This is a genomic window from Mesorhizobium sp. J18, from assembly GCF_007829525.1.
Lineage (GTDB): Bacteria > Pseudomonadota > Alphaproteobacteria > Rhizobiales > Rhizobiaceae > VLJP01.
This window is the reverse complement of sequence record NZ_VLJP01000067.1, coordinates 30001-84352: the sequence shown is the minus strand read 5'-3', so window position 1 is coordinate 84352 and position 54352 is coordinate 30001. Positions and strand designations below refer to the sequence as shown.

Below are 54352 nucleotides of genomic sequence, written 5' to 3'. Positions count from 1 at the left end.
CGAGGATTGTAGATGATCAGCGTGAGGCGATCAGGACTGTACTGACGGAGGGTCTTTCGATCGGCCAGAACCCGCGTCAGACAGCCCTGGATGTGGTCGGGAGGGTCAACAGAGCAACGAACAGGCGAGAAGGCGGGGTGATCGGACTCACCACAGCTCAGGCGCGTTATGTTGCCCGCGTGCGCCAGGAACTGCTTTCTGGTGAGCCCGATCAACTCAGGCGGTATCTGGAAAGAGGCCGGCGCGATAGGCGTTTCGACAAGACGGTCACAAGAGCCCTCCAAGAGGGTAAACCAATCCCTGCCGAAATCGTTAACAGGATCGTCGGCAGGTACTCAGATCGGCTCCTTGAACTCCGCGGTGAAATGCTGGCCCGGACCGAGACCATGACCGCGCTCGGCAAGAGCCGTGACGATGCGATCCGTCAGCAGATCGCGGCCGGCAAGATCAAAGTGGAGGATGTCACGAAGGTGTGGCGGTCTGCCGGCGACAGCCGCGTGAGGCATACGCACCGGGCTCTTTCGGGAAAATCAGCTCCGATGGACGGCTTCTTCCAAAGCCCGAGCGGTGCGATGCTGCGCTATCCTGGGGACCCGCAGGCACCTGCCTCCGAGACAGTCGGCTGCCGCTGCTGGATGGAATACAAGATCGACTACTTCGCCAGCGTCGTGCGCCGGCAGAGGGCGGCGTGATGGCGTCATTCTCGGCTCAGATCGACGCATGGGTTCACAAGGTCGAGGGTGCGATCGAGGCCGTCTTTCACGAGAGCGTGCAGGAACTGGTGAGCCAGATGCAGGCGCTGGTGCCGGTCGATACCGGGTTCTTGCGAGCATCGCTCCGGGCCTCGACCACGGCAATGCCAGTCCTGTCGCTCGACAATCCAGGCGGCACGTTCACGCCCGACTATGGCCAGATCGAATTGGTCATCATGGCCGCCGATGTCGGAGAGACGATCTATCTCGGCTACATGGCCAGGTACGGCGCCTATGTCCATTACGGGGCAGGGGGAAGGCCGCCGCGACCGTGGGTGGATATGGTGGCGCAGCGTTGGCAGGCGATCGTCGCAGAGAAGGCGGCAGAGCTTAAGGCGCGTTTTGGTCTTTAACGCCGGCCAGACGATCGCTCTCCTGCTCACCGGCCAGGAGTAGGGCGAGGGAGAGGCCGGAAAGCACCCGCCTGGCAGCCTCAAGGGCCGTGTCGCCACGCACAGTCTCCGCCGTGTCGTCGCCGATAAGCTGGCGGGCGGCGGTCAGTCTTTCGTGGATCTCGTTGTCGCTGAGCGGCTTCATCGGCCAAGGAATAGCGCAGAATGCCGACCATTGAAACGTCGATCTGGCTCGCTCTCAAGGCGAGGGTGCAGTCGCTCGTCTTGTCGCCGGCACTGCCGGTCGCATGGCCGAACGAGAGTTTCGACGCGCCGCTGTCGGGTTATCTCCGCGTAACCTGGATACCGAACATCAACCGCCGCCTGTTCCTGCGCGGCTCCGATCCTCACCAGCGTCTTTCGTTGCTGCAGGTGGATGTGTTCGGCAAGAAGAATCAGAACGTCTCCGTAGCCTTAGAGATAGCCGGGAAGGTGGCGGCGCATTTCCCGGCTGATCTGCGCATGACAGCAGAAGGTGTCACGGCTCGCGTGGTCCGCGCTCCTGAGATCGCGCAGCCCATTGCCGACGACACTCACGTCCAAGTCCCTGTGACCATCTCAATTGAAGCCATCGTCTAGGAGAGAGCAAAGATGAAGCTTGTCTATTCCGGCACGCGATTACCCGGCTTGCCGAAGGCTGACGGCATCAAGGTCGTCAACCCGGTCCATTTCGCCGGCGTGAAGAAGGAGGCCAAGGCGGTCTACCTGAACGGCGACTATCCCAACATTAAGGCGGCATATGAAGAAGTCGGGGTGAAGGTGCATCCCGTCTCCGATCTGCTGCCGAAGGCCAAGCAGGAGGGCTGACCCATGGCGAACACCAACAAGGGCAGGAAATTCTACATTGCGGTTGACACGGATAACACCACTCCGCTGCCGCAGCCAACCGACCTTACCCAGACCGACTATGAGGCGCTGACCTGGCTGGAGGTCAAGAATGTCGGCTCGATCGGTGAGAGCGGTACACAGACCAATATCGTCAGCTATGACGAGCTCTCGACGGATGTGACCCAGAAGCAGAAGGGCATCTCAAATGCCGGCGATCCTCCGGTCGAGGTCGCGCGCAATACTTCTGATCCTGGCCAGAAGGCGATGCGCGCGGCAGCCGCGACGAAGTACCTGTATGCGTTCAAGACTGAGGACGCTGACGCGCCCGACGAGAGTACGACCAACTCGGTCTACTATAATCGCGGCCTGGTCACCGGCCCGACGCGTCCGAACGGCCGGAACGAGGATTTCAACCTCGAGGTCTTCACGCTCGGTCTGATCCAGCGCGAGATCGTCGTTGACCCTGAGCCCATCGCTCCTTGAGGTGATGCATGGATATCGCCGGCATCTACAATTACGAGACGCTGTTTCCGCTCGAGCTCGTTCGCCCCGATACCGAAGAGAAGATCGGCATCACCTTTCAGATCCGATCGGCCTCCTCCGCGGAAGCCAAGAAGGTTCTCCGCAAGCATGTCGACGAGGTGACCGAAAGGCAACAGCGCGGCAAGCTGGTCAAGGGCGAGATGCGCCTGCGCCAAGAGCTGGAGAAAGCCGCATCGTGGATCGCGTCCTGGGATTGGGGAGAGCACACCTACGGGGGCGAGAAGCCTGAGTTTTCCTTCAAGAAGGCAGTCGAAATCCTTGATCGGGAAGACTGGATTTACCAGCAGGTAGCGGAGGCTGCCAACTCGCTGGCAAATTTTACGAAGGAATCTCCGAAGACTGCTGCGAAGCCGTAAGGCTGGCAGTCAGGTACGATACTCCGGACGAGAACGGCGAGACGAGGCGGGACAGGAATGCCCGTTTCGGTCGGGCGGACCTCAATCCCGAGATCACCATCGCCGAGCATTGGGCGCACCTGTGGGAATGGTTTTGGGAACTGAGCGCGGCTCGTAGCCAGGGTTTCTCTGGGCCAAACCCGATCTCCTACTCCGAAATCGCTGATTGGGCTGAACTCACCGGCAATCTGATCCGCCGGGACGAGATCGCGATCATCCGCAAGATGGATGCTGCTTTCCTCGCTACCAATGCGGCTGAACAGGCCGAAGCGGCCGAGCGGGCCAAGCACAAGAAGGACTGAGTTATGGACATCGCCTCGCTTGGCATTGCCGTCGATAGCTCTCAGGCCGACAAGGGCGCCGTTTCGCTCACGAAGCTTTCCGCTGCTGCTAAGCAGGCGGAGGCAGCGACAAAGGGGACGGCGGCGGGCGCACGAAGCGCAGCGTCTGCTGCCGCCGAGGTGGCGTCTCAAACGAACTCAGCGGGGCAGGCGGCGGCGAGGGCGGAGGGGTTCTTCACCCGTCTCTGGTCCGCGCTCACTCGGCTTCGCTCCGGCTCGCAGAGCGCTGCCCAATCCCTTACCCAAGTGGGAAATGCGGCGAACGACAATGCTCGCCGTATGGGCGGAAGCTTTTCCGGCTTGGCCGCCCAGGTGCAGGACATCGGCGTCACCGCGGCCATGGGCATGAACCCGATGATCATCGCGCTGCAGCAGGGAACGCAGATCGCCGGCCAGATGGAAGTCGCCTTGCAGAATGGTGGCACAGCCGCAGGTGTCTTCGGCGCTGCGCTCCGATCGCTGATCTCTCCCGTCTCCCTCATCGCGATCGGCCTGACCGCCGTTCTGGCGGCTGGCCTTCAAATGGTTGACTGGGCTCAACTCGGGGCTTCCGCCCTGAATACCCTTGCGTCTGTTCTCCAGACCATTGCGCCCTATGCGGCAATGGCTGCTGCTGGGTTGGCTCTCCTTTACGCGCCGGCAATCATTGGCGGCATCGTGCAAGTGATTGCTCTTATGGGCCGCTTGGCTGTTTCTGCAGCCATGGCTGCCGCCAATCCGGCCGCCGCATTCGTCCTTGGCATCACGGCCGCTGTAGCCGCCGCGAACATCTTTCGTGATGAGCTGGCCCAGATATTTGGCCGCGACATTGTTGCGGATGCCAAGAATGCGGTGAACTTCATCATCGGGGCGTTTGTCGGAGGCTTCAACGCAATCAAAACCTCATGGAGCCTTCTGCCGGCAGCGATCGGCGATTTGGTTTACCAAGCCGCCAATGCCACAATCGGCGGGGTTGAGAAGATGCTCAACTTCGTCATCGAAAAGATCGACGCCTTCATTGGTAAAATTGAGGGTGTCATCTCGACCGTTTCCGGGTGGATAGGACAGGACGGAGTACGGCTCGGGAGGATTGGCGAAGTCAAGCTCGGCCGTCCATCAAACCCCTACGAGGGAGCCGCAACTGCCGCGGTAGACGCGGCGCGCGAGGCCTTCGATAACGCTCAGGGTATGGATTATGTCGGGGCCGTTGGTGGCGCGATAGAGCGCGCTGCCGCGGGAGCCGCTGACAAGCTTCGGGATCTGGCTGGATCATTCACCGGTGTCGAGGATGCTGCTGCTGGAGCTGGTAGAGCAGCTAAAGGGGCTGCGGAAGGAGCAAAAGACCCGTGGAAGGGGCTACGCGGTGAGGTTGATAAGACCAAGGAATCGCTCTCGTTCGCCAAGGATGTAACGAAAGGCTTTTTGTCTGATCTTCGGCAGGGGCTCGCCAATGGCGAAGGCTTCTGGAAGTCCTTCGGCAATGCGGCGCTGAACGTTCTGGACAAGATCGTCGACAAGATCGAGACGCAGTTTGTGGACGCGTTGTTCTCTGCCAATTCGGCTGCCTCCGGCGGAGGAGGGGGCGGCATCCTCGGCGCGATCTTCGGCGGAATTGGTAAGTTGCTCGGCTTCGCCTCCGGTGGGTACACTGGGAATGGTGCTGCCAATCGTGTAGCTGGCGTTGTCCACGGCGGCGAATACGTTTTCTCGAAGCGAGCCACGGATCGCATCGGGGTGGGGGCTCTCGACCAGCTTCACCGCCGCGCGAAGGGCTATGCCAGTGGCGGGTATGTGACCACGTCGCCAAGGATCACGCCTGCGGCAAATCAGAATGTTCACGTCACGGTTGGTGTCTCGGTAGACAGGAACGGCAACCTGCAAGCCTACGTCAAGGATGTAGCGCAACAGGAAGGCGGACGTGCCGCCCAAGTCGGCATTTCTCAATACGACAAGAGCCTACCGGGACGTATCAGCGACGTGATGGAGCGGCATGGATGACCTCTATGGTCGACTTTCCCGTCAAGGCGGTCCCGATCACAGATGTCTCATTGGCGATCGGCTACAACACTCGGCCGGGACATGAGGCGACCAACGGAATGCGCCGGTCAATCGGTGTGTCCGGCGCTCAGTTCAGGCTTCGGTTTACCGTTCACGTCCACAGCAACCATGCGGTGAGAGCTGTCCGCGGTTTCGTATGGAACATGGAGGCCGACAGCGCCTTGGTGCGGATCAGAATACCGGATCTCTACGGCATAGACGGGCCGTTTGCTCTGGCGACCAAGGCACACCGAGACCAGTATCCTCAAGGCATTCCGTTTGCCACCGATGCGCTCTACGCGACCGGTATTGGCCATGCCTATCCGACCTTGGAAACGACGGTGACAGAACCTGCCGACTTGAATGCGCGGGAGATCAAAGTAGCTCTCTTGGATGAGACCATAGGCGGTTGCGCAATCTCGATCGACGAATTCTGCTACGGTATCGCAGGATCATGGGTAGAGGGTGACACGAACCGTCTCAGGTTATCTCCTACGCTCCGAAAGCCTATTGCTTCGGGCGCAACAGTCTCGCTGGCTCCAATCTTCGTTGGCTTCTGCATTACCGACAATCCTGGCTATGAGGCGCTCCACGCCGGCATGTATGGCGACCATACGCTGGAGTTTGTCGAGGACCTGACCCGGCTGGTGGAAAGCGTCGACTGATGTTTTCGCAGACGATCAGGGAGGCGGCGCGAGGCAATCGCGTCCATTGCGTTGTGCTTGCTGAATTGCAGTTCCTGTCCGGAACGATGTTCGTGCATAATGAGGGCGGCTTGCTGAGGTCACGAGGCTTTGATGGCGAGATCGAAGCAATCGAGTGGAAGGGTCTCCAAGGCTTGGCGGCTGTTTCGAATTTCGGAGCGTCCAAGATTGGCGCATCCCGTCAGATGACATGCACGCTCAATATGGAAGACGCCTTGATCAAAGAGTATTTCTTTGAGCAGGAGCAGCGCGAAGTGCGAGGCCGTAGGTTCCGGTTCTGGGGCCAATTCTACGACAAAGATCTTCAACCGCTCGATCGTCGCTTTCACATCTATACAGGGCTTGGGGATCGGCTGCGTATGACGAAAACCGGGCCCTCACAGCGGCAGATCGTCCTTCTTCTCGAAGATTGGTTTGTGCGCAGGCGGCGCTCGGCGAATTCGATGGTTACAAATAGCGACCAGCAGCAGCGCGACCCTGGCTCGACCGGCTTCATCTACGTGCAAAAGATGGTCGACCAGACCCTCAATCTATTCGATGCGCGAAACTGACCTCCTCGACTGCTACCTCGCAGGAGAGAAGCGGAAGCCGTTCGAATGGGGAAAGGGGAACGGTGATTGCCTTCTGTTCCTGCTGGGATGGGCCGAAATAGCCACCAACAGGACTGCGACTGTGGTCTGGCGCGATATGTACCGAACCGAGCATGGCGCCCATGTGGCTCTTGAAGAGTTTGGCGGGGCCGTCGCAGCCGTCACTGACGTGCTCGGGGCGCCTCGCATGGGGAGCGAGGCCAAGCGCGGCGATGTCGGGCTGCTGGAAGTCCAGGATTGGTTTCTCGGAATGATCTGCACCGGACGTATGTGGGTGTTGAGGGCTGGCGAAAAGGGCGTTCGTTTCACAATGCGGCAGCCTGACATGATTTGGCCTGTGGGTTTTAGATGAGCACTTACATCCGGAGTCGGAACGCAGCCTGGGGGCTAGGTTGCAGTACGTCGCTGTATTCGCAGGCCGTATTCCATCCGCAGGCAGTCGGTGCGCTTTTCATCGGCTTGCTCCAAAGCACCGGGTTGTTGGTCGGGGCGGTCAATGTTCTCGGTTTCACGGGGCTCGGAACACTAGCACTTGGCGTTGGCTACGCTGCAGTGACCGCTGCCGCAATCGGACTGCAGTTGGCGCTCCAGAAAAAGCCCGCAGCACCCCAGCCCTCGGATGTGCAGACCAATATCCGTCAGGAGATTTCGCCACGCCGCCGCATCTATGGCCGATATCTGACTGGCTCCGTGATCGTCTTCGGCTTCAGGAGAGGAGAGAAATCCTACCTTTTACACTACGTCTGCGAAGGTCCGATCAGTGGCTACGTGTCGTTTCGGCTCGACAAGAAACCGGTGACACTGGACGGGGATGGCTTTGTCACCCAAGAGCAATATCAAGTTGGAGGGCGGTCGCGGGTGCAAATCCTAACCACCCTCGGCACCATGAACGATGAGCCATTCGCCGAATTGCTTGCAGCTTTCCCTGAACTCGACACGCCACTTACACCGTTCCGCCATCGCGGCTGCGCTATGGCGCTTCAAATCGTTGAGCAGGTGTCTCAGGACAAGCTGCAGGATGTCTATCCTAACAACATGCCGTCGCTTCAGTTCGTCATCGACGCATTGGAAGATGTCTATGACCCGAGGACGGATTCCTGGGGCTTTTCCGACAACGCCGGATGCTGCCTGCTCACTGAAATCATGGACGTCTACGGCCTAACGTCGGCAAGCACGGAAGATATCGATTTCAACAGTTTCGCTGCCTTTGCAGAGCATTGCGATGAAAACGTCGCGCTGAGATCCGGTGGCGTGGAAAAGCGCTATCGTTGCGCCGGTCCAATCTTTCTGGATGCCGAAAACGAGGATCGGATCAAGGCAATCGCGTCTGTTTGCAACGGTGATGTCTTTATGGACCGGCAAGGCAGGATCGCTGTGAGGCAAAAGCTTCGTGCAACGCCTGGTATAGCGCTGCGAGCAATGAACGGCGATCATCTGAGCATCCAGCTGGAGGGCGGACGTCCGCTTCAGAAGCGGTTCAATACGGTGAAAGTCGGATATGTCGATCCGGCTCTCAATTGGAAGGCCAATGAGGTTCGATGGCGGCATCCTGACTTCTATGTTGAAGATGGCTCGGAACTGCTTTCGTCGTTCACGGTGAATCTCTGCCCCTCTGCAACGCAAGCGCAGCGCCTCGCGAAACTTGCCGTCTACGAGAACAATCCGGACTACGTCGGCTCTCTGACGTCGGGACCGCAAGCTCTCGATCTGATGGAGGATTACGTTTTCACGCTCGACCTGAGCCCTGAAGAAACCTTCGAGAGGGTAGCGGCAGCGACGGATGTGATTGAATACGACGCGGAGCAGATGAGCGTGTCGTCCCCGTTCATGATCTTCGGTGCTAACGCAACAGACTGGAATCCGGCGGAGGATGAACAGGATCAGGTGATCGTCCCACCCGATCTTCCGGCCAATGTTGACGATGTCACGCTTGTTGTCTTGGTCACGGTGGAGATTCAGGAGAATTCGGCACCGGTACTGAAATTCTCCTGGACCGCGGCTGGCGGGGCCACCCTGCCGGACAGCTATGCGCAGCAGGTCGAAGTATCTGCAGCAGATGCGGATGAATGGAATCCGGCAACCGTCAACCAGGATCAGAATACAGCTATCTTCGCCGCCGTGGCTGATGGTGGGTCTTATGACTGGCGCATCCGAAATGTTGCCAGCGGTAAGACCTTTGACTGGCAGAACTCTACAGCCCCGGTCACGGTCGTGGTTGATGACACACCGCCAGCCGCCCTGCTTTCGTTCTCGGCAGGTGACGGGACAGGTCAATTCACTGCAAACTTCGGCACCACTAATGATGCCCATCTCGCCACGGTGGCGATCTACAAAACCGCACCCGGCGCCACACTGAACCGAGCAACAAATCTTATAGGGCGCTACGCTGTGGCGCCCGGCATTTCTTATGCACTTCCGATTGCGTCTGGTTCCGGCGCATTCGACATCTACGCAGAACCGTTCAACCGGTCAGACATTGCCGGTCCGCTAGCTGGACCCGATCAGGCGACCGTCTCCTAGCACACATCTATCCATCATCGAGGACAGAGCATGGGCGAAATAAAACCGCTTGGCCGCAAGGCTTGGCGCAAATATTACGTGGATGGAGTTGCGTCTTCCGGACCAAATCAGCCGTCGACTGACGATATCTTCCCCTTTGTCGACAAGATCGACGAGGCGGTTGATGCGTTGGGAGATAGCATCGCCGGCATAGACAGCAAGATCGACAGCGAGGCGACGGCCCGGCAGAACGCCGATGCTGCCTTGCAGGCGCAGATAGAGGATCTCGAAGTCTCCGGCGATACGGTCACGAAAGCGACTTGGGCCGAACTGTCCGCCCATTCGGGCTCGCGCGCCGGGCAGCGCGGCTATGTCGAGAATGACGCCGGGACGCACACCGATCCGGTCACCAGCGCCACGGTCCCGAACCAGGGGATCTACACCTGGGTTGCCTCCCAGAGCGCGTGGCAGTGGCTGCGCAAGGACGATCTGGGCGAACTTCAGGATCGGTCTGAATCTCAAGGCTCGGTGCTCGGCTCGGCCTATAGCGCGATTTCCGTCTCGCAGGTCGTCGGCACCACGGAGACGCCGGTAAGCGCCACGGCGCTGGGCAACATTACTGTCGCCTTCGCCAATCCGGCCACCATGGACGGCTTTGTGACGCGCGTTGCCGGATATGCTCTCGCGAGCGGCAGCCTTGCCATCAAGCGCTTCACCAGGGCGGGCGATGTCTTCACGCAGGTCGGCAACGATTATGTCGTCAGCGTCCCTGCCGGGCTGTTTTCGATCGACCTCAGCGGCATGATCGCCATCCCGGTCAATGAGGGCGAATATCTCGGCTTCTACGGTTTTCCCATGGTGGGGCGCAGCGCCGTCTCCACCACCATAGACGTGCCGTTCTACAACTCGGCGACAGGCAGCGGCAATGTCTCGTCCTTCACCGACGCAGCGGTGCAGGAGGCTCTCCGCCCCGAGCTGCGTTTCGTGGTCGAAAAGGCCACGGTGACGGAGGCGAGGGTCAGCCGCGCAGAGGCCAACACCCGTCTCGCGCTGCTCGCTCTCGGCGACATTCTCGGCCAGATGGGCTCCTATTCGCCGGCTCTGGTATTCCTCGACCATGAGGGCTACTGGCTGGACGCGGCCGACAAGACCTCGATCTTTCAGGACACGGCAGGAACGACGCCTGTCCTGAACCACAATGACGGCGTGGCGCTGATCAAGGACAAGGCGGGCTACGGGTTCGACTTCATCGCGCAGCCGGGCCAGCGCCCGATCTGGAAGGACCAAGGCCCGACCGTCCCGAACGGCCAGTCCGTCATTACCTTCCAGAGCACTGAACGCTACTTCACCGGCCAGCGGCGCGATTTCACGCGGGCGCGCGACAAGGCGACCATCATCGTCGTTTCGCGCAACAATGTGACCTCGGGCCAGATACCGCTCATCCACCACAGCACCAACGCAAACGCCAATGCGGCGCGCATGGCGATCGGCAACATGCCGCGCGCAGCGGGTACTGGGAGCGCGCCGGGCGCTGTTGTGCGGCAGACTGACGGCGACACCTCGACCATTGTTTCCAGCCCCTCGGTCAATCCGGGACAGCTTTTCGTCGCCATGGTGGAGGCGGACTTTCTCAACGGCGATCTGCGCTATTTCTTCAATGGACAGAATTATGTCGAGGGCGTCCAGGACCTGCCGGACCTCGAGCTTTCGCAGGACGCGCTCGAGGCGGCCGTCTATCTTGGCGGCAACCCGAACGCGACCAACAACTGGTTCACCGGCGAGTTCTGCGAGGCGATCGCCTTCATCGGAAGCGTGGACGACCAGACGCTCCAGCGCCTGCACAATTACCTTTCCGCGAAGTGGGATGTGAGCCTGAAGACGTTCAGGCGCTATTCGCCGACCGGCGAGTTTCCGGGCGCGTGGATATGGTTCAACGATCCGCGTGTGCTGGCGCTGAGCCAGACGCGGGCCGTGGTGGGCGGCGTGACCGGCGGCGGCTCCGTCATGGCTGCCGATTTCGACAACGGCAACTGGCAGCATGTGGTGCTCAAGAAGGAGTATCAGCGGGACGACCACGACAACCCCGCCTTTGCCACGCTTGCCGATGGCCGTATCATCGCGGCCTATACGGATCACGGTAGCGCCGTCCCCGACACCTTCTATATCCGCCGCTCGACAAATCCCGGCGATCCGCTCGTCTGGGATGCGGAAGTCAACATTGCCGATCAGTTCGACCGCAATGACGGCCCGGACTATTCGTTCAACTATGCCAACATCTTCCGCCTGGCGGGGGAAAGCAACCGGCTCTATCTCGTCTTCCGCGAGGGCGTCGTGGTGGAGCCCGGCGTCCTGGGTGACGAATACTGGTGCTATTCGACATCGGACGACAATGGAGCGACCTGGACGCCCGCCACGCGCATCGCAGGCCCGGACCGGCCTTATCTCAAGGTGCGCCAGAACGGCAATAACAGGCTCGACTTCCTGATCAATGACGGCCATCCCGGCGCAAAGCCGCTAAACAACACCTATCATTTCTACATGCAGGGCGGGAATTTCTATAAGACCGACGGCACCCTGATCGGCAATTCGTCCGCGCTGCCTCTCGACCTGCCGAACGACGCGACCCACGTCTATGACGCGGTGGCCGGGGCGCGGTCGTGGGTCTGGGATATCGTCATCGGCGGCTCGGGGCCGGTCGCCTGCTTCCAGGTCATGACCGACGATTTCATGGACATCCGCTATCATCAGGCGCGGTGGAACGGCTCGGCCTGGGTGCATCACGAAATCTGCGATGCGGGCCGGTGGCCGGGCGCCATCGACAGCAACACCAAGACCTATTCGGGCGGGGTGATCACCGATCCCGACAATATGGATGTGGTCTATTGCAGCAGGCAGGTGGACGGGTCGGGCAATATCGACACGAACGGCATCCACCACCTCTATCGCTACACCACCAGCGACGGCGGCCAGACCTGGACGGGCCAGCGGCTGACCTCCGGCAGCGAGACCTGCATCCGGCCCTATATCCCGGAAGGGATGCGCAAGCTATTCTACCAGCGCGGCCGGTATACCTCATTCACCGATTACGACACGGTGATCGACGTGATGGATATCAGCTAGGGTTCGCCAGTGCGGCGGTGCATGGGAGAAAGTTGCATTTGCAGCGATCTAAACTCATGGAATCGGGTAGGAGGGCTAGTCAATCCCTTCGATGAGTCGAATAAGATGACGTATAGGCGCGGATCGAGATGACGGCTTGTCATCGTAGAGAGCTGCCTGCTTGTTGAGAAGATCGTATAATTTTTTAATATATTTGTCCCGGTCGATGACGTTTGCAGCGATAAGCTCTTCGACCAGCGAATACATCACCGCGGTTTGGGCGGCGAACAATTCAGCAATCTCTCTATCTTTCATGGTACAGCATGGTGAGTATCTGGCGAGCCAGCACTTAGAATGACAGTCCAAGGGTTAATTCTGGTGAGGCGTTTGGAACACACTGGCTCGGTTTCATCGTTTATAGCGTAGCATTCAGCTCAGGTTTTTGGTAGAGCCCTCGATGGGATTCGCTTGGGGGTTGCAATGCAATTTTCCGCTCACATAGCTGCTGAACGTAGCTACTTGCCTGAGGTTGACTGCTGTCTATTACGGATCAGGCGTGGAGTGCAACCGCGAGTAAGCTTGCATCCATGAATACAATAGATGGAAAGACGCCCCGCCAAGGCAAAGCCACGGTTTCTGAGGTCATCCTTGACGGGAAATCTGTCTCTGATCTCGATCTTGTGCGGAGCTCGCGCTTCTTCGACGGGGAATGGTATCGGAAGAGCAACCCCGATGTCGACAAACTCGGCATGGAGCCAGCAGAGCACTATCTTTGGCTCGGCTGGCGCTTGGGTCGTGAACCTAGCGCCCATTTCAGTGGAAACCGGTATCTTACAAGATATCCAGATGTGAGAGTCGCTGGCCAGAATCCTCTGGTCCATTATTTGAGGCAGGGGCGCGTAGAAGGAAAACTTGTAGAGCCGAGTGGCGGGGCAGCGCCGGTATTCAGTCTAGCTGGTAGAATGGGCAACATGCCAGTTGGTAGCATGCCAATTGGCAATATGCAACAAGGGGTTCCTGAAGCTGAGATAGCCAGCCTGAAATCGAAGGCTGAAGAAGTCGCGGATACTACACTCGTGAGTATAATTATGCCTGCCTATAATCGTGAGCGCACGATAGGAAAGGCGATCAGATCCGTTCTATCTCAGTCATACAAGAACTTTGAGTTACATATTATTGATGATGGAAGTTCCGATTCAACGGTTTCAGTCATAAAAGAATATCTTTCTGATCCTCGAGTTCATTTACATCTGTCACAACACAAAGGTGTTTGCGCGGCGCGAAATACTGGCTTGGCTGCGTGCGCAGGGGACATTGTCGCGTATCTCGACACCGACAATGTGTGGGTAAATGACTATCTTGCAATGATGGTCGGCTTCATGACCAAGTATGGTCATGACGTTGCCTACTGTGCGGATGAAGTTAAAGGCGATAACGGAATTCACGTTCGAGGTAGACCGTTTGACTGGAACGACTGCCTCAAGGGAAATTTCATCGATCTGAATGTGTATTGTCACGCCCGCAGTCTGCTCGACCGTTGGGGTGGTTTCGATGAGAGCTTGCGGAGGATGGTCGACTGGGACCTAATCCTGCGGCAAACGCGCCATGCCAAATCAATCGGCTTTTTGCCTTTTGTCGGATGCTCGTACACTAATGGTAGCGCCGATAGAAACAGGATTTCCGTCAAGGAATCCCGTGCATTTAGGCATATCGTCGTAGCCAAGGCGAAGAACGATCCTATTCTCCCAGGCTATTCGATTGTGCAGGACGTCCAGCTCAAGTTCGCGATCAAGATCCCAGCGCCCTTTGATAAACGACAGGAATGGGGCGATTTTCACTATGCTGATTCGCTCGCCGGAAGCCTGAACCGGCTCGGTCATCAAGTAAGGATCGATTTTCACGGTGACTGGGACAACGCCTCTTCTTTCGATGATGATGTTGTTATCGTCATACGTGGCTTGACCAGTTATGATCCGAAGCCCGGGCAAATCAGTATACTTTGGATGATAAGCCATCCGGACCAAGTATCGCTTGAGGAAATCAAAGCTTACGATCTGGTCTATGTGGCATCCTTAAGTTACGCAAACTTCCTGACAAATGTAACAGATGCTAAGGTAAAGCCACTCCTGCAGGCGACGGATATAAATCGTTTTAATCCTGAGCGAAAAGCCCCTGCTGAAACTTTCGATGCGTTGTTCGTCGGAAACTCTCGCAACGAATACCGCGATATGGTGAGATGGGCTATCGATGCCGGTGTGGACATCGCTGTTTTCGGAACGCGGTGGGAAAAGTTTGTCCCAAAGGAGCTGATCCGGGGGGAGAATATCTCCAATAAGGAGCTGGGGGGCTACTATAAGTCGTCCAACGTGGTTCTGAACGACCACTGGAGATCTATGAAGGATTTCGGACTAATCTCGAACCGGATCTTCGATGTTCTGGCATCGGGTGGCCGCGTCATTTCGGACCAGGTTCATGCAATATCGCAGGTCTTTGGAGACATCGTGCCTCAAGTTTCGAGCGCCGATGAATTAAAGAAGGCAATGCAGGACCTTCCGAAGGGAGAGCAGGTCAAGACAATCCAGTCGAATATCAGTAAGCAGGTGCGTGCGTTGCACAGCTTTGATCAGCGGGCGCAAACAATCGTCAATGACGTGTTCGGCCGGCTGGGCCAGAATTCGGATGCCCTAGGTGCCCCAGGTATTGTGGGTAAGAAGCGGCGTTTGTCCGTTCGAGCGATTGTCAGAAAGGACCGTGAGTTCCCTCAGGCAAGTGCTTTCATTCGCCTTGTTTGCCCCTTAACGACCGATCGGGCCTATGGGGAGGTCGACTTCTCATTGGCCCCTGCGCGCGAGAGCTTCGTCCGGTCTGACGTCGCTATCGTTCAACGGACGGCCTTCGATTCATTGGAGCGAGCGGAGGAATTTGTAACGTTCTGCCGTAAGAATGGCGTCCGCATTTTCACAGACAATGATGATGCCTTTGCCCTCATGGATGAACGCCATCCAGAGTATGAACTTTACAAGCCGAGAATTGCAGCGCTGGACTATTTATTGTCCCACGCGGAATCAAACTGGGTCTCTACAAAGCCTATGAGTGAGGCGTACGCTCAGTACAACCCGCAGATCATTCCAAACCACATAGACCCTCGCTTGTGGCGAGACTACAGGCGCACCCTGAAGGCAAGTAGCGGACCATTCCAGATTGTTTATGCCGGCACCGCAACTCATGATCAGGATTTTCGCCTGGTAGAGGAGGCACTGGACCATCTGGCGCGTCGGCACAAGTTCGTTTTGACAATAATTGGCGCGGTGCGAAAGCCGCCTCAGAAACCGTGGCTGCAAGTGCTTACCCCGCCTCAATCTGCCCAGTCATACCCTGGCTTTGTGCACTGGTTCCGGCGACAAGGGCCTTTTGACATAGGTATCGCCCCGCTGGCTGATACTCCGTTCAACACCGCAAAGTCTGACCTAAAGCTTCTAGACTATGGCGCTTTGGGCATCTTACCTGTTGTCTCCGACGTCCCTGCTTACCGGGATACAATAGCCAAGGCACGATGCGGTTTCGCGGTTGAGAATTCCACCGAGGATTGGATCTCTCATCTGTCTGCTGTCTTTGAAGATCGTGCGCGCTTGCTAAGGATGGCAGAGCACTCGCAGGCTTACTGTTATTCACAGCGCTCCGTGGATCGAATGTACGAGCTGCAGCGTCAGTATCTGTTTTCCTGAACCGTCAGATTAGGAGTGACTTTCAGGCTGACGCAACGTGCATATAGGTGCACTGATTCGAACATAACGACAGTTAAACAATAGCGCAGTTCATAGTCATAGAGATTCGAGAACGATACGGAACTCGTTCTCTCCCTGATGCACATCTTCGTGATGTGCGACCTTCCAGTTGATAAGATCGGCCTCCCGTAAATCTTGAATGATGGTGCGGAAGCTATGGTATGTAAACACAGAGCAGTGGACATCCGTATAAGAGCGCGAAAGTTGCTTTGCCTTTTCCAGCGCTTGCGGCATCGTTAAACGGTGCATATGGTCATCCGGAATGTCGCCAGACCACGCTTTTCCCTCTGTGATGTCAGCGTGATAGTAGAGATGGCGAAGGATCTGGTAGTAGGACGGCATCTCTAAGGCTTCGTCATGGGCTCGTATCCAGTCGACCGCATCTGATACCGGCTTGAAATAATCGAAAGTGTATCGTTTGTCGGGCACGGACAGGAACAGAAGGCCGCCTGGGGCAACAATCTCTCTCAGTTCCTGCAACCAGCCAATCGGGTTCGGTATGTGCTCGATAACATGATTGGCAATGATCAAGTCTGGAGGGATTCGAACTGCCTCGCGCAAGCTGGAATCGCGAAGGACATAGTCTACATCAACGATCTTGAAAGCATTATGCGCGGTGCTTTTAATATGCCGCTTTACTGATTCTTGTTGAGAGAAGAAGTCAGCAAAATAAACGTCCCCCTCTGACTTCATGAAGGTTGGATTATCCAGAGCGCCTATTTCAAGGACGATGTATGGCCTTCCTCCAAGCGATCGTGCCAAGAAGCGCCTGCGCGATTTTGCCCGTCTTGAAACATCGAGGCCGTTACCGGGCGATATAACTGGCATGAATACTCCCTTGCAAGGGATGGTTTAGAAGATGCTGTTTGATGAAATCAGGAATAACCGATCAGTCTCTGATATAATTTGATATTTGCATTTTCCGCGATAAAATTATCTTGGCCATGCTCGACGTGTGGTGGACGTCTTTTAACAACCTTTTGGTAATGGTGCACGGCCGCATTGTACTCATCTCGAAAGTCGGGTGTCAGCGGCACTCCTAAGAAGTCGCAAAGTCGTTCGATTTGTCCTAACCGGCCAGAATAGAATTTATCGTAGGCGATGACGCAATGTGCATCGGGCGAGTTCTGAATTGAACGTGCAATGACTGAATTTGCGCGGTTCCAATGCTTGACTGCTTTCCGATAATCGGCCGTGTCGCTCCATCGGTCCTTCGGATTGGCGGCCCTAGCGTTCCAAGATGACGCTACGCCGTCGATGTCGCGCAGCATGCAAATTACCTTTGCGTCAGGAAAGTTATCAAAGAGAGTGTCCAAAACGTACACCAAATCGGGAATTTTATCACCTAAAGTGGTAGCGTCCTCCCACTTTGCCTGCATCTTCTCGTAGATATCCGCCCACTTCTTGCCGGCCTGCGGCAGGATGTTGGTATCTTCAGGCGAGAATGAGAAAAATCGATCCTTCTCGAAAAGTGATCTTGAGTAATCGTTCTGTTTGAGAAAACGGAATTTGTAACGCTCCACTCCCATGCATATTCCTGGGTGCTTATTTAGCAGTTCCGCAATGGCGGTTGTGCCGGATCGAGCAACTCCACATACAAACACAAGCTGCTTTGCCGCCATAGATGCTCCTCGGCCTCTCTGTAAACTGCTCATCTGAGTGTGAGCACGCTTCTGCGTCAGAGGCGTTCTGTTGCACGACGACGTCTACAAGGTCAACTGCGGGAAACGATAGGAGCGCCCTCCAGGCAGGTTAGTGGTGGGGTAGACCGCCTCCTCAATGGAAATCGACAATATGGTGCCAATGTAAGATTGCGGTACGTCAGCCGTCGCTAAGCGCCCTGTAGAAATAGAAGGCGACTGTCACCGTCGCCCAGACGTAGATCATCGGGTCGCCGAAAACCGCGTCAAAGAAAGTCAGATCGGACATGCTCCTCCCGGTCTCCCCAAGTCAGTCCTGCTTTGGCGGTTGCTCTTTGCGATCGGCCTTTTCCTCGATCGCCTTTTTCTCTTCGGCCAACAGCTTCATCTTTTCCCGCTCATGTTCCGGCAAGCCGAGAAGATATAGCTCGTAGTCGATATCCGAATGCCCGGTCATGGGAAAGCCCTGCCCAACAAACCCAGCGCCATTTGTACAGCATGACCGGCAAAAGAAAAGACCGCCCGAGACGGAGCATCGTTCGGGCGGCAAGACGTATGACATTGCGGGGCCACGGTAGCACCGGCTCGCCCTGCCGCGAATAACATTTGCTAATCCGGGCCCATCATCAAAAGAGGTAAGTTCATGGCACGGGAAACGCTTCCCGAAGCCCTCCGTCTCATGTTCGGAGACGAGGGCGGGTATTCCAATCATCCCGATGACCCAGGCGGTCCTACGAAATACGGCATCACGGCGCGAACACTCGGCTCGTCCCGCAAGCTCGGTCGGGCTGCAACCGCTGCCGAAGTGAAGGCGCTGACGGTCGAGGAAGCCGAGACGATCTACCGTAAATCCTACTGGTCCCAGTCAGGTGGCGATCTCCTGCCGCGCGGGCTGGACTACGCCGCCTTTGACTTCGGCGTGAACTCTGGGCCGGCGACGGCTGTCAAGAAGCTGCAGGAGGTCATCGGCGTCACACAGGACGGCATTGTCGGCGTCCAGACTGTGGCGGCTGTGGAACGCTATCCCGGCGGTATCGAGAAGCTGATCCCCGCCTATTGCGACGAGCGGATGGCCTATCTGCGAGGCCTGCGCACTTGGAGCAAATTCGGCCGTGGCTGGACGATCCGCGTGACCGGCAAGGATCCGAAAGGCGAATACGCCTCCAGACCGGGCGTGGTTGGCAATGCTCTCAGGATGGCCGCCAGTGCCGCACCTCTCAACCCGGCTAGCGAGCCGAAGTTCGTGACGGAAGGGGGCAAGGCTCCTCCTGCCGATAAGAGCATCACGGACATCATCAAGAATCCGGAGGCATGGGGACCGCTTGGCGGGCTTCTGTCGGCCATGGGCAGCCTGTTCGCGGGCACTGGCCCGGTTCAATGGGCGCTGGCTGCGGGGATCATCGTCGGTGTCGGGATCGGCGTCTATGCCTTCATTCAGCGCCAGAGGAGGGAGGCGTGATGTTCGGCCTCGCCATCGGAACTTGGCTCAAGGTCGGCGCTGTCCTTGCCGTTCTCGGGCTGCTGGCATGGTCGCACACGGTCATCTATCGCGCCGGCGTCAACTCCGAACGCCGGGCCGCCCTTGAACGCTCCGTAGATCTCCTCCGCGAAAGGAATGCAACCGATGAGACGATCCGCAACATGGACGACGCTGATCTTTGCCGGGCTCTTGGCGGCCGGGTGTCAGACGACGGCACCTGCCAATAGCTGCGACGGCTGGCGCAAGCTGACGCCTTCGGCCGAGACGCGGGCATTCATCATCCAGAACGACAGGCCGTTTGCCGAACAGGTGGCCGGCCACAACGCCTTCGGCGCCGGCCAAAAGTGCTGGCGCTGACCGCAACCACCATAACAGCAGCGCATTTCATAGGGGCTGGGGAATTGCCACACAAGGATGATCCCACCATGCAGGTTGCCACGCCTCGCTTTCGCTTCGAATGGAACCTCAACACCGTCGTCGTGCTCATCGGTTTCGCCGGCGGGCTGGTCGCCTGGGGCTACACCCTTAGCGAGCTGCAGACCGGCCGGAAGAACAACGAGCAGAAGATCGAGCGGCTGGACACCCGCTTGGCCACGGTCGAGACAACCATCCGCCAGATCGACAATCACGAGCTGCGGATCGCCAACGTCGAAAAGCAGATCACGGATTCGGCGGCCGCGATGCGAGAAGTTAACTCGACCCTGAACGGCCTGGCTGCCGATATGAAGGTGACGAAGGAAATCCTCATGCGGATCGAGCAGGCCGCCACCGGCCGRCGGCCACCTTAGCCATTTCCTGAATTGCGGCATTTGCCGTAATCCGCACCGGCCGGTTGCCGGTGGATCGGTCCGCCTCTCCCTGGACGATCCTCATCTGAACCGAGATTGCCCGCTGCCGAAAACGGTGGCGGGCTTTTATGCTATTTGGGCGCTTCGAAATCGCCAACCCTGACAGCTCTCCCAGAAAGCCGGAGTCCATCGCCGGCGGCCCGGCACGTTGCAGAAGAGCAGCGCGCGCGGGCAACGTGGTCCTTGGGGCGGCAGCGGTTGCAATTCAGGTCATTGCGGAAAGCCAAGCACCGTCTCTATCTACATAATTCAATTTGAGCTGGTCAGGGGCGCCAGGGCAAAAAAGCGGCGATCAAATCAACTCCTTGGTCTCAATTGCAACTCAATTGACGAGTACAAAAGATATTCGTTGATTTGGCCAATTTTGGCTTTCGCGGTGTCAGAGACCTTCGACCCGCCACAGTTTTCCGAATTTTCGATAGATGAACGTGAGCGCCGGGCGCAGCTATGTCGTTCTTTCTCCATGCGCCAGTCGGGCCAAAAACAGTTGGCCGCTGAAAGATAGCCAATGTCGATCCGCACGACAACGTACGTCGTTCATTTTTCTTCGCCGTTCTTGTTGGAAGGGTGTGAAACTTTGCAGCCCGCCGGCAAATATCAGGTCGAGGCGGACGAGGAACTGATCGAAGGAATATCCTGGCTGGCGTATCGGCGCGTAGCGACCTTCATTCATCTGCCAGCGATCAATTCCAGAAGCCTGATCAGCCGAGTTGTGAAGATCGATCCGGCAGATCTCGAAGCCGCGCTACAGAAGGATAACGGACGATCATGACAACAATATCAGATATCGGATCGGCTCACTTCCGCAAAGTTCGGCCAGTTGCCACGGTTCATCATTTCGCCATCGGACAATTGGTGCAGTTCCGGAGACATGTCGGGATGCCCTACGATGCTGCCGAACCCTACCGCATAACCCGCAAATTGCCGGTCAGGGACAACCTTCCTGAATACCGCATTCGGAGTGCCAATGAATCGCACGAACGGGTCGTGTCGGAAGACGGGATCGAGCCCGTGCATGCATCACCAATGACGGAAAACGTCACACTTCGAGAAAGGATATTTGGTCATGGCCAAAGGACAAAAACGTAGCAATCGCGAAGCCCGAAAACCGAAGCAGACAAAGGCGCCGCCGAAGGCAGAGAACCCATTTGGCAGCGGAGCCAAGCAGGGTGCCGGCATCAATGCTTCTGGTACTAAATCGAAAATCTGACTTCCCGAAACAAAGGTATGGAACGTTGGTGATGGAAGTTCAGATTGAATTCTACCGCACGCGGGATCGCGATAAGGCTCACGCTGTTCTCGGCCGGGTAACCAAGGATGCGACTGATCTCGAGGAGGCTATCGAAATCGCACAATCGCTATCGCGAAGCCTGGCAATGCCCCAGCGGCCCGATGCCGTCACAATCTCCGACGCTACCGGCAAAAAACTCTACTCATGCGAGTTCGGTGACGGGCCTGAAAAATGATGATGTTCAGACATTCGCCAAGCAGGAGGGTCACCAAGATAAGGAATTTTGATATGAATCCCTATAGAAACGAACCCATAGAGAGCCGCATATCTGACGCGATCGCGGTTTGGGAAAATGAAGGCGGCGCCACTGATGATCAATACGGACGCCGTATCGAGTCGGATCGTTCATGGACCATCTACAACGTATTTACAGGTGTGCCCGCGGATATCGGTGGTCTCACTATGACCGGTCTCAGCAAGCCGGAAGCGACAGATGGAATGCTTTCTCTCAACCTTCGCAACGAGGAACGCAGGAAGATCGGCGCGAACGCCCCGAGCATGTGGCTTTCCACTCTTGATGCGATGAAGTCCTGGCGCTGACGTCCAGGCGAAGCTGCGTCTCAGCACGTTAGAGTATTTGTGCGGTAGGAAGCAATGACGCCGGCGGAACGCCGAGCGCCCGGGCAATCAGTACCAGGCGCGACACCGATATGCGGTTAATCCCTTTTTCGTATTGTAGAGTTGCTGATAGGAGATGCCGACGCTGTTGGCCAACTCTTCCTGGCTTACACCGCGTTCGGTGCGGATGGTTTTGATCCTATCTCCCGAGCTCGGGCTTCACGGCAATAGGCCTTTGTTTTTTTCCGTTCTTATATGTCTGGAGATATGAGACGGGCTGACCATGCGCCTTCCAGAAATCACCTATCCGCTGGCACTCGACACCGTCGGCATTCTCTTAGCCACGGGGCACGAAATCTCTGTCCATTGCGGCAATGATGGTTGCTGGCATCGTGGCAAGGTCGATCTCGTCGCACTCGGGGAGAGGTTAGGGCTCGATCACGGCACCTTGGAAAAGGACCTCAAGCCTCACTTCTACTGCCCTAAATGCCGGGCAACGGGGAGACCGGATCGCAATATCAGCTTCATCCTGCATCCGCCGTCCAAGGGGAACATCATGGATGGCGCGCATACGCTTAGCCGCCGACGGTAGCAGCCTCGATTTTCTTCAGGAGCTCGCGGGCGTGATTGCGAACCACGCCATCGACGCCCATGATGTCCTCGACCTCGATCAGCACAAGGGCAGATTTCAGCTCGCTGACGAAATAGTCGTGGGTGATCGGATCGACGATCCCTTCGCAGGCCGCCAGGGCGAGGGCAAGCGCTTCGTCCTGGTCGACGGGGCCGGGGCTATTGATGACTTCGTGGATCGATCTCATGTGGCCAGTTTCGTTCGAGGGCGGAGAGAAGCTGGGTCATCTATGAACCGAAGCCGCGCGATCTTTCCGGCTCGATATATTCCAGCCAAGGGGTCTCCGGCCAGCGTTCCTTCGCCCAGTTCCCGCAGCATGCCTCGAGTGCGGCCCGCTCGGCACGGCACCAGACGTCGAAGTGCTCCCATACCTCATTGCTGAGCCTGCCCCTGAGGCCCTTGATGTCCCAGCCCTCGACGTCGAACACGGCGTTCGCGCCGTCCAGCGGATGAATGCCGGCCTCTCTGAAGACGGCTTCCGCCGCTGCGATGCCGCGCGCGATCTCGTCCGGGGTTGCGCCTTCGACAGTGATGGTCAACATGATCCTGGCCTCCTTCTAGCCGTCATGGCGGCCGATATATCTCTCGCCCTCGTCCCTGTGTGCGTAGCAGAACCAGCGCGGCGCATCCTTCAGGCGCGAATAGCCCCAGCCGCCCCAGGACGAGCAGCCGGGATGCTCGCAATAATGCTCGACAATGCCGGATGACCGTCGAGGTGCGGTCTCGCCATTGCGCATCTGCTCGTCACTCATGGTCTTTTCCTCATAGCAGGCTCGGCTGATCCGGGTTTTCCGGCTTCGCTGCGGGCGCTTCCTCCGGCACCTGTGGCGCGTCGACGATCTTCATCATGTGATCGGGCAGGGGCCTTTGCAGGGCCTTCGCCTCCTCCCATGGCGCCGTCATCCAGATCTCGATCTCTTCCGGCGATGTGAGGATGACCGGCATGGCCTTCTCGTGGATCGGACCGACGACGCCGTTCGGCTCCGTGGTCAGGAAGCCGTAGAGATCTGCCCTGACCAGCCCGTCCTTCACCTTCCGCACGCTCTCCCATTGCGACACCCATATGCCGGCGAAAAAGAGCAGGGGCCTTTCATCCGACGCAGCGAACCAGGCGTTCGGCGTCCGGCCGCCTTCTCCCTTCGCCTTCGGGTTCGGCTCGGCAAAGCTGGTCATCGGCACGACGCAGCGGTTCGGGACGCCAAGCCATCGCTTCCAGTGGCGGCTTTCCGTGTTGCGGATATTCGTGGTGCCCCGATCCGGCTCCATCTTCAGCAGCTCGGTAAAGGCCGCGTCGTCTATCTCCTTGCCCTTCGCCCGCAGCTTGTCGGCCCTGGCGGCGGCAGCCTTGTAAAGCGCCTGGGATGACGACGGCATGCCCCAGCGCACGGCCGCGAGCTCGCGCTCTCCATCCAGTCCGTTGCGCACGACCGGCGCCATGGTGTCGGGATAGACCTGGATGGAAGGCTCCAGATTGCCATAGAGATCGCGCATGGCGCGGCCGAGCCTGCGGATTTCTTCCTGCGTGGTGGAGATGTTGTAGAGGTTGCACATACGATCAGTCCCGCAAGATTACCGGAACCTTCAGTGGGCCACTTTCGAGCAGGCGAGTCCAGACGCCTTGCCTTTTCCATGCGCCTTCGACCCTGCCGCCCTCGCGATCCCGCTTCGGATCGAAGAACTCGCCGCCGAAACGCGCCTGGAACAGCTCGGCCGAGGCGCGGTCGGCAAAGCAGTAAAGCCGCATGTCCTGATAGCGGCGATCCGGCCAGACGGCCTGCACCTTGCGGATGTGATGCTTCAGGCCGCGCTCCTCGCAGAAGGCGCGGATGAGGGTAAAATTCCTGTCCGTGCAGATATCGTCGGGCAGGGCCACCTGATGCGGCCACTCGCGGTCGATCCTGCCGGGCGACGGCCGGTCGGGATTGCGCGGGCTCATGGCTCCAACCGGGAAAACCAGCCGCGCGCATAGCCAAACGAGATGGCGGCGCGCGCCAGATCGTAGCGGCGCTGCAGGCGCACATAGTCCGCCAGCACCGAGCGCAGCGCCTCGCGCTCGCTGCCATGATGGGCGATCAGGTCTTCGACCACAACTTCGCCGCCGCCCGGAAGCAGTTGCTCCGTAGCCATTTCGTGACGTCCTCTGTTGCTTTGCGTGGCGGCGATGAAACACCTGTCGGCTTGACGCGTCAAGATATTTGTTCTTTTTCTGTTCTCATCATGCCGGAACCCTATTGGCCAAAGAAGAAAGGATCCTACACGCTGGCGGATGCCGCCAGGAACAGCAGCCATGCGCGGCTGCGCTGCCGCTACTGCAAGACGGAGCGCTGGTATCTGGTGGAGGAGCTGGTGGAGGCCTTCGGCAGCATAGAATGCGACGATCTGGTCTATGGGCGGCGGTGGCGCTGCCGCAAATGCGGGATGGAAGACACGATCGAGATGAGTCTGGAGAACCCGCCGGCGGCGAATCTTCAGGAGATCAGGCTGCGGCGGCTCGACGGGATCGTGAACATCCGCCGCGTTCTCTGGAGGGATGAGTGAGGCAGGCGGACGCCCCGGCGATGACAATGGCAGGAGGCCGGGCGGCTCTTAACGGATCCTTCGCACATCCGGCTCCATTGACGCAGCGCCTCGATGAGGCGTCTCGGGCAACGGCCCGTCGCTTCTTCGGAGGCGGCGGGTCTTGTCCTGTTGCAGGCGCTGATCCTCGCGGCTGTCGAATTCGATGGAGCATCCGGCCCGAATGAATTCCTTCGCCAGAAGCTCGGCCAGGACGTCATCACCGTAAGGCAGGTTCGGAACCGCATATCTGGTCGCCTTCACCATCGCGGCGATCGATACGGGTCTGTTGCCACGCTTCTGTGCGAATGGTGCCAGTGCCTTGACGACGTGCAGAGGCAGAAAGGGCTTGTAAGATCCCATCACGCTTTCCCTTCATTGGGGGCGAAAGCCCGATGATCGCTCTCAGCCGACGGCGCCCGGAAAAAACCTGCCATCGATAGCGGTAAACCTAGACCTGCAAATCGGCGCTGCAATGTCAAATGATAGTATGGCTGAATTTATTTCTGCGGCCGGGACCGGCCGGAGCCGGAAAGGTGTGGCAGTCGGACCATGTGCGGGACCATTTGAGCTTGAGAGGCATCGTTTCGGTCATCAAAAGGTGCGGGGAGCGCGCCGAATTTCTCAATCGGATCAATGGGGATGGTGCGGGGCACCAAACAGGTCAAGCCGTTGATATTACCGGATTGTCGCAGTTCGGCCAGGGGCACCAACTCTTTCCATGCCTTTTATGCCGTGGCGGCAGCCGGAGATCTCCGGCGCCGGGCATTTCGGATTGCACATCCGTCACGGTTCGTGCCGGTCAGACGCTTCCGTTCACATAGCCAAAGACTTCGTAGCCGCCCCGATAGATCATCTCCAGCGCCACATAAAGGATGACCGCAAGACCCAGATAGGCGATCCAGCGATGGCGCTGCAGGATGCGGGCGATAAAGGAGGCTGCGATACCCATGAGGGCGATGGAAAAGCCCAGGCCGAAAATGAGGACCACCGGATGCTCGAGCGCTGCGCCCGCGACTGCCAGGACATTGTCGAGAGACATGGAGACATCGGCCACGACGATCTGCCACGCAGCCTGCGAAAGCGTCTTGCGCGGGACCGCGCCCGCGATGGCTCCGTCATCGTTGATATCCTTGTGCTCCAAGGCTTCGAGGCTTTCCAACTCATCCTGGTCGTGACCGGCGCGCAACTCGCGCCACATCTTCCAGCAGACCCAGAGCAGCAATATGCCGCCGGCAAGCAACAGGCCCACGATTTGCAATAGCTGTGTGGTGACCGATGCAAAACCTATGCGCAACAAGGTTGCGGCAATGATGCCGATCAGAATGGCCTTGTTGCGCTGCTCTTTCGGCAGGCCGGCAGCAGCCAGTCCGATGACGATCGCGTTGTCGCCCGCCAGAACCAGATCGATCATGATGACCTGAAGAAGGGCGGAAAGGGCTTCCGTGCTTAAAAGCTCGCTCATTCATTACCCCAAAATATCAACGTGCCCTATTCGCGGAATATTGACGCGATCGCCGGCCTCCCCATGCAGCAATACCGTGCCGGCGGGGCGGAATTTCGAGGCGATGTCAAATAGATTTCACGAAGATCAGACCACCCGATGGACTTCCAGTCCGACATCACAGCACATGATATGTGCTGCCAGAGGGGCCCGGCCTGGTGGTTGCCATCTAGCGGAAAGAGGCGGAGAACTCAAGACAGGCTCCCGGCGGCCATAGCGCCTGTGCAGGGCATTTCTGCACGGTGTGCGGAAACGGAACATCCATTGTCTGTGGAAGTTTCCTCTGCAGGGTGCGGCAGGGAGCCGGATTCATGACGGACACTGCCAGAAACGACTGGCTGACATCGGACAGCCGCGAGGACGGAGAAATCAAGTATCTGGTCGAGAATACCGACCTCTCGCCGAACCAGGCCCGCGCGCTGGTCCGCAAACACGGCACGGATCGCCGGAAGCTCCTGGAGATCGCCAGGACGATGAAGGCCGAAGGTTAGCTGTTCGTCCTCAATGGACAGCATAGGAAAGCCGGCGAGCCGGCCTTCCTGCCGTTTAGGCAAACGCGCCGTGGCAGTGCTTGTATTTCTTGCCCGAACCGCAGGGACAGGGTTCGTTGCGCCCGACCTTGCCCCATGTCGAGGGGTCGTTCGGATCGCGCTCTTCCTGCGGCACGGCGCGGTTTTCGGCGCGTGCCAGGGTGAGGGTGCCGCCTTCGCCGAAATCGTCCTCGCCGGTCGTGCCGTCGATATGATGGCCGACGGTCTCCGGCGCCTGCGGCGGCGGTGCTTCCGCGGCCTCGCGCACGAGCTCGACACGCATGAGCTGTGCCGTCACGGCCTCGCGCAGATTGCCGAGCATGGCCTGGAAGAGCTCGAAGGCCTCGGACTTGTATTCGTTGAGCGGATCGCGCTGGGCATAGCCGCGGAAGCCGATCACGGAACGCAGGTGATCAAGATTGACCAGATGCTCGCGCCAGAGATGGTCGAGCGTCTGCAGCACGACCGACTTCTCGACATAGGCCATGATGTCCGGCCCGAAGCGCTCGGCGCGTTCCCTGGCTGCCGCGTTTGCGGCTTCGGTGATGCGCTCGCGGATGTCATCCTCGGCGATGCCCTCCTCCTTGACCCAGTCCTCGATGGGCAGGTCGAGATTGAGCGCGTTGCGGACGGCCTCCTTGAGCCCGACGGCATCCCACTGCTCGGCATAGGCGGTCTCGGGGATATGCTTGGCGACAAGGTCGTCGATCACGTCCTGGCGCATCTCGGCGACGGTTTCGCTGAGATTCTCGCCGTCCATCAGTTCCAGACGCTGCTCGAAGACGACCTTGCGCTGGTCGTTCATCACATCGTCGTATTTCAGCAGGTTCTTGCGGATGTCGAAGTTGCGCGCCTCGACCTTCTTCTGTGCCTTTTCCAGCGCCTTGTTGATCCACGGATGGACGATCGCCTCGTCCTCCTTGAGACCGAGCTTCTGCAGCATCCCGTCCATGCGGTCGGAACCGAAGATGCGCATCAGGTCGTCCTGGAGGGACAGATAGAATTTCGAGCGGCCCGGATCGCCCTGACGGCCTGAGCGGCCGCGGAGCTGATTGTCGATGCGGCGGCTTTCGTGTCGCTCCGTGGCGAGCACATAGAGGCCGCCAGCCGCCTTGGCCTGTTCCTTGAGGCGCTGCACATCCTCGCGGATCGCCTGCTCTTTCGCCTCGCGCTCCGGCCCCGGGGGCATGTCGCCCAACTCCTCGGCAATGCGCATGTCGGCATTGCCGCCAAGCTGGATGTCGGTGCCCCGGCCGGCCATGTTCGTTGCGATGGTCACCGCACCGGGCTTGCCGGCCTGGGAGACGATATAGGCCTCTCGCTCGTGGTGGCGGGCGTTGAGGACCTCGAAATTCGTGATGCCTTCCTTTCGCAGCCTGTCGGCCAGATATTCGGACTTTTCGATGGAAGTCGTGCCGACGAGGATCGGCTGCCCCTTCTCGATGGCCTGGCGGATTTCCGCGACGATCGCCCGGTACTTCTCCTCGACCGTGCGATAGACTTCATCATCCTCGTCGATGCGCTGCACGGGCAGGTTGGTGGGTATTTCTACCACGGCAAGCCCGTATATGTTGGCGAATTCCTCCGCTTCCGTCGCCGCCGTGCCGGTCATGCCGGCCAGCTTGTCATACATGCGGAAGTAGTTCTGGAAGGTGATCGAGGCGAGGGTCTGGTTTTCCGGCTGGATCTTGACGTGTTCCTTGGCCTCGAGCGCCTGGTGCAGGCCTTCCGAATAGCGGCGGCCCGGCATCATGCGTCCGGTGAATTCGTCGATGATGACGATCTCGCCATTGCGGACGATATAGTCCTTGTCGCGCTGGAACAGGCGATGCGCCTTGAGGGCGTTATTCACATGATGGACGATGGCGACGTTCTCGACGTCATACAGCGACTCGCCTTTTAGCAGGCCGGCTTCGCGCAGCCTGTTCTCCATCTTCTCCGTGCCCTCCTCGGTGAAGATGGCGGTGCGCTGCTTTTCGTCCACCTCGTAGTCGGAGGGCTCCAAACCGGGAATGAAGGCGTCGATGGTGTTATAGAGTTCGGACCGGTCATCGAGCGGTCCCGAAATGATCAGCGGCGTGCGCGCTTCGTCGATGAGGATCGAGTCGACCTCGTCGACGATCGCATAGGCATGGCCACGCTGCACCATCTGCGCGCGGTCATATTTCATGTTGTCACGCAGATAGTCGAAACCAAGCTCGTTGTTGGTCGCGTAGGTGACGTCGCAGGCGTAGGCGGCGCGGCGTTCCTCGTCGGACAGGCCATGCACGATGACGCCGGTGCTGAGGCCCAGGAAGCCGTAGACCCTGCCCATCCATTCGGCGTCACGGCGGGCCAGGTAATCGTTCACGGTAACGACATGCACGCCCTTGCCGGTCAGGGCGTTCAGATAGACGGGAAGCGTTGCTACCAGGGTCTTGCCTTCGCCGGTCTTCATCTCGGCGATTGCGCCGTCATGCAGCACCATGCCGCCGATGAGCTGCACGTCGAAGGGACGCATGCCGAGCACGCGCTTGGCGGCTTCCCGGACGGTGGCGAATGCCGGAGCGAGAAGATCGTCCGGGGAAGCGCCGTTGGCGAGTTCCTGGCGGAACCTGTCGGTGCGCGCGCGCAGTTCCTCGTCGGAAAGCGCGCTGACCTCGGCTTCAAGCGCGTTGATCGCTTCCACGCGCCCACGCGTTGCCTTGAGACGTCGATCGTTTGCCGATCCGAATATCTTGCGGGCGACAGCGCCGAGACTGACCATCAGGGGTCCTTTCGATTCATCATGCCGGGCAGGGCGTCCCCAGCCCTTCGGCCAAATCCGCCTTCTCAATCTAGAGCGAGACAGAAGATCAAGAAAGCGTCCGGAACGGTTCTGGACGCAAAGACGAAGGAGAGATAAGAGGGGCCACAAGCGATGTCAACTTTGCGCAATAGCGTTCGGACGCGCGAAATTCCGCCATATTCTGGCTGGTTTGGATAGCGTCACCCAACCGCGATCGGAGATTTCTTCATGCATCAATCGCTTCGCCCGCTTGCGGGCATCGGAGTAGCCCTGGCTTTGGCATGCATCACGGCCGATTCCTCCATCGCTCAGGATGACCCCGTGGTCGCCACCGTCAATGGCCAGGAGATCACCGAATCCGACCTGACCCGGGCCGGCAGCGATCTGGATCCTCAGTTCTCCCGGCTTCCCCCCGAGCAGCGCCGTGCCGCGGCCCTTTCCGCCCTTATCGAGATCAGAATGATGGCGGACGAGGCGGAAAAGCAGAAGCTTGATCAGGCAGAGAAGTTCAAAGAGCGTATGGAGTTCCTGCGCGAAAGGGCGCTGCATTCGGCTTATATCGAGGAGAATGTCGCTTCCAGTCTGACGGACGAGGCGGTGCGCGCCCGCTACGACCAGGAAGTGGCCGCGTCTCCCGCAGCCAACGAGGTTCATGCCCGTCACATTCTGGTCAAGACCAAGGAAGAGGCCGAAGCCATCATCAAACAACTGGATGAGGGCGGCGATTTCGCGGCCATCGCGAAGGAGAAATCGACCGACGGCGCAGCCGCTCAGGGCGGCGACCTCGGCTATTTTGCCGCAGGCCAGATGGTGCCGGAATTCGAGAAGGCCGCCTTTGCGCTCGAACCGGGCTCCTACTCGAAAGAGCCCGTACAGACGCAGTTCGGCTGGCATGTCATCAAGGTGGAGGACAAGCGCGCCCAGCAGCCTCCCGCATTTGACGATGTGAAAGAGCAGATCCGTTCCGTGATGCTCCGGGAGGCCTATTTCGAGCTGGTAGCCAGCCTTAAGGAAGACGCGGAGGTCGAGATCACCGATGCCAAGCTGAAGAAGGCCGTGGAAGCCATCGAACAGCCGGCGCAGTCGGCCAAGCCGGCGGATCAGCCTGCTGCCGGCGAGGAGCCGGCCCAGCCGGAAAGCGCCGAATAGCCGCCCGCGCGGGACTTCAGCCGCGCGGCGGATCGGCCAGCACACCGCGCGCTATACAGGCGACGGCCTTCCGGATGGCTCCATCCTCTTCGTCGAGGCGGCCAGTCAGCAAGTGCACCCAGGCATAGGAAGCCAGGAGGTCGGCCACGACTTCCGGGTCGGTATCCGGCGAAACCTCACCAGCCTCGATGGCGCGCCGAACCATCTGCCCGGTGGCGGCGCGGCGTTCGCGCGCATAGTCCGCGAGCGCCTTGGCGGCGGTCTCGTCGGACTGAGCTTCGGCTATCAACGAGCGGAAGATGCTGCCTGACGGCGTTTCCCGCCAATGTCGGAGCAGGCTCTTGACCAAACGGAACATGTCCTCTTCGAGCGAGCCGGAATCGCCATATTCCACTTCCCGTTTCTGCCGCTGGTAGACGTCGAGCAGCAAGGCGGCCTTGCTTGGCCACCAGCGGTAGATCGTGGGCTTGCCGGCGCGGGCGCGGCGCGCCACCGCTTCGATCGAAAAGCCGGAATAGCCTTCCTGCAGCAAAAGGTCATATGCAGCCTCAAGGATGGCTTCGGCGCTTTCCGGATTGCGCCGGGCGCCGATGGACTTGCGGGGCGTTTCCTCTTTGGTCATCGGGTTCCAGAGATTTCTTTTTCCCTTGGCTACCATAGTCCTTGACGAAACGAAACGGTCCGTTTTATATAACGAAACGTACCGTTTCGATGGAGATTTCCGTGAATACCGCACCTGCTACCCGCTTCTCCCGCACCCGATTTGCCCTCATTGTCCTGTTGGGCGTCTATCCCATCATCACCGGTCTGCTGTATCTCGTCTTCCCTATGACCGAGGGATGGACCATCTGGCAGCGCACTCTTGTGGTTGCACCCATAATGGTGGCTCTGATGATCTGGGGCCTGATTCCGGGTGTGAACCGCCTGTTTCACGGATTCATCAACCCTGTGCGCCGCTGAGGAGGGGCGCGACAAACGCCTTGCGTCGAAAGGCAGTCTGGGGCAAACGAGACCGGATTTCCTCCCAATACTGCCTCGGAACCCCATGTCGACCGCCATTTCTCCTCTCGCGCCGAAGTCCTATCCCAAAATGCCGGTCGTCGAAGGCGTGCGGATCGCCACTGGCGCGGCCGGGATCAAATACAAGGGCCGCACCGACGTTCTGTTGATGACCTTCGAAGAGGGGACGGCGGCGGCTGGCGTCTTCACGCGTTCGAAATGCCCTTCCGCGCCGGTCGAATGGTGCCGGCGCAACCTGCCGGGCGGCAAGGCGCGCATCCTCGTCGTCAATTCCGGCAATGCCAACGCCTTTACCGGCAGGAAAGGCCATGAGGCGACCACGCTCACGGCCGCTGCGGCGGCAAGGGCGGCGGGGTGTGCCGAGGACGAGGTGTTCCTGGCCTCCACCGGCGTCATCGGGGAGCCGCTCGATGCCGGCCGCTTCACGCACCTGCTCGGGGACCTGGCCAAACAGGCCGAGACGGGACTCTGGCTGGAAGCAGCCGAGGCGATCATGACGACAGACACCTATCCGAAGGTGGCCACGGCGAAGGTGAAGATCGGGGAGGCGGAAGTCGTCATCAACGGTATCGCCAAGGGTGCCGGCATGATCGCGCCGGACATGGCAACCATGCTCTCCTTCATCGCCACCGACGCGCCGATCGCCGCCCCTGTTCTCCAGATGCTGCTGGCAAAGGGCGTCGGTCCCACCTTCAATTCCGTTACCGTGGACAGCGACACCTCGACCAGCGACACGCTGATGCTGTTCGCCACCGGCGCGGCGTTGAAACGCGGCGCTCCGGTCATTTCCGATCCCCGCGACCCCCGGCTTGGACAGTTCAAGCGGGCGCTGAACCGCGTGCTGAAGTCCCTTGCCCTGCAGGTGGTGCGCGACGGCGAGGGGGCCCGCAAGCAGGTGGAAGTGACCGTTACCGGGGCGAAATCGGCGCGCTCGGCCAAGCTGATCGCGCTGGCGATCGCCAATTCGCCGCTGGTCAAGACGGCGATAGCTGGCGAAGACGCCAATTGGGGCCGCGTGGTGATGGCGGTCGGCAAGGCAGGCGAACCGGCGGAGCGCGACCGGCTGTCCATCTGGTTCGGCGATATCCGCGTGGCGTATGAGGGCGAACGCGATCCGGGCTATTCGGAGGATCTGTCCTCGGCCTATATGAAGGGCGACGAGATTGCCGTGCGCGTCGATCTCGGCCTTGGGCGCGGGAAGGCGACCGTGTGGACCTGCGATCTGACCAAGGAATATGTCGCCATAAACGGCGACTACAGGAGTTGAAGGTGCCGCAGGTGCGCGTCGGAGACATCCATGATCTGCCAACCATCAGGCGCTTCGAGGCAGCCGGGTTCCGCGCATGGCCTGCGACATCCATCAGCTATGACGGCACCTGGCTGATCCGGCTGACCGCCAGCCATCCGTCCCGGCGTCTGAACTCCATCAATCCGCTCGACCCGAGCGACGACCGCAATCTCGAAGAAAGGATCGCGCGGGCGGGCCGCCGTTTCGATACTTATGGGCGGCCGCTGACCTTCCGCATCTCGCCGCTTGCCGCGCCGCGCCTGTCGCACCATCTCGACGACCAGGGATGGAGCATCTGCGGCGAATCCATCGTCATGTGCCTTCAACTGGAAGATTCCATCGTTGAGGAGGCGATGCATCAGATCCCTCTGAAGGATATGAACCGCTTCATCACGGCGGCTCTCAAGGTGCGCGGGCATGATGCGGGCCTGCGGCCGGGCCTGTCGGAGGTGATCAGTTCTATCGAGCCGGAGGCGGGGCTATTCGTGCTCGAACATCTCGACCAGGCGGTGGCGACGGCGATCTGCGTGCATGACCGTGATCTGGCCGGCCTTTTCGAGATAGCCACCGGGGAGGCGCATCGCGGCCAGGGCTATGCGCGCCGGGTTCTGCTGTCGTCTCTGAAATGGGCCCATCTGCGCGGAGCGCGCATCGCCTGGCTTCAGGTCGAGGCGGGCAACGAAGTTGCCTTGAGACTCTACCGGTCGCTCGGCTTCGCGGAAGTCTACCGTTACCACTACCGTCAGCCGGCAGAACACTGAGTGAGCGAGACATCCGCCAAACCTGTCATTCTGGTCGTGGCCTGCGCTCTGATCGACGCGGATGGCCGCGTTCTCATCGCGCAGCGACCCGAGGGCAAGCCCATGGCTGGCCTGTGGGAGTTTCCCGGTGGCAAGGTCGAGCCGGGCGAAACGCCCGAGCAAACCGTCATCCGTGAGTTGCGCGAGGAATTGGGCATAGAGACGAAGACGGCCTGCCTCGCTCCGCTGACATTTGCCAGCCATGCTTACGAGGATTTTCACCTTCTGATGCCGCTTTTCGTCTGTCGGCGTTACTGGGGAATTCCGGAGGCGAGGGAAGGTCAGACGATCCGCTGGGTGCGCGCSAKGCMGKYGSSCGACKAKCCGTTGATCCCTTTTCTTCTCGATCTTCTCTGATTCGCTTTTGCGACGGTTTTGGTAAACAAAATCGTTAATCAATCCTTCAGCAAAACATGAAAACTTGACCGATGGGGGCCATGGAACAGGGGCTGCAGCGAGTTGGTGAGCTGTCGGGCAAACATGCATTCTGAATGGGAAACTGAAACGGAACAGGACCGGAACTGGACCCGTATCGGCACAGCCGGGATGGGCGTTCTGCGCGTGGCGTTGCTTTTCGGTTCGGTGGCGGTCGCATTGGCGCTCATAGTCGTGCCCATTGCCGATCAACGTCCCAGACCGGTTCTTGCCCAGGCGAATCTTCCATTTGCCTTGGACCGGATCGTTACGAGTTCCACGAGCTATTCCGGCGAATACGCCATCCGGCGCAGCGTGCAGAAATCACCCGCTGCCGTGTGCATCACCCGCGACAATGGAGACCGCTCGGGGGATTGCTGACCCTCTTCCGCCGGAGTCCCCATCCTAGTCCGCATTCCCTTCTCCAAGAACCTTGGAGAGCGATACCTCGGCGCTGCCGGGCTTCAGCGGCTTCTGCTGCGATTCATGCGGGGCCCAGCCGGACAGCCAGACAATCTGAAATGTTGCCCTTATCCGTCCGTCCTGATCGGAAAAGCGGTCAGCATAAATTTCCGCCGCGCGCATGAAAAGCGACCGCGAAGCGGGCCGCCGGCTGCGCTCGCGGAGCACATTGGTTGCCCCCATGGCGCGCAAATCGCGCATCAGGCCGAACATGGTATCGTAGCGTGCCGTGACTGTCTCGACGTCGGTCACCGGCAAGGCGAATCCCGCCCGCTGCAGCAATGCGCCCACATCCCGCATGTCGGCGAAGGGATGGATATGCGGCGTCACGCCGCCCGATATTTCCGTTTCCGCCTGAAGCAGGCTTTCCCGCAATTCCACCAGGGTTCCCGAACCCATCATGGCGCCAAGAAACAGGCCGTCGGGTTTCAATGTGCGGCGGATCTGCGCGAACATTCCCGGCGTGTCGTTGGTTTCCTGCAAGGCCAGCAATGAAACGGCCAGATCCAGGCTTGCAGGGTGCAGAGGAACCGTCTCGGGCGGCGCGACCAGGCCGTCCTGCGCGCCGAGGAACGCCGTATCGCTCTCCACCCGCAGGACTTTGCCGACCTTGCCGCTGGCGAGCAGTGCCGCCTTGGCATCTTCGGTCATGCAGAAGAGCGTTGCGGACCGTTCGAACCGGCGGTCTACGGTCGCCAGCCGCTCCGCCAGGTCTTCAGCGGTGCGGTGCATCAGGAATCCGGCATCCTCGTCGCCCATCCTCAGGGCGCGCAGCTTGCGTCCGACAAGGAGCGCGCTGTCGAAAATTTCTTCCATGGGCTTGCTTTCTTTTCCACGCATGCGCCATTGCACAAATCTGATATGGTGGCAAAGCTTGGGCTTTGGAGTGCCGGGTGAGATCGGGAATCTGGAAAGATTACGCAACCGCTTGCCTGCAATGGCCGGGGACGATTCTGTTTCCCCCGGTTTGCCTTGCCTGCCACGACCATGTCGTCCGGCCGGGCACGCTTTGCGCCGGCTGCTGGCCGGCCATGCGGTTCCTTGAAAAACCCTGGTGCGAGGTGATGGGAACGCCCTTCGGTCATGACATGGGCGAGGGATTCCTGTCGGCCGAGGCGATTGCCAATCCGCCCCCCTTCGCCCGTGCCCGCGCCGCGGTTGGCTATACCGGGCCGGCAAGGCGCATGGTGCAGCAATTGAAGTTCCACGATCGCACCGATCTGGCTCCTTGGATGGCGCGCTGGATGCTGCGGGCGGCGGGCGAACTCATCCCCGACGCCGATCTGGTCGTGCCTATCCCGCTGCATCGCGGCCGCTTCCTGCGTCGCCGGTTCAATCAATCAGCGGAGCTGGCCCGCGCCTTCGCGCGCCTGGCCGGCCTGCCTTTCGATCCGGTGGCCGTGGAACGTATCAAGGGCACCCGCAGGCAAGTCGGTCTCGGTGCTCGCGAGCGTCAGGACAATGTGCGCGGAGCCTTCAGGGTGCGGCCGGAAAAGGAGATCGCGGTCGCCGGCCGGCGCGTGGTGCTCGTCGATGACGTCTACACGACGGGTGCCACGGTGTCCTCGGTCACCCGGGCGCTGAAGCGGGCGGGGGCGCGGAACGTCGATGTCCTGACCTTCGCTCGCGTGTTGCCGGGGGACTTCCGGCCTGAAGATGCAGACACTATATAGGGCGCAAAAAGTCACGGAACCGATCATGGTCGATGTCACGATCTATACCCGCGCGATGTGCGGCTACTGTGCGGCGGCAAAGCGCCTCCTCGACAGGAAGGGCGTGAACTATACCGAGCACGATGCGAGTTTTTCGCCGGAGCTGCGCCGGGAAATGATTCAGCGCGCCAATGGCCGCTCGACCTTCCCGCAGATCTTCATCGGGGAGACGCATATTGGCGGCTCCGACGATCTGCATGCACTGGAGCAAGCCGGCAAGCTCGATGCTCTGCTTGCCGGAGAACCCTTGCAGGAGACGCGATGACCAATTTGCGCATTGCCGCCATTCAGATGCGTTCGGGTACCGATCCCGAAAGAAATGCCGAAATTTTCGAGCAGTTTGTCCGGGAAGCGGCCGGGAAGGGCGCCGTCTACGTTCAGTCGCCGGAGATGACGGGCATCCTCGTGCGCTCCCGCGAAGAATTGCTGGCCAAGATCAAGGGCGAAAAGGACGATCCGATCGCCCTTAAGGCAGCCGCCCTAGCAGCGGAGCTGTCGATCTTTGTCCATGTGGGCTCGACGGCGGTGGCGCTTAACGACGGCAAGGTCGCCAACCGGGCTTTCCTTTTCGCTCCCGACGGTTCGCTGGTCACGACATATGACAAGATCCATATGTTCGATGTCGATCTCGACAAGGGCGAAAGCTGGCGCGAATCGGCCACCTATCAGCCAGGAAGCCGGGCAGTCGTCGCAGAGATGCCTTTTGGCCGGATGGGTCTAGCGATCTGCTATGATCTGCGGTTCCCGCAGCTTTTCCGCGCGCAGGCGCTTGCCGGCGCGCGGATGCTGACCGTGCCTGCGGCCTTTACCCGGCAGACGGGGGAGGCGCATTGGCACGTGCTTCTGCGCGCCCGCGCCATTGAGAATGGCGCCTGGGTCGTGGCGGCGGCGCAGGGCGGAAAACACGAGGATGGCCGGGAGACCTTCGGCCATTCCATGGTCGTCGATCCCTGGGGGCGGATTGTGGCCGAGGCCGACCATGACGAACCCGGAGTGATCGTCGCCGACATCGATATCGCCGCGTCGGAAGAAGCGCGCCGGAAAATCCCCAATCTCAGGAATTCGCGGGAATTTTCGCTGGAGACCGCGGAGATGGCGCGAAGCGCAGAACCTGAAAGGGCCGCCTCGTGATCCGCTTTGCTCTCACTTGCGAGCAGGACCACGAATTCGAGGCCTGGTTCCGCAACAATGACGATTTCGATGCGCAGAAGCAGCGCAAGCTGGTGACCTGCCCGCACTGCGGCTCGACCAAAGTGGAAAAGGGGCTGATGGCGCCTGCCGTCTCGACCGGCCGCAAGAAGGCTCAGATGGCGTTCGCCATGGGCGAGGAGCAGAAGCGGGTCATGGCGCAGCTCAAGGCACTGGCCGAGAAAATCCGCGAGAATGCGGATTATGTCGGCGACAGGTTCGCGGAGGAAGCCCGCAGGATTCATTTCGGAGAGGCCGAGGCGCGCGGTATTTATGGCGAGGCGACCTTGGAGCAGGCAAGAAGCCTCGCGGAGGAGGGCGTGGAATTCATGCCGCTGCCGACATTCCCCGACGATCACAATTGATCGAATTTCCCTGACCGCAGATATTCAGGAACACGCAGCATGGGGATCTGGAATTCCGCCGTTGGTCTCCTGCTCGTGACTGGTGCCTTCCTCAGCGTTTCCCTTCCCCTCGGCAAGATGGCCACCGCAGCAGGCGTGAGTGCGCCGGCATGGTCCTTCGTCATCTCCTTCGGCGCTGGCATTCTGCTTCTTCCGGCGCTGCTCGCCAGCAGCAAGGCCAGGCTACCGAACGCGCACAAGCTGCGCTATTTCTTCATAACGGCGGCAATTTCCTATGCCCTGCCGAACCTGATCCTGTTCCTTGTCATACCGCGGCTCGGATCGGGATATTCGGGCATCATGTTTACGCTGTCGCCGGTGATAACGCTGGCAATGTCTATCGCCCTCAGGCTGCGCAGGCCGAATGCTCTCGGCATCACGGGCATTGGCGTCGGCTTTGCCGGAGCGATGATGGTAGCGCTGTCACGTGGCGAGGCGGGACGCCCGGCGGAGCTCGTCTGGGTTGCTGTGGCGCTTGTCATTCCGGTGCTTCTCGCTTCGGGGAATATCTACCGCACGCTCGACTGGCCGCCGGAAAGCAGCCCGCTCGAGCTCGCCGTCGGAAGCCATGTCGCCTCGGCCCTGATGCTGCTCACGGGCATGGTCATGATCGGTGACGGCATTCCCGTCGCGCTGCTCGGCGAAATCCCTCTGGCGGTTATCGCGCAGGGGACTGCGGCGGCGGTGATGTTCGTCTTCTTCTTTCGCCTGCAGACGGTCGGCGGCCCGGTCTATCTGAGCCAGATCGGCTATGTGGCGGCGGCGATCGGTCTTGTGATCGGCACGGCCGTCTTCGGCGAACGCTATCCGACCGTCACCTGGCTTGGCGCTGCGATCATCACCATCGGCGTCTTGCTGACGACGCTGGCCCAGCAGGCCGAGGAGCGCCGTCAGGCCGCGGGCTGAGCCTGTTCAGCTGCAACTTTCTCGGCGAGCACCATGTAATTGACGTCCATGTCGCGCGAGCGTTGCCAACGGTCCGCCAGGGGATTGTAGACCACGCCGGTCCGGTCCTTGATCGTCATGCCGGCTGCAGCCAGCGCGCGCTCCAGCTCCTCCGGCCGGACGAGCTTCGAATATTCATGGGTGCCGCGCGGCAGCCAGCGCAGGACATATTCCGCGCCGATGATCGCGAGGCCCAGCGCCTTCAGCGTGCGGTTGATCGTGGCGACGAACATGATGCCGCCCGGATCAAGCATTTCGGCGCATTTGGCGATGAAGAGGTCCTTGTCGGCGACATGCTCGATAACCTCCATGTTGAGAATGACGTCGAATTTCTCGCCGGAATCGGCAAGCTCTTCCGCCGTCGCCATGCGATAGTCGATCTTCACATTGCCTTCGGCGGCATGAAGCCGAGCGATCTCGATATTGGTCTCGGAGGCGTCGGCTCCCACCACATCGGCGCCGAGACGGGCCATCGGCTCACACAGCAGACCGCCGCCGCATCCGATATCGAGAAAACGAAGTCCCTCGAATGGCTTGGCTGCACGCGGGTCACGGCCGAAATGTGCCGCGACGCTGTCACGGATGAAGCCAAGGCGCACAGGATTGAACTTGTGCAGCGTGCGGAATTTTCCGTTCGGGTTCCACCATTCGGCGGCAAGAGCAGAGAAGCGCTCGATTTCTCCGGCGTCGATGGTCGTTCGTCGGGCTTCGGGCATGTGGCATGGCCTCCTCTTGGAACGCAAACAAGTCGGTTCGAAGCGAGCCGATGTCAAGCCGCGATTGTGAGAGCGGTCGAAAGGTGGAGTGCGCGCCTCGCTTGCGGAAGGCGCGCCTATTGGATATGGAAACCGCGCCGCCATCGGCGGCGAAACATCTTTTCCAACTTTTCCGGGAGCTTCCCGGGCCACCTGCGAAGAAGGCTTTTCGCGACCATGGCGCGCATCGTGATGAAATTCGGCGGTACTTCCGTCGCCGATCTCACCCGCATTCACAATGTGGCGCGGCATGTCAAACGCGAGGTCGATGCGGGCCATGAGGTGGCCGTGGTCGTCTCCGCCATGGCCGGCAAGACGAATGAACTCGTCGCCTGGGCGCAGGGTATGCCGAAGGCGACCGGCTCCAGCACCCCGTTCTACGACGCGCGCGAATATGATGCGATCGTAGCCTCCGGCGAGCAGGTGACGGCCGGCCTTCTGGCGATCGCCTTGCAATCGATCGGCGTCGATGCGCGTTCCTGGCAGGGGTGGCAGATCCCGATTCGTACCGACAACGCCCATGGAGCGGCGCGGATTCTCGACATAGACGGCAGCGAACTGGTGCGCCGCATGGGGCTGGGGCAGGTCGCCGTCGTTACGGGCTTCCAGGGCATCGGGCCCGACAACCGCATCGCCACTCTCGGGCGAGGCGGCTCCGATACCAGCGCCGTTGCCATTGCCGCCGCATTGAAGGCCGATCGGTGCGATATCTATACGGATGTGGACGGCGTCTACACGACCGATCCGCGGATCGAGCCCAAGGCGCGGCGGCTTGCCAAGATTTCCTTCGAGGAAATGCTGGAGATGGCCTCGCTGGGCGCAAAGGTGCTGCAGGTGCGCTCGGTCGAACTGGCGATGGTGCACAAGGTGCGGACGTTTGTCCGCTCCTCATTCGAGGAACCCGATGCGCCGGGCATGGGAGATTTCGACAATCCGCCCGGAACGCTCATTTGCGACGAGGATGAAATCGTGGAACAGCAAGTCGTCACCGGCATCGCCTATGCCAAGGACGAGGCCCAGATCTCGCTGCGTCGGGTCGATGATCGACCGGGCGTGGCGGCAGGGATATTCGGGCCGCTGGCCGAGGCCAATATCAATGTCGACATGATCGTCCAGAACATTTCCGAGGACGGTTCGCGCACCGACATGACCTTCACCGTGCCGTCGGGCGATGTGGACAAGGCGCTTGCCGTCCTGGAAAAGAATCGCGCCACGGTCGGCTTCGACGCCGTTCAGTCCGAGGCGGGGATGGTAAAAGTTTCGGTGATCGGAATAGGTATGCGCAGCCATGCGGGCGTGGCGGCCACTGCCTTCAAGGCCTTGGCGGAAAAGGGCATAAATATCCGCGCCATCACCACGTCGGAGATAAAAATTTCTATCCTGATCGACGGCCCCTATGCAGAACTGGCCGTACGGACTTTGCATTCCGTCTACGGTCTGGATAAGCAATAGTAGAAGCAAGAGCCAGCGACCGGCGAGAGGGTGCCGTCATGCTGGCGGGGCCCTCCGGGGCCGTTGGAGAGCACCACCATGGGAGATACGACCGCAGGTCCGCGCGTATTGCTGAGACGGCTCCGCGAGCTCATGGCGGAGCCGCTCGAGCCGCAGGAGCGTCTCGACCGCATTGTGCGTGAGATCGCCCGCAATGTGGTGGCCGAGGTCTGCTCGCTCTATATCCTGCGTGCTGATTCGGTGCTCGAGCTCTATGCAACGGAAGGCCTGAATCCGGGTTCCGTCCACCTGGCGCAGCTTCGTCTCGGACAGGGCCTTGTCGGCACGATCGCCGCCAGCGCCCGGCCGCTCAATCTTTCCGACGCGCAGAAGCATCCGGCTTTCGCTTATCTGCCGGAGACGGGAGAGGAGATCTACAACTCCTTTCTTGGCGTGCCGGTTTTGCGCGCCGGACGCACTCTAGGTGTTCTGGTGGTGCAGAACCGGACCAATCGTCACTACCGCGAAGACGAAGTGGAGGCGCTTGAAACCACCGCCATGGTGATCGCCGAGATGATCGCGACCGGCGATCTGGCGCGCCTTACCCGGCCCGGGATCGAACTCGACCTGCGGCGTCCGATGAGCTTCACCGGGCTTCCCTTCAACGATGGCATCGGCCTCGGCCATGTGGTGCTGCACGAGCCGCGTATCGTTGTCACCAATCTTTTTAACGAGGATACCGACGAGGAACTCGAGCGGCTCGAGACGGCGTTGAGTTCTCTCAGGCTGTCGATCGACGACATGCTGTCGCGACGCGACGTCGCCTTCGAGGGCGAGCATCGGGCGGTTCTGGAAGCCTATCGGATGTTCGCCAATGATCGCGGCTGGGTGCGGCGCCTCGAAGAAGCGATCCGCAACGGGCTCACGGCGGAGGCGGCAGTCGAGAAGGTGCAGAGCGACATGCGGGCCCGCATGCTGCACATGACCGATCCCTATCTGCGCGAGCGCATGAGCGATTTCGATGATCTGGCGAACAGGCTCCTGCGCCAGCTCATGGGGCGCGGACCGGAGGACATTGCCGAGATTCTGCCAAAGGATGCGATCGTCGTTGCCCGCTCGATGGGGGCGGCGGAATTACTCGACTACCCCCGGCACAAGCTGCGGGGCCTCGTGCTGGAGGAGGGTGCGCCGACCAGCCATATTGTCATCGTGGCGCGCGCCATCGGCATACCGACCGTCGGGCAGGTCATGGGCGTCGTCTCCATGTCGGAAAACGGCGATGCGATCATCGTAGACGGCGAGGATGGACGCGTGCATCTGCGTCCGCAGAACGACGTCGAGGCGGCCTATGCGGAAAAGGTGCGCTTCCGGGCGCGGCGCCAGAAGCTTTACCGCGAGCTGCGCGACAAGCCTTCCGAGACGAAGGACGGCGTGCCGGTCACGCTGCTGATGAATGCCGGACTGGCTGTCGACCTGCCGCAACTTGAGCAGTCGGGCGCGGCCGGGATAGGCCTTTTCCGCACCGAGCTCCAGTTCATGGTAGCGCTGACATTCCCGCGCGCCGAAGCGCAGGAGCGGCTTTACCGCGAAGTGTTGGACGCGGCAGGRGGCAAGCCGGTCACCTTCCGCACGATCGACATAGGCGGCGACAAGGTGCTGCCTTACTTCAAGGGAGCCGGACCGGAGGAAAACCCCGCGCTCGGCTGGCGCGCGATTCGGCTGACGCTGGACAGGCCCGGCCTTTTGCGCACCCAGATCCGTGCCTTGCTGAAGGCCGCCGGCGGGCGCGAATTGCGCCTCATGCTGCCGATGGTGACGGAAATCGGCGAGATAAGGCAAGCGCGCGAGATCATCGACCGGGAAGTGCGGCATCTTTCCCGTTTCGCCCACCATCTGCCGACGAGCCTGAAGCTCGGCGCCATGGTCGAGGTGCCCTCGCTTCTGTGGCAGTTGGAGGAACTGATGCAGGCGGTCGACTTCGTTTCCGTCGGCTCCAACGATCTCTTCCAGTTCGTGACGGCAAGCGACCGGGGCAATACCCGTGTTGCCGACCGGTTCGATCCGTTGAGCGTGCCGTTCCTGAGGCTCCTGCGGCAGATCGTGGTCGCCGGCGAGGAGATGCATACGCCGGTGACCCTCTGCGGCGAACTGGCCGGTCGGCCAATATCGGCGCTGGCGCTACTAGGCATAGGTTATCGCTCAATATCCATGTCGCCGGCGGCGATCGGTCCGGTGAAGGCGATGGTTTGCGAATTGCCACTGGCAGAATTGACGGCCCTTATGGACGATGCTCTTGCGAACCACGGACCGGTTTCCGATATCCGAGCCGTTCTCCACGACTTTGCCGAGAAGCACGACATTCCTCTGTGAAAAGCCACACCCTATGACTGCATTGCCGCGCGACCGCATGGATCAGGTGCTGAAGCGTTTCGAACTGCTCGAAGCGCAGATGGCGGCTGGCCCGTCGCCGGATGCCTACGTGAAGCTCGCCTCCGAATATGCCGATTTGCAGGACATGGCCGGCAAGATCCGCGAACTGAACAGGGCCGAAAGCGAGCGGGCCGACCTGACGAGCATGATCGAGGACAAGACGACAGAGCGCGAGATGCGCGAACTCGCCGAAGCCGATCTTGCCGAGGTCGAGGAGCGCATCGAAGGGCTGGAAGAAGAAATCCAGATCCTGCTCTTGCCGAAGGATGCTGCGGACGACAAGAACGCCATTCTGGAGATTCGCGCCGGGACCGGCGGCGACGAGGCCGCGCTTTTCGCCGGCGATCTCTTCCGCATGTATGAGCGCTATGCGGCCACGCGGGGGTGGCGAATCGAGATCGTGTCGGCCAGCGAAGGTGAGGCGGGCGGCTACAAGGAAATCATCGCCACGGTCTCGGGCAAGGGTGTTTTCTCGCGGCTGAAATTCGAATCCGGCGTGCATCGGGTGCAGCGCGTGCCGGAGACGGAAGCGCAGGGACGCATCCATACTTCGGCGGCAACCGTGGCCGTGCTGCCGGAGGCCGAAGAGGTCGATGTAGATATCCGCCCGGAAGACATCCGCATCGACACAATGCGAGCCTCGGGCGCTGGCGGCCAGCATGTGAACACCACGGACTCGGCAGTCCGCATCACCCACCTGCCGACCGGCATCGTGGTGGTGCAGGCGGAAAAGTCGCAGCATCAGAACAGGGCGCGCGCCATGCAGATTCTCCGCGCGCGGCTTTTCGACATGCAGCGCATGAAGGCGGCGGACGAGAGGTCCGAGGCGCGGCGGCTGCAGGTCGGCTCCGGCGATCGCTCCGAGCGCATCCGCACCTACAATTTCCCGCAAGGCCGGCTGACGGACCATCGCATCAACCTGACCCTCTACAAGCTCGACCGGGTGATGGAAGGCGATCTCGACGAGGTCATCGACGCGCTCATCTCCGATCACCAGGCGAAGCTGCTGGCGGAAGTGGGCACGGATGGATGAGGCAGGCAGGGTCGTGACACTTGGCCTTATGCTGGCCGAAGCACGGAACCGGCTGCAAAGTGCCGGCGTGACGGAAGCGGCCCTGGATGCGAGGCTCCTGGTGGAGCATTTCACAGGAACCACGCGCACCGAGGCATTAGCGTCGCCCGGGAAAGCCCTACCGGCGAACGAGGTCGAGGCGGTCCGCGGTGCCGTGGAGCGTCGCCTGAAGGGCGAACCGGTGCATCGCATCCTCGGCTATCGCGAATTCTACGGAATGCGGCTCCAGCTTTCGCCCGGTACCCTCGAACCGCGCCCGGATACGGAGACGCTGGTCGATCTGGTTCTGCCCTTCGCGCGTCATGCGACGGAAGCACATGGCGAATGCCGTATCCTAGACATCGGCACGGGAACGGGGGCGATAGCCTTGGCACTGCTCGGCCAATTGCCCATGGCGCATGCAGTGGCCACAGATATTTCATCCGACGCGCTTGCAACCGCCAGGACGAATGCCGATATAATGGGGCATGGCGAGCGTTTTGAACCGGTTCTGTCCGATTGGTTCGCAAAAGTGAGTAGGCGATTTCATGTGATCGTCTCAAACCCGCCTTATATCTCGACTGCCGTATTGAATGATCTTGCGCGAGAAGTGCGCGATTTCGACCCGAGAGCGGCTCTCGATGGAGGACCGGACGGTTTGGATGCCTACAGGATCATCGCGACCCAGGCGAAGCGCCATCTTGTCGATGGCGGCATCGTGGGGGTCGAGATCGGGTATGATCAGCGGGATGCGGTAACATCGCTCTTTGCCTCTCTCGGATATGCCGAAATGGCTCATGGCCGTGATCTTGGGGGGCATGACCGGGCATTGATTTTCGGTCGGGCGGAAGACGTTGACGGCGCATGAAAAAATACTTGGCAAGGTTGCCGAATGCGGCTAGGTTCCGGCTACCGGATGAAACGAAGCAGGCAGTGCCGTTATCGATTCGGTTCCCGCGGACAAGCTGCCTTCTTGCGTAAGCGACGCCTTGGCTTCGTGCGGGGATCGTCCGGCTTGTGAAACGAACCGAACAGGATGACGTTCACGGAAGCGCACGTGTGTGCGGCTCGCCGTTTGAGAGAAAATCTGAGGGATACGGTCGGGCCGTGTTCCCCGAACAATCGCAATCATCTCGAAAAAAGAGAATGGAATGAGGCCACAACAGCAGAACAGGCGTATGCGCGGACGCGGCAACAACAATAACAACCGCAAGGGTCCAAATCCGCTCACCCGCAGCTACGAGAGCAACGGCCCCGACGTGAAAATCCGCGGCACGGCACAGCAGATCGCCGACAAATACGCCGCTCTGGCGCGGGATGCGCAGAGTTCCGGCGACCGCGTCATGGCTGAAAATTATCTGCAGCATGCCGAGCACTATAATCGCATCATCGCAGCCGCTCAGGCGCAGCAACAACAGCAGCAGAGCCGCGAAATCGATGACGATATGGATGAGCGCGACGAGTATGAAGCTGCGGCCGGTTCCGGCGGCCGCGAGCGGCAAAGGGTGAATGACGGCTCTGGCCCGCAGCCCGTGATTGACGGAACACCGGCTGAAATCGCCCTCAACCAGCAGTCTGCCGCCGCCAATGGCGCCAATGGTCACGATCCTTCACCGGCGAACGGTTTGGAAGCGAACGGTGCGGAAGCGGCTGAGAAACCCGACGCCCAGGAAAATGTCCAAGCTGCGGAAGCCAGCGAGGAACAGCCCCCTCGCCGGACCCGGCGTCCGCGCCGCACGACGACGCGCAGCCGCAGCAAGGACGAAAGCGCGCAGGCTTCGGCCGAGGCCGGCAGCGAGGGCGAGACCTCCCATGTGGAAGCTGCGCAGTAACAGCTTTCCCTGGAAGATATATCGATTTGGGGAAGCGGCGGTTTTTCCGCCGCTTTTCGTTTATGCCGCCCACTTGAGAGGTGCTTGTCTCGTCCCCATATCGGAAGAAGTTGGACCCGCCGAACAAAGCGGATCACGACGGGTTAACCATCGTGGTTCGAGGGGGTCTGTCACCTTCAACTGATCCGGTGCCGCAAAGCGGGCTGGTGATGGCATGGAGACATTCATGAACCTGGAAAAATATTCTGAACGGGTCAGAGGATTCATCCAGTCGGCCCAAACCCTCGCTCTTTCGAGGAATCATCAGCAATTCACACCGGAGCACCTTCTGAAGGTGCTTGTCGATGACGAGGAAGGGTTTGTCGCCTCGCTGATCGAGCGCGCCGGGGGCAATGCCCGCGACATAAGGCTCGGGGTCGAATCGGCCCTTGAGGCCATGCCCAAGGTGGAAGGCGGCAACGGCCAGCTCTATCTGGCGCAACCGCTCGCCAAGGTGTTTGCGACCGCTGAGGAGGTGGCGAAGAAGGCGGGTGACAGCTACGTCACCGTCGAACGGCTGCTGCAGGCGCTGGCAATGGAGAGATCGGCCAAGTCGGCCGACATCCTGACCAAGGCCGGCGTGACGCCGACGGCTCTCAAGCAGGTCATCAACGAGGTCCGCAAAGGCCGCACCGCCGATACGGCGAGTGCGGAGCAGGGCTATGACGCCTTGAAGAAATATGCGCGCGACCTGACGGCGGATGCGCGTTCCGGCCGGCTTGACCCCGTGATCGGGCGCGACGACGAGATCAGGCGCACGATTCAGGTGCTTTCGCGCCGCACGAAGAACAACCCGGTGCTGATCGGCGAGCCGGGCGTCGGCAAGACCGCGATCGCTGAAGGCTTGGCGTTGCGCATCATCAATGGCGATGTGCCCGAATCGCTCAAGGACAAGCAGCTCATGGCGCTCGACATGGGCGCGCTGATCGCCGGCGCCAAATATCGCGGCGAGTTCGAGGAGCGTTTGAAGGCGGTTCTGTCGGAAATCACCGCGGCGAACGGCAATATCATTCTCTTCATCGACGAGATGCACACTCTGGTCGGTGCCGGCAAGGCGGACGGCGCGATGGACGCGTCGAACCTGCTCAAGCCGGCTTTGGCGCGCGGCGAACTCCACTGCGTCGGCGCCACCACGCTCGACGAGTACCGCAAGCATGTCGAGAAGGATGCGGCCCTTGCCCGCCGGTTCCAGCCCGTCTTCGTGGACGAGCCGACTGTGGAGGACACGGTTTCCATCCTGCGCGGGCTAAAGGAGAAGTATGAGCAGCACCACAAGGTGCGCATTTCCGACTCGGCGCTTGTCTCGGCCGCTACCCTGTCGAACCGCTATATCACCGACCGTTTCTTGCCTGACAAGGCGATCGACCTCGTCGACGAGGCGGCTTCGCGGCTTCGCATGCAGGTAGATTCCAAGCCGGAAGAGCTCGACGAGCTCGATCGGCGCATAATGCAGCTCAAGATCGAGCGCGAGGCCCTGAAGGTCGAGAAGGATGAGGCATCGAAGGACCGTCTCGCCCGGCTGGAAAAGGAGCTTGCCGATCTCGAGGAAGAATCCACTCGCCTGACGAATGCCTGGGCGGCGGAGAAGGAGAAGCTCGGTCTGGCCGCCGATTTGAAGCGGCAGCTCGACGAAGCGCGCAACGAGCTGGCTATCGCGCAGCGCCGCGGCGAATTTCAGCGGGCGGGCGAACTGGCTTATGGCCGCATTCCGGAGCTTGAGAAGAAGCTGAAGGAGGCCGAGGCGAATGACGGCAAGGGCGGCATGGTCGAGGAAACCGTGACGCCGGATCACATTGCCCAGATCGTCTCGCGCTGGACCGGCATTCCGGTCGACAAGATGCTGGAAGGCGAGCGCGAGAAGCTTTTGCGCATGGAAGACGAGATCGCCAAGCGGGTCGTCGGCCAGGGCGAGGCCGTTCAGGCGGTATCGAAGGCGGTTCGCCGTGCACGTGCCGGACTGCAGGACCCGAACCGGCCAATCGGCTCCTTCATGTTCCTCGGTCCCACCGGCGTCGGCAAGACCGAGCTCACCAAGGCGCTCGCCAATTTCCTCTTCGACGACGAGCAGGCCATGGTGCGCATCGACATGTCGGAATTCATGGAGAAGCATTCCGTGGCCCGCCTGATCGGCGCTCCTCCCGGCTATGTCGGCTATGAGGAAGGTGGCGTCCTGACCGAATCGGTACGCCGGCGGCCGTATCAGGTCATCCTCTTCGATGAGATCGAAAAGGCGCATCCGGATGTCTTCAACGTGCTGCTGCAGGTTCTCGATGACGGCAGACTGACCGACGGACAGGGTCGCACGGTCGATTTCCGCAATACGCTGATCGTGATGACGTCCAATCTCGGCGCCGAATATCTCGTCAATCTCGGCGAGGGTGAGGATGTCGACAAGGTTCGCGACGAGGTAATGGGCGTTGTGCGGGCGTCGTTCCGGCCGGAATTCCTCAACCGCGTGGATGAGATCATCCTGTTCCACAGGCTGCGCAGACAGGACATGGGGCAGATCGTGGAAATTCAGCTCAAAAGGCTGGAGAATCTGCTTGCCGACCGCAAGATCAGGCTCGATCTCGATCAGGAAGCGATCGACTGGCTGGCGGCGAAGGGTTACGATCCAGCCTATGGTGCCCGCCCGCTGAAGCGGGTGATTCAGAAGGAGCTTCAGGATCCGCTGGCGGAGAAGATCCTGCTCGGAGAGATCCTCGACGGCTCAACGGTCAAGATCACGGCGGGCTCGGACCGTCTGATCTTTCGGTCTAAGCCGACATCGGCGCAGACGGACAAGGCAGCGTAAATCCTGCGGTCCCCAATCTTGAATGGCCGCCTCTGGCGGCCATTTTCATGTCCGGTTCATCTGTCAAATACAATAAAGTATCGGTCAGCCGCCGGCAGGAGGCGGACAAGGCTGGAGACGAGGCAAAGCGGGATAGAGGCATGATGTCGAGGGCGGCTTTTCTGGCACTCCTTTCGCTTCTGGCGATGGCGCATAGCGCAACGGCACTGCCGCGTACCGGAGGCATGAGCATGGAAGGGCGCGGGCCGGTTTCTCTGCAACTGGTCCAGATGCCGATTTTCGATGTCTATATAGATGGCTACGGACGGGAGGTGGTGGTCGATTCGCGGACGGGAGAGATCGTCGAAATTCGGCCGCCACGCCGGGTCACGCGGCCGCAACCGCTTGAAGTTCCCGAGCGCGATAGCCGCATCTATGATTTTTCAGATCCGCGCGACATCGAACGCTACCGGCGCGAAAGAGAAGTCGAGCTCGGTCGCCGCGAGCCGCCTCCCGTGAGCGAGGAATTCCGAGACGATTTCAACGGCCCGCCGGATATATATCCCGAAGCGCCGATAGCGCGCGAAGAACCGTCCTACGGGATCGAACGGGACACGGTTCGGCGGGCCCCGCTTGATGATCCGTCGGGCGAACAGATCGGCGAAAATCCGAACGAATCGACGAACAACGAATTTGCCGCGGTGCCGGAACCCAACAGCCAGGAAGGTTCGGATTCGATCCTTGAACCCGGACCATTGCAAACCCTGCCCGGGGGCTCCGGCATCACCGTGCCGATGGCGCGAGGCGCCAGCGAGGAGGTGGCCAAGTTCCAGGTGCTTCTCGACCGGGCAGGTGCCTCGCCGGGTGTCATCGATGGCCAGATCGGCGACAATGTCAACAAAGCGATTGAAGCCTACGAGGAAATCACCGGCCAGAAGCTGAAAACCTATGACAAGAAATGGATCGAGGAGCAGCTTGAGGCGACCGGCGGCCCGGCATTTGTCGAATATACGATCACCGTGCAGGACGCGGCGGGCCCCTATGTGGCTTCCATACCGGAGGATTACGGTGAAAAGGCCCAGCTCGATCATCTCGGTTTCACGTCCGTGTCGGAGGCACTGGCCGAACGCTTCCATATGGATGAGAACTACCTCAAGGCTCTCAATCCTGGGGCGAACTTCAATCGCCCTGGTACGATTATCCGGGTCGTGAATCCCGGCACGCCTGTCAAAACCGAGGTAAAGCGACTGGTTGCCGACAAGAGTCGCAAACAGCTGCTTGCCTATGATGCGGACGACCGCCTGGTGGCGGTCTATCCGGCGACCATCGGCTCGGCGGACACGCCTTCTCCGACCGGCATACACGCGGTCTCACGCGTGGCACTAGACCCGAACTACACCTACAATCCAAAGGTGAATTTCAAGCAGGGCAATAACGACAAGATACTGACCCTTCCTCCGGGTCCGAACGGGCCCGTCGGCTCGGTCTGGATCGCGCTGGATAAACCGACCTATGGTGTCCACGGCACGCCCGAGCCCTCGAAAATCGGAAAAACCAGCTCCCATGGCTGCGTGCGCTTGACCAACTGGGACGCGCAGGAACTCGCGAATCTGGTGAAACCCGGCGTGACAGTGGAATTCGTGGATTGATCTGAGGAGAATCCGGCGCCGTTCGCTGAGCTCCCAAAGGACGCCGATTCGACCATTTCCGTCGCCATGATGCTGTTCGGCCAAGGCAGCCAGCGGTAGCTTTGCGTAATGGAAACATCCGCTGCGCGAACCGCGACCGCTGCTGTGCCCGTATCGAACAGCCGCACATTCTGTCCGCCGGAAGGCCGGCGTTTCGTTCTGATCTCGGCGATTCTCGCCTCATCGATGGGTTTCATCGACGGCTCTGTGGTCTCTTTGGCCATGCCGGCGATCCGCGCGGATCTGGGCGCGTCTCTCGTGGACGCGCAATGGATCAATAACGGCTACATGCTTTTTCTGTCGGCACTCGTGCTCCTGGGTGGCGCCGCGGGCGACGTCTACGGTGTCCGCAACATCTTCGCAGGTGGTATCGCCGTTTTCATGGCGACGTCGCTCCTGTGCGCGCTGGCGCCGGACGGGTCGACGCTGATCATTTTGCGAGCCGCACAAGGAATGGGCGCGGCTTTCATGGTTCCCGGCAGCCTGGCGATCATCGCCAAGGCCTATCCGCCGGCCGAACGCGGGCGGGCGATCGGCATATGGGCGGCGGCTTCGTCGCTCACGACCGCCATGGGGCCGTTTGTCGGCGGGCTGGTTCTTTCCTTCGGGGCTGACTGGATGTGGCGCGTCATCTTTGCCATCAATGTGCCGATCGGCCTCGTGGCATTGATCATGTTGTTCTCGCGCGTGCCGGCCGACAGGCCGAGCGTAGCGAGAAAGCTGGACGGGCCTGGCGCGATTCTTGTCACTGCGGGGCTGGGTCTCGTCGCTTGGGGCCTGACGGCTTTCGGCCTGCCCCAGGACCAGAGGCAAATGCCGCCCGCCGTGTGGCTGGGTGCTGGCATCCTGCTGCTTACCGTTTTCATCTTCTGGGAAAGGCGGGCACGAGTGCCGATGGTCAAGCTCGATCTGTTCCGGTCACGGGCATTCTCGGGGGCGAATCTCTACACGCTGATTCTGTTTCTCGCCTTCAGTGCCGTCCTGTTTTTCCTGCCAATGACGGTGGTTTCGGCCTGGCATGTGCCGGAATGGCAGGCCAGCCTGCTTTTCCTGCCCCTGTCGCTGCTGATCGGCGGTCTTTCCGGCTATGCCGGCAAGCTTGCCGATCTTCACGGGCCAAGATTCCTGCTTACGGCTGGTGCCCTGCTCGTTTCCATATCCTTCGCCGGTGTCGCTGCGACCATGCCCCTGAGGATGATGTGGAGCGTCACGCTGCCATTCCTCGTCGTCATGGGGCTAGGCATGGCAATCCTGGTCTCGCCGCTGTCGACCGCTGTCATGGCTGCCGCCCCGGACGCGGATTCCGGTCTTGCTTCCGGAATAAACAATGCAGTCGCCCGGGCCGGCGGACTGTTGGCGGTGGCCGCACTCGGAGCTGTGGCTGGTATCGTCTACAGCAACGCCATAGGCGAAAGCAGTGTCACGGTGGAATTCGGCGCGTTGCCCCGCCAGCCGCTCGAACCGGCAATGGAGGCAGTTCGGGCAAAGGCGGCGACGCAGGCTTTTCAGGCGATTGCGGTCATCTCGTCAGTGTTCTGCCTTGGCGCAGCAATCGTTGGCTGGATCACGCAGCCCGCCTGGAATCATGCGGCCAACGCGCCGAAAGGAGGTCCGGTCGACAGCAGCGGGACAAATTAATTGCGGCTGGCGACTGTCATTTGTCCCTGGCCGCGCTCCTTCAGCAGCGTGTCGATACGGTCACGCTCGCGCAAGAAGGCTTCCAGTTCGGCACCCTCCAAAGTGCGGCTGTCGGGCAGGCGGACGCGCATCGGGTCCACCTTGCGGCCGTTGACGATGAGCTCATAGTGCAGATGCGGGCCGGTTGCCAGGCCCGTAGAGCCGACATAGCCGATCACCTGACCCTGACGCACGCGCACGCCGGGCCTTATTCCGTTGGCGATGGCGCTCTGATGATTGTAGGAAGTTTCGTAGCCATTGGCATGACGGATGATTGTCTGCCGGCCGTAACCACCGGTCCAGCCGGCCTTTTCCACGACGCCATTGCCGGAAGCAATGATCGGCGTACCCCGTGGGGCCGCCCAGTCGACGCCGGTATGCATGCGCACATAACCGAGGATCGGATGGCGCCGGCCGCCGAAGCCGGACTTGAAGACGCCGTTCGGGACCGGCTTACGGAGCAGGAAGGCTCGTGCGCTACGACCTTCTGAATCGAAATAATCGACCGTACCGTCTTCGAGTTGGAAGCGATAGAAGTTGCGCGTATTGCCGCCGAAGGTCGCGCTAACATAAAGCAGTTCCGACTGATCAGTGGCCTTGTCGTCGGGTCCCGGCTGCGAGAAGAAGACCTCGAGGCGGTCCGAGGGATTGAGCCGGGACTGAAAGTCGATATCCGAAGCGAGCAGCCGGATGAGCTGCCTGGTCATCGTGGGCGTCAATCCGTAGGAATAGGCGGCGCGATAAAGGCCGTCATAGGCGCGGGGCAGTTCCCCGCGCGTGCGAATGGGCTGCGGCCGGTTTTCGAACGCGGCCAGAATTTCCGGATTGAGCTCCGGCTCCTCGGCCGGGACGAACTGTTCGCGATCGTTCAACGCGATAGTGACGATGTGCTGCTTCTCGTCATAGACGCTGGTGCGAACGACGCGGGTTTCCTCGTCGCTAGTGACCAGCCCCAGCCGAAGCACGGTGCCGGCCTTGAGGGCGGTCGTATTCAGGATCTTGCTGATTGCATCAGCCATGTCGGCGGCATTCTGGGATTCGTAGCCGGACTGGACGAAGGCCTCGTCGATCGACTTGTCCGCATTGAAAGCAATGATGTCCTCGGCGAACTCCGTTTCCGCCTCGCCGGGCATGTCGCGCGGCGCGACCGAAACATTCTCCTGAACGATGCGCACGCCATAGGCTGCCGAAAGCGCTTGGGTGGAGAGGGTATCGCCGAAGCGCTGCGGATCGACATAGTGGAGGGATGCGACCTGGACATCGCCCTCGGTCAGGATGGCGCCGGTGTTGCGAACGACGCGTTCCACCTCGTCGGCGCTCAATCCACCCTTTTCCTCGAACATGGCAGAGGAGAAGGGGAAATCGCTCGTGCGCAGGCTGACTTCGCTTTCCACCTTGGCGCCGTAAATGAGTCCCGTACGGGCCGTCTGAACGGCGCCATCTTCGGCAAAGACGGCAAGAGGGTCGAAGGGCGGATAGTCCTTGGTCGTCGCATGCGGTGCAGCCAGGGACATGCTGACATGGACGAAGGGCATGGTGCGAACG

Annotated in this window: 59 protein-coding genes and 1 pseudogene (2 of these 60 running past the window's edge); 42 read left to right on the top strand and 18 right to left on the bottom strand. The window is 60.2% G+C overall.

Features of this window, described 5'->3' with window-relative positions:
• Both L598_RS18910 and L598_RS18905 read left to right on the top strand, forming a co-directional pair.
• On the top strand, positions 1 to 692 hold the 3' portion of the coding sequence (locus L598_RS18910; protein WP_144865156.1) for a phage minor head protein. Its footprint begins 361 nt before the window's first position; 692 of the gene's 1053 nt are visible here — the last part of the coding sequence; its start codon lies off the left edge, out of view; its stop codon occupies positions 690 to 692.
• On the top strand, positions 692 to 1105 hold the full coding sequence (locus L598_RS18905; RefSeq protein ID WP_186445104.1) for an HK97 gp10 family phage protein: 414 nt from the start codon (positions 692 to 694) through the stop codon (positions 1103 to 1105). The genes L598_RS18910 and L598_RS18905 overlap by 1 nt, the downstream gene beginning before the upstream one ends.
• Here L598_RS18905 and L598_RS18900 read toward each other — a convergent pair.
• Positions 1083 to 1289: a hypothetical protein gene (locus L598_RS18900; RefSeq protein WP_144865152.1), complete on the bottom strand. Its 207-nt coding sequence runs from the start codon at positions 1287 to 1289 to the stop codon at positions 1083 to 1085. The genes L598_RS18905 and L598_RS18900 overlap by 23 nt on opposite strands.
• Before the next feature lie 20 nt (positions 1290 to 1309).
• Here L598_RS18900 and L598_RS18895 point away from each other — a divergent pair, with 20 nt between their 5' ends.
• From L598_RS18895 to L598_RS18845, 10 genes are all read left to right on the top strand, one after another.
• Entirely contained in the window at positions 1310 to 1723 is a 414-nt protein-coding gene (locus L598_RS18895; protein WP_144865150.1) for a DUF4128 domain-containing protein, read from the top strand.
• A gap of 12 nt (positions 1724 to 1735) precedes the next feature.
• Entirely contained in the window at positions 1736 to 1951 is a 216-nt protein-coding gene (locus L598_RS18890) for a hypothetical protein (protein WP_144865148.1), read from the top strand.
• 3 nt (positions 1952 to 1954) lie between these two features.
• On the top strand, positions 1955 to 2455 hold the full coding sequence (locus L598_RS18885) for a phage tail tube protein (protein ID WP_144865146.1): 501 nt from the start codon (positions 1955 to 1957) through the stop codon (positions 2453 to 2455).
• 8 nt (positions 2456 to 2463) lie between these two features.
• Entirely contained in the window at positions 2464 to 2871 is a 408-nt protein-coding gene (locus L598_RS18880; RefSeq protein WP_144865144.1) for a hypothetical protein, read from the top strand.
• A gap of 344 nt (positions 2872 to 3215) precedes the next feature.
• Complete coding sequence (locus L598_RS18870) at positions 3216 to 5228, top strand: phage tail tape-measure protein (RefSeq protein ID WP_144865143.1); 2013 nt, start codon at positions 3216 to 3218, stop codon at positions 5226 to 5228.
• Positions 5225 to 5932, top strand: coding sequence for a hypothetical protein (locus L598_RS18865; RefSeq protein WP_144865141.1), 708 nt, complete (start codon positions 5225 to 5227; stop codon positions 5930 to 5932). The genes L598_RS18870 and L598_RS18865 overlap by 4 nt, the downstream gene beginning before the upstream one ends.
• Positions 5932 to 6522 carry a hypothetical protein gene (locus L598_RS18860; protein ID WP_186445103.1) on the top strand — a complete coding sequence of 197 codons (591 nt, stop codon included), beginning with the start codon at positions 5932 to 5934 and terminating at the stop codon, positions 6520 to 6522. Before L598_RS18865 ends, L598_RS18860 begins: the two co-directional genes overlap by 1 nt.
• Positions 6509 to 6913, top strand: a complete 405-nt coding sequence (locus L598_RS18855; RefSeq protein ID WP_144865137.1) for a hypothetical protein — start codon at positions 6509 to 6511, stop codon at positions 6911 to 6913. Before L598_RS18860 ends, L598_RS18855 begins: the two co-directional genes overlap by 14 nt.
• Positions 6910 to 9081, top strand: a complete 2172-nt coding sequence (locus tag L598_RS18850; protein WP_144865135.1) for a phage tail protein — start codon at positions 6910 to 6912, stop codon at positions 9079 to 9081. Before L598_RS18855 ends, L598_RS18850 begins: the two co-directional genes overlap by 4 nt.
• A 30-nt stretch (positions 9082 to 9111) precedes the next feature.
• Positions 9112 to 12180, top strand: coding sequence for a BNR-4 repeat-containing protein (locus tag L598_RS18845; RefSeq protein ID WP_144865133.1), 3069 nt, complete (start codon positions 9112 to 9114; stop codon positions 12178 to 12180).
• A gap of 75 nt (positions 12181 to 12255) precedes the next feature.
• On the opposite strand, the gene L598_RS18840 is transcribed toward L598_RS18845, so the two are convergent.
• Positions 12256 to 12474, bottom strand: a complete 219-nt coding sequence (locus tag L598_RS18840; protein ID WP_144865131.1) for a hypothetical protein — start codon at positions 12472 to 12474, stop codon at positions 12256 to 12258.
• A 272-nt stretch (positions 12475 to 12746) separates the two neighbouring features.
• Between L598_RS18840 and L598_RS18835 the strand changes: the two genes are divergently transcribed.
• Complete coding sequence (locus L598_RS18835; protein WP_144865129.1) at positions 12747 to 15884, top strand: glycosyltransferase; 3138 nt, start codon at positions 12747 to 12749, stop codon at positions 15882 to 15884.
• A 96-nt stretch (positions 15885 to 15980) separates the two neighbouring features.
• Here the strand turns inward: L598_RS18835 and L598_RS18830 are convergent, their stop codons facing one another.
• From L598_RS18830 to L598_RS21520, 3 genes are all read right to left on the bottom strand, one after another.
• Positions 15981 to 16772 carry a methyltransferase domain-containing protein gene (locus tag L598_RS18830; protein ID WP_144865127.1) on the bottom strand — a complete coding sequence of 264 codons (792 nt, stop codon included), beginning with the start codon at positions 16770 to 16772 and terminating at the stop codon, positions 15981 to 15983.
• Between the two features lie 47 nt (positions 16773 to 16819).
• On the bottom strand, positions 16820 to 17566 hold the full coding sequence (locus L598_RS18825; RefSeq protein ID WP_186445102.1) for a sulfotransferase: 747 nt from the start codon (positions 17564 to 17566) through the stop codon (positions 16820 to 16822).
• 328 nt (positions 17567 to 17894) lie between these two features.
• Positions 17895 to 18041 carry a hypothetical protein gene (locus L598_RS21520; RefSeq protein WP_186445101.1) on the bottom strand — a complete coding sequence of 49 codons (147 nt, stop codon included), beginning with the start codon at positions 18039 to 18041 and terminating at the stop codon, positions 17895 to 17897.
• Positions 18042 to 18227: 186 nt separating this feature from the next.
• Here L598_RS21520 and L598_RS18820 point away from each other — a divergent pair, with 186 nt between their 5' ends.
• The 8 genes from L598_RS18820 to L598_RS18780 all read left to right on the top strand — a co-directional run bounded on the left by L598_RS18820 (position 18228) and on the right by L598_RS18780 (position 22353).
• Entirely contained in the window at positions 18228 to 19043 is an 816-nt protein-coding gene (locus tag L598_RS18820; protein WP_144865124.1) for a glycoside hydrolase family 108 protein, read from the top strand.
• Between the two features lie 165 nt (positions 19044 to 19208).
• Positions 19209 to 19421, top strand: coding sequence for a hypothetical protein (locus L598_RS18815; protein ID WP_144865122.1), 213 nt, complete (start codon positions 19209 to 19211; stop codon positions 19419 to 19421).
• 68 nt (positions 19422 to 19489) lie between these two features.
• Positions 19490 to 19852 carry a hypothetical protein gene (locus L598_RS18810; protein ID WP_144865120.1) on the top strand — a complete coding sequence of 121 codons (363 nt, stop codon included), beginning with the start codon at positions 19490 to 19492 and terminating at the stop codon, positions 19850 to 19852.
• Positions 19853 to 20420: 568 nt separating this feature from the next.
• Positions 20421 to 20684: a hypothetical protein gene (locus tag L598_RS18805; RefSeq protein WP_144865118.1), complete on the top strand. Its 264-nt coding sequence runs from the start codon at positions 20421 to 20423 to the stop codon at positions 20682 to 20684.
• 294 nt (positions 20685 to 20978) lie between these two features.
• Positions 20979 to 21122: a hypothetical protein gene (locus L598_RS21515; RefSeq protein ID WP_186445100.1), complete on the top strand. Its 144-nt coding sequence runs from the start codon at positions 20979 to 20981 to the stop codon at positions 21120 to 21122.
• 31 nt (positions 21123 to 21153) lie between these two features.
• Positions 21154 to 21378 (top strand): hypothetical protein, encoded by a 225-nt coding sequence (locus L598_RS18795; RefSeq protein ID WP_144865116.1) that lies wholly within the window; start codon positions 21154 to 21156, stop codon positions 21376 to 21378.
• A gap of 53 nt (positions 21379 to 21431) precedes the next feature.
• Positions 21432 to 21743 (top strand): hypothetical protein, encoded by a 312-nt coding sequence (locus tag L598_RS18790; protein WP_144865114.1) that lies wholly within the window; start codon positions 21432 to 21434, stop codon positions 21741 to 21743.
• A gap of 301 nt (positions 21744 to 22044) precedes the next feature.
• A complete protein-coding gene (locus L598_RS18780) occupies positions 22045 to 22353 on the top strand; it encodes a hypothetical protein (protein WP_144865112.1) in 309 nt (102 codons plus the stop codon).
• On the opposite strand, the gene L598_RS18775 is transcribed toward L598_RS18780, so the two are convergent.
• The 6 genes from L598_RS18775 to L598_RS18750 are packed head-to-tail and all read right to left on the bottom strand — an operon-like array spanning position 22337 to position 24519.
• Positions 22337 to 22579: a hypothetical protein gene (locus L598_RS18775; RefSeq protein WP_144865110.1), complete on the bottom strand. Its 243-nt coding sequence runs from the start codon at positions 22577 to 22579 to the stop codon at positions 22337 to 22339. The two genes, L598_RS18780 and L598_RS18775, sit on opposite strands and share 17 nt — an antisense overlap.
• 40 nt (positions 22580 to 22619) lie before the next feature.
• Positions 22620 to 22934 carry a hypothetical protein gene (locus tag L598_RS18770; protein WP_144865108.1) on the bottom strand — a complete coding sequence of 105 codons (315 nt, stop codon included), beginning with the start codon at positions 22932 to 22934 and terminating at the stop codon, positions 22620 to 22622.
• Between the two features lie 15 nt (positions 22935 to 22949).
• A complete protein-coding gene (locus tag L598_RS18765; RefSeq protein WP_246658833.1) occupies positions 22950 to 23144 on the bottom strand; it encodes a hypothetical protein in 195 nt (64 codons plus the stop codon).
• Positions 23145 to 23154: 10 nt separating this feature from the next.
• Positions 23155 to 23943: an SOS response-associated peptidase gene (locus tag L598_RS18760; RefSeq protein ID WP_144865106.1), complete on the bottom strand. Its 789-nt coding sequence runs from the start codon at positions 23941 to 23943 to the stop codon at positions 23155 to 23157.
• A gap of 4 nt (positions 23944 to 23947) precedes the next feature.
• Positions 23948 to 24328, bottom strand: coding sequence for a hypothetical protein (locus L598_RS18755; RefSeq protein WP_144865105.1), 381 nt, complete (start codon positions 24326 to 24328; stop codon positions 23948 to 23950).
• On the bottom strand, positions 24325 to 24519 hold the full coding sequence (locus tag L598_RS18750) for a hypothetical protein (RefSeq protein WP_144865104.1): 195 nt from the start codon (positions 24517 to 24519) through the stop codon (positions 24325 to 24327). Before L598_RS18750 ends, L598_RS18755 begins: the two co-directional genes overlap by 4 nt.
• Positions 24520 to 24609: 90 nt before the next feature.
• Between L598_RS18750 and L598_RS18745 the strand changes: the two genes are divergently transcribed.
• The gene (locus tag L598_RS18745; protein ID WP_144865103.1) at positions 24610 to 24930 is read left to right on the top strand and encodes a hypothetical protein; all 321 of its coding nucleotides are present in this window, start codon (positions 24610 to 24612) and stop codon (positions 24928 to 24930) included.
• Positions 24931 to 24978: 48 nt separating this feature from the next.
• On the opposite strand, the gene L598_RS18740 is transcribed toward L598_RS18745, so the two are convergent.
• Positions 24979 to 25311 (bottom strand): hypothetical protein, encoded by a 333-nt coding sequence (locus L598_RS18740; RefSeq protein WP_144865102.1) that lies wholly within the window; start codon positions 25309 to 25311, stop codon positions 24979 to 24981.
• Between the two features lie 439 nt (positions 25312 to 25750).
• Positions 25751 to 26413, bottom strand: coding sequence for a TerC family protein (locus L598_RS18735; protein ID WP_144865100.1), 663 nt, complete (start codon positions 26411 to 26413; stop codon positions 25751 to 25753).
• 350 nt (positions 26414 to 26763) lie between these two features.
• Here L598_RS18735 and L598_RS18730 point away from each other — a divergent pair, with 350 nt between their 5' ends.
• Entirely contained in the window at positions 26764 to 26943 is a 180-nt protein-coding gene (locus L598_RS18730) for a hypothetical protein (RefSeq protein ID WP_144865098.1), read from the top strand.
• 55 nt (positions 26944 to 26998) lie between these two features.
• On the opposite strand, the gene secA is transcribed toward L598_RS18730, so the two are convergent.
• Positions 26999 to 29728, bottom strand: coding sequence for a preprotein translocase subunit SecA (gene secA / locus L598_RS18725; RefSeq protein WP_144865095.1), 2730 nt, complete (start codon positions 29726 to 29728; stop codon positions 26999 to 27001).
• Positions 29729 to 29977: 249 nt separating this feature from the next.
• Between secA and L598_RS18720 the strand changes: the two genes are divergently transcribed.
• A complete protein-coding gene (locus tag L598_RS18720) occupies positions 29978 to 30898 on the top strand; it encodes a peptidylprolyl isomerase (protein ID WP_144865093.1) in 921 nt (306 codons plus the stop codon).
• 16 nt (positions 30899 to 30914) lie between these two features.
• Here the strand turns inward: L598_RS18720 and L598_RS18715 are convergent, their stop codons facing one another.
• Entirely contained in the window at positions 30915 to 31520 is a 606-nt protein-coding gene (locus tag L598_RS18715; protein ID WP_144865091.1) for a TetR/AcrR family transcriptional regulator, read from the bottom strand.
• 101 nt (positions 31521 to 31621) lie between these two features.
• Here L598_RS18715 and L598_RS18710 point away from each other — a divergent pair, with 101 nt between their 5' ends.
• The 5 genes and pseudogenes from L598_RS18710 (at position 31622) to L598_RS18690 (ending at position 34801) form a co-directional block, all read left to right on the top strand.
• On the top strand, positions 31622 to 31858 hold the full coding sequence (locus tag L598_RS18710) for a hypothetical protein (protein WP_246658832.1): 237 nt from the start codon (positions 31622 to 31624) through the stop codon (positions 31856 to 31858).
• Between the two features lie 85 nt (positions 31859 to 31943).
• Positions 31944 to 33185, top strand: coding sequence for a bifunctional glutamate N-acetyltransferase/amino-acid acetyltransferase ArgJ (gene argJ / locus L598_RS18705; protein ID WP_144865088.1), 1242 nt, complete (start codon positions 31944 to 31946; stop codon positions 33183 to 33185).
• Between the two features lie 2 nt (positions 33186 to 33187).
• Positions 33188 to 33967, top strand: coding sequence for a GNAT family N-acetyltransferase (locus L598_RS18700; RefSeq protein ID WP_246658831.1), 780 nt, complete (start codon positions 33188 to 33190; stop codon positions 33965 to 33967).
• Positions 33968 to 34363: pseudogene (locus tag L598_RS18695) on the top strand ((deoxy)nucleoside triphosphate pyrophosphohydrolase).
• Positions 34364 to 34486: 123 nt separating this feature from the next.
• Positions 34487 to 34801 carry a hypothetical protein gene (locus L598_RS18690; protein WP_144865084.1) on the top strand — a complete coding sequence of 105 codons (315 nt, stop codon included), beginning with the start codon at positions 34487 to 34489 and terminating at the stop codon, positions 34799 to 34801.
• 24 nt (positions 34802 to 34825) lie between these two features.
• On the opposite strand, the gene L598_RS18685 is transcribed toward L598_RS18690, so the two are convergent.
• Positions 34826 to 35698 carry a methyltransferase domain-containing protein gene (locus tag L598_RS18685; protein WP_144865082.1) on the bottom strand — a complete coding sequence of 291 codons (873 nt, stop codon included), beginning with the start codon at positions 35696 to 35698 and terminating at the stop codon, positions 34826 to 34828.
• A 77-nt stretch (positions 35699 to 35775) separates the two neighbouring features.
• Here L598_RS18685 and L598_RS18680 point away from each other — a divergent pair, with 77 nt between their 5' ends.
• From L598_RS18680 to L598_RS18660, 5 genes are read left to right on the top strand one after another with little or no spacing between them, the layout of a single operon-like run.
• Positions 35776 to 36555 (top strand): ComF family protein, encoded by a 780-nt coding sequence (locus L598_RS18680; RefSeq protein ID WP_246658830.1) that lies wholly within the window; start codon positions 35776 to 35778, stop codon positions 36553 to 36555.
• A gap of 25 nt (positions 36556 to 36580) precedes the next feature.
• Positions 36581 to 36859, top strand: a complete 279-nt coding sequence (gene grxC / locus L598_RS18675) for a glutaredoxin 3 (RefSeq protein ID WP_144865078.1) — start codon at positions 36581 to 36583, stop codon at positions 36857 to 36859.
• Entirely contained in the window at positions 36856 to 37725 is an 870-nt protein-coding gene (locus L598_RS18670; RefSeq protein ID WP_144865076.1) for a carbon-nitrogen hydrolase family protein, read from the top strand. Before grxC ends, L598_RS18670 begins: the two co-directional genes overlap by 4 nt.
• Entirely contained in the window at positions 37722 to 38147 is a 426-nt protein-coding gene (locus L598_RS18665) for a DUF1178 family protein (protein ID WP_144865074.1), read from the top strand. The genes L598_RS18670 and L598_RS18665 overlap by 4 nt, the downstream gene beginning before the upstream one ends.
• Before the next feature lie 39 nt (positions 38148 to 38186).
• Complete coding sequence (locus L598_RS18660; protein WP_144865072.1) at positions 38187 to 39092, top strand: DMT family transporter; 906 nt, start codon at positions 38187 to 38189, stop codon at positions 39090 to 39092.
• Here L598_RS18660 and ubiG read toward each other — a convergent pair.
• The gene (ubiG, locus tag L598_RS18655) at positions 39077 to 39847 is read right to left on the bottom strand and encodes a bifunctional 2-polyprenyl-6-hydroxyphenol methylase/3-demethylubiquinol 3-O-methyltransferase UbiG (protein WP_144865070.1); all 771 of its coding nucleotides are present in this window, start codon (positions 39845 to 39847) and stop codon (positions 39077 to 39079) included. The genes L598_RS18660 and ubiG overlap by 16 nt on opposite strands.
• A 216-nt stretch (positions 39848 to 40063) precedes the next feature.
• Between ubiG and L598_RS18650 the strand changes: the two genes are divergently transcribed.
• The 8 genes from L598_RS18650 (at position 40064) to L598_RS18615 (ending at position 52768) form a co-directional block, all read left to right on the top strand.
• Positions 40064 to 41338, top strand: a complete 1275-nt coding sequence (locus L598_RS18650) for an aspartate kinase (RefSeq protein ID WP_144865067.1) — start codon at positions 40064 to 40066, stop codon at positions 41336 to 41338.
• A 78-nt stretch (positions 41339 to 41416) separates the two neighbouring features.
• A complete protein-coding gene (ptsP, locus tag L598_RS18645; RefSeq protein ID WP_144865065.1) occupies positions 41417 to 43687 on the top strand; it encodes a phosphoenolpyruvate--protein phosphotransferase in 2271 nt (756 codons plus the stop codon).
• Between the two features lie 13 nt (positions 43688 to 43700).
• Complete coding sequence (gene prfA, locus L598_RS18640; protein WP_144865063.1) at positions 43701 to 44780, top strand: peptide chain release factor 1; 1080 nt, start codon at positions 43701 to 43703, stop codon at positions 44778 to 44780.
• Positions 44773 to 45666, top strand: coding sequence for a peptide chain release factor N(5)-glutamine methyltransferase (prmC, locus tag L598_RS18635; RefSeq protein WP_144865061.1), 894 nt, complete (start codon positions 44773 to 44775; stop codon positions 45664 to 45666). Before prfA ends, prmC begins: the two co-directional genes overlap by 8 nt.
• Before the next feature lie 283 nt (positions 45667 to 45949).
• Positions 45950 to 46630: a DUF4167 domain-containing protein gene (locus L598_RS18630; RefSeq protein WP_144865059.1), complete on the top strand. Its 681-nt coding sequence runs from the start codon at positions 45950 to 45952 to the stop codon at positions 46628 to 46630.
• A gap of 226 nt (positions 46631 to 46856) precedes the next feature.
• Positions 46857 to 49463: an ATP-dependent chaperone ClpB gene (gene clpB / locus L598_RS18625; RefSeq protein ID WP_144865057.1), complete on the top strand. Its 2607-nt coding sequence runs from the start codon at positions 46857 to 46859 to the stop codon at positions 49461 to 49463.
• A gap of 143 nt (positions 49464 to 49606) precedes the next feature.
• On the top strand, positions 49607 to 51091 hold the full coding sequence (locus L598_RS18620) for a L,D-transpeptidase (RefSeq protein ID WP_144865301.1): 1485 nt from the start codon (positions 49607 to 49609) through the stop codon (positions 51089 to 51091).
• A 108-nt stretch (positions 51092 to 51199) separates the two neighbouring features.
• The gene (locus L598_RS18615) at positions 51200 to 52768 is read left to right on the top strand and encodes an MFS transporter (protein ID WP_144865055.1); all 1569 of its coding nucleotides are present in this window, start codon (positions 51200 to 51202) and stop codon (positions 52766 to 52768) included.
• Here the strand turns inward: L598_RS18615 and L598_RS18610 are convergent.
• A protein-coding gene (locus L598_RS18610; protein WP_144865053.1) for a M23 family metallopeptidase crosses the window boundary here: on the bottom strand, positions 52765 to 54352 show its 3' portion. It continues 350 nt past the right edge of the window; the window shows 1588 of its 1938 coding nt (coding positions 351-1938); its start codon lies off the right edge, out of view — the gene reads right to left on this strand; its stop codon occupies positions 52765 to 52767. The two genes, L598_RS18615 and L598_RS18610, sit on opposite strands and share 4 nt — an antisense overlap.

Excerpts from the sequence above, each read along its gene's own strand:
- L598_RS18825 (WP_186445102.1), bottom strand. The coding sequence starts at position 17,566 with ATGGCGGCAAAGCAGCTTGTGTTTGTATGTGGAGTTGCTCGATCCGGC.
- secA (WP_144865095.1), bottom strand. The coding sequence starts at position 29,728 with ATGGTCAGTCTCGGCGCTGTCGCCCGCAAGATATTCGGATCGGCAAAC.
- L598_RS18775 (WP_144865110.1), bottom strand. The coding sequence starts at position 22,579 with ATGAGATCGATCCACGAAGTCATCAATAGCCCCGGCCCCGTCGACCAG.
- prfA (WP_144865063.1), top strand. The coding sequence starts at position 43,701 with ATGACTGCATTGCCGCGCGACCGCATGGATCAGGTGCTGAAGCGTTTC.
- L598_RS18615 (WP_144865055.1), top strand. The coding sequence starts at position 51,200 with ATGGAAACATCCGCTGCGCGAACCGCGACCGCTGCTGTGCCCGTATCG.
- L598_RS18805 (WP_144865118.1), top strand. The coding sequence starts at position 20,421 with ATGTCGATCCGCACGACAACGTACGTCGTTCATTTTTCTTCGCCGTTC.
- L598_RS18765 (WP_246658833.1), bottom strand. The coding sequence starts at position 23,144 with ATGAGTGACGAGCAGATGCGCAATGGCGAGACCGCACCTCGACGGTCA.
- L598_RS18860 (WP_186445103.1), top strand. The coding sequence starts at position 5,932 with ATGTTTTCGCAGACGATCAGGGAGGCGGCGCGAGGCAATCGCGTCCAT.
- L598_RS18790 (WP_144865114.1), top strand. The coding sequence starts at position 21,432 with ATGAATCCCTATAGAAACGAACCCATAGAGAGCCGCATATCTGACGCG.
- L598_RS18720 (WP_144865093.1), top strand. The coding sequence starts at position 29,978 with ATGCATCAATCGCTTCGCCCGCTTGCGGGCATCGGAGTAGCCCTGGCT.
- L598_RS18770 (WP_144865108.1), bottom strand. The coding sequence starts at position 22,934 with ATGTTGACCATCACTGTCGAAGGCGCAACCCCGGACGAGATCGCGCGC.
- L598_RS18840 (WP_144865131.1), bottom strand. The coding sequence starts at position 12,474 with ATGAAAGATAGAGAGATTGCTGAATTGTTCGCCGCCCAAACCGCGGTG.
- L598_RS18660 (WP_144865072.1), top strand. The coding sequence starts at position 38,187 with ATGGGGATCTGGAATTCCGCCGTTGGTCTCCTGCTCGTGACTGGTGCC.
- L598_RS18870 (WP_144865143.1), top strand. The coding sequence starts at position 3,216 with ATGGACATCGCCTCGCTTGGCATTGCCGTCGATAGCTCTCAGGCCGAC.
- L598_RS21520 (WP_186445101.1), bottom strand. The coding sequence starts at position 18,041 with ATGACCGGGCATTCGGATATCGACTACGAGCTATATCTTCTCGGCTTG.
- L598_RS18630 (WP_144865059.1), top strand. The coding sequence starts at position 45,950 with ATGAGGCCACAACAGCAGAACAGGCGTATGCGCGGACGCGGCAACAAC.
- L598_RS18750 (WP_144865104.1), bottom strand. The coding sequence starts at position 24,519 with ATGGCTACGGAGCAACTGCTTCCGGGCGGCGGCGAAGTTGTGGTCGAA.
- L598_RS18890 (WP_144865148.1), top strand. The coding sequence starts at position 1,736 with ATGAAGCTTGTCTATTCCGGCACGCGATTACCCGGCTTGCCGAAGGCT.
- L598_RS18735 (WP_144865100.1), bottom strand. The coding sequence starts at position 26,413 with ATGAGCGAGCTTTTAAGCACGGAAGCCCTTTCCGCCCTTCTTCAGGTC.
- L598_RS18755 (WP_144865105.1), bottom strand. The coding sequence starts at position 24,328 with ATGAGCCCGCGCAATCCCGACCGGCCGTCGCCCGGCAGGATCGACCGC.
- L598_RS18845 (WP_144865133.1), top strand. The coding sequence starts at position 9,112 with ATGGGCGAAATAAAACCGCTTGGCCGCAAGGCTTGGCGCAAATATTAC.
- L598_RS18835 (WP_144865129.1), top strand. The coding sequence starts at position 12,747 with ATGAATACAATAGATGGAAAGACGCCCCGCCAAGGCAAAGCCACGGTT.
- L598_RS18885 (WP_144865146.1), top strand. The coding sequence starts at position 1,955 with ATGGCGAACACCAACAAGGGCAGGAAATTCTACATTGCGGTTGACACG.
- L598_RS18855 (WP_144865137.1), top strand. The coding sequence starts at position 6,509 with ATGCGCGAAACTGACCTCCTCGACTGCTACCTCGCAGGAGAGAAGCGG.
- L598_RS18895 (WP_144865150.1), top strand. The coding sequence starts at position 1,310 with ATGCCGACCATTGAAACGTCGATCTGGCTCGCTCTCAAGGCGAGGGTG.
- L598_RS18670 (WP_144865076.1), top strand. The coding sequence starts at position 36,856 with ATGACCAATTTGCGCATTGCCGCCATTCAGATGCGTTCGGGTACCGAT.
- L598_RS18715 (WP_144865091.1), bottom strand. The coding sequence starts at position 31,520 with ATGACCAAAGAGGAAACGCCCCGCAAGTCCATCGGCGCCCGGCGCAAT.
- L598_RS18795 (WP_144865116.1), top strand. The coding sequence starts at position 21,154 with ATGGAAGTTCAGATTGAATTCTACCGCACGCGGGATCGCGATAAGGCT.
- L598_RS18690 (WP_144865084.1), top strand. The coding sequence starts at position 34,487 with ATGCATTCTGAATGGGAAACTGAAACGGAACAGGACCGGAACTGGACC.
- L598_RS18880 (WP_144865144.1), top strand. The coding sequence starts at position 2,464 with ATGGATATCGCCGGCATCTACAATTACGAGACGCTGTTTCCGCTCGAG.
- L598_RS18850 (WP_144865135.1), top strand. The coding sequence starts at position 6,910 with ATGAGCACTTACATCCGGAGTCGGAACGCAGCCTGGGGGCTAGGTTGC.
- L598_RS18650 (WP_144865067.1), top strand. The coding sequence starts at position 40,064 with ATGGCGCGCATCGTGATGAAATTCGGCGGTACTTCCGTCGCCGATCTC.
- prmC (WP_144865061.1), top strand. The coding sequence starts at position 44,773 with ATGGATGAGGCAGGCAGGGTCGTGACACTTGGCCTTATGCTGGCCGAA.
- ubiG (WP_144865070.1), bottom strand. The coding sequence starts at position 39,847 with ATGCCCGAAGCCCGACGAACGACCATCGACGCCGGAGAAATCGAGCGC.
- L598_RS18730 (WP_144865098.1), top strand. The coding sequence starts at position 26,764 with ATGACGGACACTGCCAGAAACGACTGGCTGACATCGGACAGCCGCGAG.
- L598_RS18620 (WP_144865301.1), top strand. The coding sequence starts at position 49,607 with ATGTCGAGGGCGGCTTTTCTGGCACTCCTTTCGCTTCTGGCGATGGCG.
- L598_RS18815 (WP_144865122.1), top strand. The coding sequence starts at position 19,209 with ATGAGACGATCCGCAACATGGACGACGCTGATCTTTGCCGGGCTCTTG.
- L598_RS18685 (WP_144865082.1), bottom strand. The coding sequence starts at position 35,698 with ATGGAAGAAATTTTCGACAGCGCGCTCCTTGTCGGACGCAAGCTGCGC.
- L598_RS18740 (WP_144865102.1), bottom strand. The coding sequence starts at position 25,311 with ATGGGATCTTACAAGCCCTTTCTGCCTCTGCACGTCGTCAAGGCACTG.
- L598_RS18830 (WP_144865127.1), bottom strand. The coding sequence starts at position 16,772 with ATGCCAGTTATATCGCCCGGTAACGGCCTCGATGTTTCAAGACGGGCA.
- L598_RS18760 (WP_144865106.1), bottom strand. The coding sequence starts at position 23,943 with ATGTGCAACCTCTACAACATCTCCACCACGCAGGAAGAAATCCGCAGG.
- L598_RS21515 (WP_186445100.1), top strand. The coding sequence starts at position 20,979 with ATGGCCAAAGGACAAAAACGTAGCAATCGCGAAGCCCGAAAACCGAAG.
- L598_RS18820 (WP_144865124.1), top strand. The coding sequence starts at position 18,228 with ATGGCACGGGAAACGCTTCCCGAAGCCCTCCGTCTCATGTTCGGAGAC.
- L598_RS18780 (WP_144865112.1), top strand. The coding sequence starts at position 22,045 with ATGCGCCTTCCAGAAATCACCTATCCGCTGGCACTCGACACCGTCGGC.
- clpB (WP_144865057.1), top strand. The coding sequence starts at position 46,857 with ATGAACCTGGAAAAATATTCTGAACGGGTCAGAGGATTCATCCAGTCG.
- L598_RS18905 (WP_186445104.1), top strand. The coding sequence starts at position 692 with ATGGCGTCATTCTCGGCTCAGATCGACGCATGGGTTCACAAGGTCGAG.
- L598_RS18745 (WP_144865103.1), top strand. The coding sequence starts at position 24,610 with ATGCCGGAACCCTATTGGCCAAAGAAGAAAGGATCCTACACGCTGGCG.
- argJ (WP_144865088.1), top strand. The coding sequence starts at position 31,944 with ATGTCGACCGCCATTTCTCCTCTCGCGCCGAAGTCCTATCCCAAAATG.
- grxC (WP_144865078.1), top strand. The coding sequence starts at position 36,581 with ATGGTCGATGTCACGATCTATACCCGCGCGATGTGCGGCTACTGTGCG.
- L598_RS18900 (WP_144865152.1), bottom strand. The coding sequence starts at position 1,289 with ATGAAGCCGCTCAGCGACAACGAGATCCACGAAAGACTGACCGCCGCC.
- L598_RS18865 (WP_144865141.1), top strand. The coding sequence starts at position 5,225 with ATGACCTCTATGGTCGACTTTCCCGTCAAGGCGGTCCCGATCACAGAT.